Annotated in this window: 47 protein-coding genes (2 of these 47 running past the window's edge); 24 read left to right on the top strand and 23 right to left on the bottom strand. The window is 71.7% G+C overall.

Features of this window, described 5'->3' with window-relative positions:
• From OHB01_RS33575 to OHB01_RS33565, 3 genes are all read left to right on the top strand, one after another.
• On the top strand, positions 1–217 hold the final stretch of the coding sequence (locus tag OHB01_RS33575) for a M24 family metallopeptidase (RefSeq protein ID WP_260617221.1). The gene continues 911 nt to the left of window position 1, outside the view; only the last 217 of its 1128 coding nucleotides appear in the window; the start codon falls outside the window, past its left edge; its stop codon occupies positions 215–217.
• A 76-nt stretch (positions 218–293) separates the two neighbouring features.
• Positions 294–2069 carry a tetratricopeptide repeat protein gene (locus OHB01_RS33570; RefSeq protein WP_142647332.1) on the top strand — a complete coding sequence of 592 codons (1776 nt, stop codon included), beginning with the start codon at positions 294–296 and terminating at the stop codon, positions 2067–2069.
• An 87-nt stretch (positions 2070–2156) separates the two neighbouring features.
• Positions 2157–2630, top strand: coding sequence for an Lrp/AsnC family transcriptional regulator (locus OHB01_RS33565; RefSeq protein ID WP_142647331.1), 474 nt, complete (start codon positions 2157–2159; stop codon positions 2628–2630).
• Here the strand turns inward: OHB01_RS33565 and OHB01_RS33560 are convergent.
• From OHB01_RS33560 to OHB01_RS33535, 6 genes are read right to left on the bottom strand one after another with little or no spacing between them, the layout of a single operon-like run.
• Positions 2576–3634, bottom strand: a complete 1059-nt coding sequence (locus OHB01_RS33560; protein ID WP_221889905.1) for an N-acetylglucosamine kinase — start codon at positions 3632–3634, stop codon at positions 2576–2578. The genes OHB01_RS33565 and OHB01_RS33560 overlap by 55 nt on opposite strands.
• Positions 3631–4893, bottom strand: a complete 1263-nt coding sequence (locus tag OHB01_RS33555) for a 6-phospho-beta-glucosidase (protein ID WP_142647330.1) — start codon at positions 4891–4893, stop codon at positions 3631–3633. Before OHB01_RS33555 ends, OHB01_RS33560 begins: the two co-directional genes overlap by 4 nt.
• Positions 4890–5723 carry a carbohydrate ABC transporter permease gene (locus OHB01_RS33550; protein WP_142647329.1) on the bottom strand — a complete coding sequence of 278 codons (834 nt, stop codon included), beginning with the start codon at positions 5721–5723 and terminating at the stop codon, positions 4890–4892. The genes OHB01_RS33555 and OHB01_RS33550 overlap by 4 nt, the downstream gene beginning before the upstream one ends.
• Positions 5720–6622: a carbohydrate ABC transporter permease gene (locus OHB01_RS33545; protein WP_142647328.1), complete on the bottom strand. Its 903-nt coding sequence runs from the start codon at positions 6620–6622 to the stop codon at positions 5720–5722. Before OHB01_RS33545 ends, OHB01_RS33550 begins: the two co-directional genes overlap by 4 nt.
• 6 nt (positions 6623–6628) lie before the next feature.
• The gene (locus OHB01_RS33540; protein ID WP_142647327.1) at positions 6629–7966 is read right to left on the bottom strand and encodes an ABC transporter substrate-binding protein; all 1338 of its coding nucleotides are present in this window, start codon (positions 7964–7966) and stop codon (positions 6629–6631) included.
• A gap of 12 nt (positions 7967–7978) precedes the next feature.
• The gene (locus OHB01_RS33535) at positions 7979–9232 is read right to left on the bottom strand and encodes an ROK family transcriptional regulator (RefSeq protein WP_147942530.1); all 1254 of its coding nucleotides are present in this window, start codon (positions 9230–9232) and stop codon (positions 7979–7981) included.
• 223 nt (positions 9233–9455) lie between these two features.
• On the opposite strand from OHB01_RS33535, the gene OHB01_RS33530 reads away from it, so the two are divergent.
• The 4 genes from OHB01_RS33530 to OHB01_RS33515 all read left to right on the top strand — a co-directional run bounded on the left by OHB01_RS33530 (position 9456) and on the right by OHB01_RS33515 (position 15185).
• Positions 9456–11717 carry a HelD family protein gene (locus OHB01_RS33530; RefSeq protein WP_328854500.1) on the top strand — a complete coding sequence of 754 codons (2262 nt, stop codon included), beginning with the start codon at positions 9456–9458 and terminating at the stop codon, positions 11715–11717.
• 483 nt (positions 11718–12200) lie between these two features.
• On the top strand, positions 12201–13757 hold the full coding sequence (gene lnt, locus OHB01_RS33525; RefSeq protein WP_260617220.1) for an apolipoprotein N-acyltransferase: 1557 nt from the start codon (positions 12201–12203) through the stop codon (positions 13755–13757).
• On the top strand, positions 13757–14500 hold the full coding sequence (locus tag OHB01_RS33520; RefSeq protein ID WP_142647323.1) for a polyprenol monophosphomannose synthase: 744 nt from the start codon (positions 13757–13759) through the stop codon (positions 14498–14500). The genes lnt and OHB01_RS33520 overlap by 1 nt, the downstream gene beginning before the upstream one ends.
• 76 nt (positions 14501–14576) lie before the next feature.
• Positions 14577–15185, top strand: a complete 609-nt coding sequence (locus OHB01_RS33515) for an FxsA family protein (protein WP_142647322.1) — start codon at positions 14577–14579, stop codon at positions 15183–15185.
• A gap of 356 nt (positions 15186–15541) precedes the next feature.
• Here OHB01_RS33515 and OHB01_RS33510 read toward each other — a convergent pair whose 3' ends face one another.
• Positions 15542–16339, bottom strand: coding sequence for a PRC-barrel domain-containing protein (locus OHB01_RS33510; protein WP_142647321.1), 798 nt, complete (start codon positions 16337–16339; stop codon positions 15542–15544).
• Between the two features lie 1043 nt (positions 16340–17382).
• Between OHB01_RS33510 and OHB01_RS33505 the strand changes: the two genes are divergently transcribed.
• Together OHB01_RS33505 and OHB01_RS33500 are read left to right on the top strand one after the other, a co-directional pair.
• Positions 17383–17655 carry a hypothetical protein gene (locus tag OHB01_RS33505; RefSeq protein ID WP_221889904.1) on the top strand — a complete coding sequence of 91 codons (273 nt, stop codon included), beginning with the start codon at positions 17383–17385 and terminating at the stop codon, positions 17653–17655.
• Positions 17652–17873 (top strand): hypothetical protein, encoded by a 222-nt coding sequence (locus OHB01_RS33500; protein WP_221889903.1) that lies wholly within the window; start codon positions 17652–17654, stop codon positions 17871–17873. Before OHB01_RS33505 ends, OHB01_RS33500 begins: the two co-directional genes overlap by 4 nt.
• 206 nt (positions 17874–18079) lie before the next feature.
• On the opposite strand, the gene OHB01_RS33495 is transcribed toward OHB01_RS33500, so the two are convergent.
• Positions 18080–18781 (bottom strand): CBS domain-containing protein, encoded by a 702-nt coding sequence (locus OHB01_RS33495; protein ID WP_142647320.1) that lies wholly within the window; start codon positions 18779–18781, stop codon positions 18080–18082.
• A 292-nt stretch (positions 18782–19073) separates the two neighbouring features.
• Between OHB01_RS33495 and OHB01_RS33490 the strand changes: the two genes are divergently transcribed.
• The 3 genes from OHB01_RS33490 to OHB01_RS33480 all read left to right on the top strand — a co-directional run bounded on the left by OHB01_RS33490 (position 19074) and on the right by OHB01_RS33480 (position 22068).
• Entirely contained in the window at positions 19074–19733 is a 660-nt protein-coding gene (locus OHB01_RS33490) for a CBS domain-containing protein (RefSeq protein ID WP_142647319.1), read from the top strand.
• A gap of 31 nt (positions 19734–19764) precedes the next feature.
• Positions 19765–20754, top strand: coding sequence for an Acg family FMN-binding oxidoreductase (locus OHB01_RS33485; protein ID WP_142647318.1), 990 nt, complete (start codon positions 19765–19767; stop codon positions 20752–20754).
• Positions 20755–21276: 522 nt separating this feature from the next.
• Entirely contained in the window at positions 21277–22068 is a 792-nt protein-coding gene (locus OHB01_RS33480; RefSeq protein WP_142647316.1) for a hypothetical protein, read from the top strand.
• A gap of 166 nt (positions 22069–22234) precedes the next feature.
• Here the strand turns inward: OHB01_RS33480 and OHB01_RS33475 are convergent, their stop codons facing one another.
• Positions 22235–22705, bottom strand: a complete 471-nt coding sequence (locus OHB01_RS33475) for a hypothetical protein (protein WP_185948962.1) — start codon at positions 22703–22705, stop codon at positions 22235–22237.
• Between the two features lie 473 nt (positions 22706–23178).
• Between OHB01_RS33475 and OHB01_RS33470 the strand changes: the two genes are divergently transcribed.
• Together OHB01_RS33470 and OHB01_RS33465 are read left to right on the top strand one after the other, a co-directional pair.
• Positions 23179–24033 carry a universal stress protein gene (locus OHB01_RS33470; protein WP_240971358.1) on the top strand — a complete coding sequence of 285 codons (855 nt, stop codon included), beginning with the start codon at positions 23179–23181 and terminating at the stop codon, positions 24031–24033.
• A gap of 15 nt (positions 24034–24048) precedes the next feature.
• Positions 24049–25047 (top strand): lactonase family protein, encoded by a 999-nt coding sequence (locus OHB01_RS33465; RefSeq protein WP_142647314.1) that lies wholly within the window; start codon positions 24049–24051, stop codon positions 25045–25047.
• Positions 25048–25063: 16 nt separating this feature from the next.
• Here the strand turns inward: OHB01_RS33465 and OHB01_RS33460 are convergent, their stop codons facing one another.
• From OHB01_RS33460 to OHB01_RS33450, 3 genes are read right to left on the bottom strand one after another with little or no spacing between them, the layout of a single operon-like run.
• A complete protein-coding gene (locus tag OHB01_RS33460) occupies positions 25064–25894 on the bottom strand; it encodes an SAM-dependent methyltransferase (RefSeq protein ID WP_240971350.1) in 831 nt (276 codons plus the stop codon).
• Between the two features lie 44 nt (positions 25895–25938).
• Positions 25939–26754, bottom strand: a complete 816-nt coding sequence (locus OHB01_RS33455; protein WP_142647313.1) for a DUF4253 domain-containing protein — start codon at positions 26752–26754, stop codon at positions 25939–25941.
• A gap of 57 nt (positions 26755–26811) precedes the next feature.
• Positions 26812–27783: a helix-turn-helix transcriptional regulator gene (locus OHB01_RS33450; protein ID WP_142647312.1), complete on the bottom strand. Its 972-nt coding sequence runs from the start codon at positions 27781–27783 to the stop codon at positions 26812–26814.
• Positions 27784–27904: 121 nt separating this feature from the next.
• Between OHB01_RS33450 and OHB01_RS33445 the strand changes: the two genes are divergently transcribed.
• The 3 genes from OHB01_RS33445 to OHB01_RS33435 are packed head-to-tail and all read left to right on the top strand — an operon-like array spanning position 27905 to position 31269.
• Complete coding sequence (locus OHB01_RS33445) at positions 27905–29506, top strand: peptide ABC transporter substrate-binding protein (RefSeq protein ID WP_142647311.1); 1602 nt, start codon at positions 27905–27907, stop codon at positions 29504–29506.
• Positions 29507–29513: 7 nt separating this feature from the next.
• Positions 29514–30443 carry an ABC transporter permease gene (locus OHB01_RS33440; protein WP_142647310.1) on the top strand — a complete coding sequence of 310 codons (930 nt, stop codon included), beginning with the start codon at positions 29514–29516 and terminating at the stop codon, positions 30441–30443.
• Positions 30430–31269, top strand: a complete 840-nt coding sequence (locus tag OHB01_RS33435) for an ABC transporter permease (RefSeq protein WP_260617219.1) — start codon at positions 30430–30432, stop codon at positions 31267–31269. Before OHB01_RS33440 ends, OHB01_RS33435 begins: the two co-directional genes overlap by 14 nt.
• A 406-nt stretch (positions 31270–31675) precedes the next feature.
• Here the strand turns inward: OHB01_RS33435 and OHB01_RS33430 are convergent, their stop codons facing one another.
• Positions 31676–31837 carry a hypothetical protein gene (locus tag OHB01_RS33430; protein ID WP_168065868.1) on the bottom strand — a complete coding sequence of 54 codons (162 nt, stop codon included), beginning with the start codon at positions 31835–31837 and terminating at the stop codon, positions 31676–31678.
• Between the two features lie 130 nt (positions 31838–31967).
• Complete coding sequence (locus tag OHB01_RS33425) at positions 31968–34892, bottom strand: DUF222 domain-containing protein (RefSeq protein ID WP_328854499.1); 2925 nt, start codon at positions 34890–34892, stop codon at positions 31968–31970.
• Positions 34893–35170: 278 nt separating this feature from the next.
• Here OHB01_RS33425 and OHB01_RS33420 point away from each other — a divergent pair, with 278 nt between their 5' ends.
• Together OHB01_RS33420 and OHB01_RS33415 are read left to right on the top strand one after the other, a co-directional pair.
• The gene (locus tag OHB01_RS33420) at positions 35171–35434 is read left to right on the top strand and encodes a hypothetical protein (RefSeq protein WP_328854498.1); all 264 of its coding nucleotides are present in this window, start codon (positions 35171–35173) and stop codon (positions 35432–35434) included.
• A 508-nt stretch (positions 35435–35942) separates the two neighbouring features.
• Positions 35943–37292 (top strand): hypothetical protein, encoded by a 1350-nt coding sequence (locus OHB01_RS33415; RefSeq protein WP_328710302.1) that lies wholly within the window; start codon positions 35943–35945, stop codon positions 37290–37292.
• A 6-nt stretch (positions 37293–37298) separates the two neighbouring features.
• On the opposite strand, the gene OHB01_RS33410 is transcribed toward OHB01_RS33415, so the two are convergent.
• From OHB01_RS33410 to OHB01_RS33375, 8 genes are all read right to left on the bottom strand, one after another.
• Positions 37299–39857: an SAV_2336 N-terminal domain-related protein gene (locus tag OHB01_RS33410; protein ID WP_328854497.1), complete on the bottom strand. Its 2559-nt coding sequence runs from the start codon at positions 39855–39857 to the stop codon at positions 37299–37301.
• On the bottom strand, positions 39847–40842 hold the full coding sequence (locus OHB01_RS33405; RefSeq protein WP_142648252.1) for an AAA family ATPase: 996 nt from the start codon (positions 40840–40842) through the stop codon (positions 39847–39849). The genes OHB01_RS33410 and OHB01_RS33405 overlap by 11 nt, the downstream gene beginning before the upstream one ends.
• A gap of 3 nt (positions 40843–40845) precedes the next feature.
• On the bottom strand, positions 40846–42438 hold the full coding sequence (locus tag OHB01_RS33400; RefSeq protein ID WP_185948981.1) for a trypsin-like peptidase domain-containing protein: 1593 nt from the start codon (positions 42436–42438) through the stop codon (positions 40846–40848).
• Between the two features lie 54 nt (positions 42439–42492).
• On the bottom strand, positions 42493–42837 hold the full coding sequence (locus OHB01_RS33395; RefSeq protein WP_328854496.1) for a CU044_2847 family protein: 345 nt from the start codon (positions 42835–42837) through the stop codon (positions 42493–42495).
• An 86-nt stretch (positions 42838–42923) separates the two neighbouring features.
• Positions 42924–44213: a M20/M25/M40 family metallo-hydrolase gene (locus OHB01_RS33390; protein WP_142648255.1), complete on the bottom strand. Its 1290-nt coding sequence runs from the start codon at positions 44211–44213 to the stop codon at positions 42924–42926.
• 61 nt (positions 44214–44274) lie between these two features.
• Entirely contained in the window at positions 44275–46116 is a 1842-nt protein-coding gene (locus tag OHB01_RS33385) for a prolyl oligopeptidase family serine peptidase (RefSeq protein WP_260617299.1), read from the bottom strand.
• Entirely contained in the window at positions 46113–47234 is a 1122-nt protein-coding gene (locus tag OHB01_RS33380; RefSeq protein WP_261985705.1) for a C39 family peptidase, read from the bottom strand. The genes OHB01_RS33385 and OHB01_RS33380 overlap by 4 nt, the downstream gene beginning before the upstream one ends.
• 153 nt (positions 47235–47387) lie before the next feature.
• Positions 47388–48509 carry a DUF5925 domain-containing protein gene (locus tag OHB01_RS33375; RefSeq protein WP_328854495.1) on the bottom strand — a complete coding sequence of 374 codons (1122 nt, stop codon included), beginning with the start codon at positions 48507–48509 and terminating at the stop codon, positions 47388–47390.
• A gap of 162 nt (positions 48510–48671) precedes the next feature.
• On the opposite strand from OHB01_RS33375, the gene OHB01_RS33370 reads away from it, so the two are divergent.
• Entirely contained in the window at positions 48672–49445 is a 774-nt protein-coding gene (locus OHB01_RS33370; protein ID WP_142648258.1) for an N-acetylmuramoyl-L-alanine amidase, read from the top strand.
• Positions 49446–49471: 26 nt separating this feature from the next.
• Here the strand turns inward: OHB01_RS33370 and OHB01_RS33365 are convergent, their stop codons facing one another.
• Complete coding sequence (locus OHB01_RS33365; RefSeq protein WP_328854494.1) at positions 49472–51313, bottom strand: serine/threonine-protein kinase; 1842 nt, start codon at positions 51311–51313, stop codon at positions 49472–49474.
• A 129-nt stretch (positions 51314–51442) separates the two neighbouring features.
• Here OHB01_RS33365 and OHB01_RS33360 point away from each other — a divergent pair, with 129 nt between their 5' ends.
• The 4 genes from OHB01_RS33360 to OHB01_RS33345 form a co-directional block, all read left to right on the top strand.
• The gene (locus OHB01_RS33360) at positions 51443–53302 is read left to right on the top strand and encodes a methylmalonyl-CoA mutase family protein (protein WP_142648260.1); all 1860 of its coding nucleotides are present in this window, start codon (positions 51443–51445) and stop codon (positions 53300–53302) included.
• Positions 53299–55473 carry a methylmalonyl-CoA mutase gene (gene scpA / locus OHB01_RS33355; RefSeq protein ID WP_328854493.1) on the top strand — a complete coding sequence of 725 codons (2175 nt, stop codon included), beginning with the start codon at positions 53299–53301 and terminating at the stop codon, positions 55471–55473. The genes OHB01_RS33360 and scpA overlap by 4 nt, the downstream gene beginning before the upstream one ends.
• Complete coding sequence (gene meaB / locus OHB01_RS33350) at positions 55470–56462, top strand: methylmalonyl Co-A mutase-associated GTPase MeaB (protein ID WP_142648262.1); 993 nt, start codon at positions 55470–55472, stop codon at positions 56460–56462. The genes scpA and meaB overlap by 4 nt, the downstream gene beginning before the upstream one ends.
• Before the next feature lie 99 nt (positions 56463–56561).
• Positions 56562–57671, top strand: partial view of a CehA/McbA family metallohydrolase gene (locus OHB01_RS33345; protein WP_328854492.1) — the 5' portion only. Its footprint extends 858 nt past the window's final position; only the first 1110 of its 1968 coding nucleotides appear in the window; it begins with the start codon at positions 56562–56564; its stop codon lies beyond the right edge, outside the window.

Below are 57671 nucleotides of genomic sequence, written 5' to 3'. Positions count from 1 at the left end.
CCGCACCGGGCACGGCATCGGCCTGGAGACCCACGAGGAGCCGTACATCGTCGCGGGCAACACCGAGGAGCTGCGGCCCGGGTTCGCGTTCTCCGTCGAGCCGGGCATCTACCTGCCCGGACGGCACGGCGCCCGGATCGAGGACATCGTCGTCTGCGGCGAGACCGCCGGAGAGCGGGTGAACCACACGACCAGGGACCTGGTCGTCGTGGACTGATGCCCGCGATCGTGCTCTGCGCCGCGCCGGCCCGCTCTGGCAGAGTGATGATCACGACTGCCGGATCGGAGGACGCATGACGCACGAGGGCATCGACGAGGGCATGGACGATCCCCGCGCCCAGGCCGAGGGCGAGGTCAGCATGGCGCGGCTGGCCCTGGCCGACGGGGAGACCGGGCACGCCGCCGGGCACGTCGCGGCGGCGCTGGCCTGCGACCCCGCCCTGCCCGAGGCGCACGAGATGCTGGCGCGGCTGCTGGCCGGGCCGGGCGGCGGACCGGACCTGTTCCCCCTGGACGAGCCGGTCTTCCTCGGCACCGCGCTGGCCCGCGCCCACGCGCTGGCCGCGCGGGGCGAGCACGTGCCCGCGCTGCGCCTGCTGATCTCGGTGCAGCGGCACGAGCCGGAGGGACGCTGGGCGCACGTCCCGTGGGTGCTCGACCCCGAGCTGCCCGGGCGGATCCCGCCCGGCGACCTGTGCTCGCTCGTCTCGCTGCTGGCCTCCGGGCTGCCCGGCACCGTGCCGGAGGACGGCCGCGAGGCGCTGGCGCCGTACGTCGCCCTGGTGCGGGGCGGGCTGCGCGCCCACCCGGACGACGCGTCGCTGCTGTGGCTGGCCTCGCTCCTCCTGCGCCGGGTGGGGGAGGCGGAGGAGGCGGCGGACCTGGCCGCCCGCTCCTACGCGCTCACGCCGTCCTTCCAGGCCGCCCTGGCCGAGGGATACGCCTGCCGCGACCTGCAGCGGTGGCCCGAGGCCGAGCGGGCCATGGTGCGGGCGCTGGAACACGACCCCGCCAACCTGGCCCTGTACACCGACATCGGCGAGATGCTGCACAGCAGCGGCCGCCCGGAGGAGGGCCTGGAGTGGGTGGAGCGCGCGCTGCGGCGCGAGCCCAGGCACCCGAACGCCTATCCGGCCGCCTGCGGCATGCGCTTCGAGCGCGACGGGGACGTCCGCCATCTGGTGGAGCTCGCCGACCACCTGCGCGACGACCCCGGCAACGAGCACGGCGACGCGGTGCTCGGCGAGCACTGCGGGCTGCGCCTGTGGCTGGGCCGCGTCCCCGGCCCCACGGAGTCGGTGATCGACGTGCTCTACCAGGTGGTGGAGCAGGAGGACGTCCCGGTCGGCGGCGCGCTCACTGTCTCCGCCCCCGAGCCGCCCAGCGCGCTGCTCGCCTTCTCGCTGGTCGTGCCCGGCTTCGAGGTGACGGTCGCCGACGCGCCGCAGCCCGACGCGCGGCTGACCGTGCCCGAGGTGTACGGCCACGGCCCGGTGCGGAGCGTGGTCCGGCGGGTGTGGCGTTATGAGGACATGACGGCCGTGCCCGCCGTGCCGCCGCCGTCCGGGGAGGCGCAGGAGGCCGTCGCCGCCGTCGCGGCGCTGCGCTGGCCGCACCTGCCGGCCGCCTACGACCACGCCGTGCGCCTGTCGGGCCTGTCTCTCGACGATCTGCTCGGCGTGCTCGCCCACCCGCCGCTGTCGCCGTACGGCGAGCCCGCGGCCGTGCCGCTGTGGATCAGGCAGGTCCAGGCGTGGGCCTGCCTTGGCATCGCCCACCACCAGGCCGGCCAGGCGTGGGCGGAGTCCGAGCGCAGGAGCGTGCTGACCGACCTGGCGTACGGGCCGGAGGACTGGGTGACCGAGGCGGCCCTGCTGGGGATGATCGCCACGGCCTGGGTGGACCCGGACGCGCGCGGCGACGTGGCCGAGCTGGTGGCCTGGCGCTACCTGGCCGCCGTGGAGGCGTCGAGGACGCGGCCCGTGACGATCCTGGGCTCGCTCGCCGCGCTCGTGACGGCGACTCCCGGCGTGCACCCCGACGTGAGGGCGCTGGCCGCTGACGCGTGATCTCGGGCGCCTGCCGCCGGTCCTGGTTGGGTGGCATTTCGGTGGCTTCGGGACGAGACGGTCCTGGGCGGCGCTACCGTTGCTGGGGTGGAGGAGATCGATCGCCGAATCGTCACGCTGCTGGCGACTGACGGCCGGATGAGCTTCACCGATCTGGCCAAGGAGACCGGGCTGTCGGTCTCCGCGGTGCACCAGCGGGTCCGCAGGCTGGAAAAGCGTGGTGTCATCCGCGGATACGCCGCTCTCGTCGACTACGACGAGATCGGGCTTCCGCTGACCGCGTTCGTCTCGATCAAGCCGATCGACCCTTCCGCCCCGGACGACGCGCCGGAGCGGTTGAGCCATCTGACCGCCATCGAGGCGTGTCACAGCGTCGCGGGTGATGAAAGTTACATTCTCAAGGTCCGCGTCGCCTCCCCGCTGGCGCTGGAGGAGCTCCTCCAGCAGATCCGCGCGTCGGCCAACGTCAGCACGCGCACGACCGTCGTCCTGAGCACGCCGTACGACTACCGCTCCCCGGTGATCGAGAAGGAGCCGGAGGCGGACGCCGCGGAGGGCTGAGAATTCCCGTCCTCCCGGCCGCCGTCCTCCCGGAGGAAGTGCGCGCGCACCCTCGCGTACGCCTCGGGGGGCGCGCCGAGGCGGTCGAGGCCGAGCAGGGCGGCGCCCACGATCGGCGGCACGTCGGCGATGACGAGCCGGGCGAGCGGCGCGCGTTCGGCGTAGCGCCGTTCGATCAGCGACGTCAGCAGGGGATGCCGGGCGGTCAGCACGCCGCCGCCGAGCACGACCTCGCAGGGCGCGGCGAGCAGGCCGAGCCGCCGCATGGCGACGACGCCGAGCAGCGCGATCTCCTCGGCCTGCCGCTCCACCAGCGACCCGGCGACCGCGTCGCCGTCCGCGGCGGCCGCGAGCAGGGGCGGCACGAGGGCGTGCAGCCGGTCGGCCGGCAGGTCGCCGACGTGCAGCCCGATGACGGCCTCCTCGACCGTGGCGGTGCCGAAGCAGGCGCGCACGACCTCGGTGAGCACGGTCGCGGGGCCGCGGCCGTCCTCGGCGCGCACGGCGTGCCAGAAGGCCTCCTCGCCCAGATGCTGCCCGCCGCCCCAGTCGCCGCTGACGCGGCCCAGCGCAGGAAACCGGGCGATCCGCCCGGCAGGGGAGACCCCCACCGCGTTGATCCCCGCGCCGCAGACGACGGCCACGCCCCAACCGGTGGACGACCCGGCCCGCAGCAGGGCGAACGTGTCGTTGCCCACGGCGACGTCGGCGGCGTAGCCGCGGGTCAGCAGCTCGGCCCGCAGCACCTCCTCCTCCACCGGCAGGTCCGCGCCCGCGAGGTAGGCGGCGACGTGGTCGGCGTACGGCGGCGTGGCGGCATCGCCGGCGAGGGCGCGCCGCACGGTCCGGCCGATCACCTCGACCGCGGCGGCGGCACCGGCGCTCTGCGGCAGGAACGCGGGCCCGCGCGCCGTGGCGAGCACCGTGCCGTCCTCGCGGACGAGGGCGACGTCGGTCTTGCTGTTGCCGCCGTCCACCGCCAGCACCGTGCGCGGCGCGGTCACCGTGCCACCGCCCACGGCAGGAAGGCGCGGTTGGCCTCCACGAGGCGCGCGGCGAGGCCGTCGGCGAGGGACGCCTGCCCGACCAGCGGATGGGCCAGCAGCGCGTCCCTGACGCGGTCCTCGCCGCCGTCCAGGGCCGCCTCCAGGGCCAGCGACTCGTACGCCGACACGTGGGCGATCAGGCCCCGGTAGAGCGGCTCCACGGGCTCGACGGGCAGCGGGACGGCCCCGGCGGCTCCCACGGCGGCCGGCACCTCGATCACCGCGTCGTCGTCGAGGAACGGCAGCGTGCCGTTGTTGCGGGTGTTGACGACCTGCACGTCCCCGCGGTCGCCCATGAGCGAGGCGACCAGGGCGACGGCGGCCTCCGAGTAGAAGGCGCCGCCGCGCTTGTTCAGCAGGTCGGGCTTGGTGTCCACGGCCGGGTCGGCGTACATCTCCAGCAGAGCCGACTCCATCGCCGCGACCTCGGCCGCCCGCGACGGCGAGGTGCGCTGCTCGGCCACCACGCGGTCGTGCTCGTAGAAGTACCGCAGGTAGTACGACGGCACGGCGCGCAGGTGGCGGACCAGCTCCACCGGCAGGCCGACCGACTCGGCGATGCCCTCGCCGTGCTCGTCCAGCAGGCGGGGCAGCACGTCCACGCCGTCGAGCAGGACCGACCGCTCCCACGTGAGGTGGTTGAGCCCGACGTGACCGAGCGCGATCCGCTCGGGGGCCACGCCGAGGAGGGCGGCGAAGCGGCGCTGGAAGCCGATGGCCACGTTGCACAGGCCGATGGCCCGGTGCCCGGCGTCGAGCAGCGCCCGGGTGACGATGCCGACGGGGTTGGTGAAGTCGACGATCCACGCGCCGGGCGCGTGCGCGCGCACCTTCTCGGCGATGTCGAGCACCACCGGCACGGTCCGCAGGGCCTTGGCGAGGCCCCCCGCGCCCGTGGTCTCCTGCCCGACGCAGCCGCACTCCAGCGGGAGGGTCTCGTCGACGTTCCTGGCGGCCTGGCCGCCCACGCGCAGCTGGAGCAGCACCGCCGCGGCCCCGGCGACGCCGTCCTCCACGCGATTGGAGGTGGTCAGCGCGGCGGGATGCCCGGCGCGGGCGAGCATCCGCCGGGCCATCCCGCCGACCGTCGCGAGCCGGCGCTCGTCGGGGTCGACGAGCGCGATCTCCGACAGCGGCAGCTCCCCGCGCAGGCGGGCGAAACCGTCGATCAGCTCCGGCGTGTACGTGGAACCGCCCCCGACAACGGCCAGCTTCATTTGACTCCCGTCAGCTTGACGCCCTCGATGAAGACCTTCTGGGCGAAGAAGAACACGATGATCACCGGGGCCATGGCCAGCAGTGTGGCGGCCATCGTGAGGTTCCACTGCACGCGGTGCACCGACCGGAACGCCGCAAGCCCCAGCGACAGCGTCCAGTTGTCCAGGTCGGTCCCGGCGTACAGCAGGGGTCCGTAGTAGTCGTTCCAGCAGTAGAAGAACTGGAAGAGGGCGACGGCGGCGATGGCCGGGCGGGCCATCGGCAGGACCACCCGCACGAGCGTGCGGAACTCGCCGCAGCCGTCGACCTTCGCCGCGTCGGAGTACTCGCGCGGGATCGTCACGAGGAACTGGCGCAGCAGGAAGATCGAGAACGCGTCGCCGAGCAGCATCGGCAGGATCAGCGGCCACAGCGTGCCGGTCAGGTGGAAGCGGGCCCAGATCAGGTAGATCGGCACGGCCACGACCTGCGGCGGCAGCATCATCATGGTGATGACCAGCAGGAACGCCAGCCGCCGCCCGCGGAAGCGGAACCGCGCCAGCGCGTACGCCACGGGGATCGACGACACCAGCATGAACGCGGTGGCGAGCACCGAGTAGAGCAGCGTGTTGCGGATCCAGGTCAGCAGCGGCGCCTTCTCGAAGATCTCGGCGAAGTTGTCCCAGTTCCAGGTGTGCGGCCACAGCTCGGAGGTGAGCGCCTGATGGTCGGTCATCAGGGCCGTGAGCGCGATGAACACCAGCGGGCCGAGGAACATCAGCGCGAGCGCGATGGCCAGCGCGTGCCGGGCGACCCACAGCAGCGCGGTCCGTCTCGCCGTCGGGGTCACGATTCCTCCTCGGTGAAGCGGAACTGCCGCAGCAGGATGAGCGTGAACACCATCGACACCGCGAACAGCACCAGCGCGAGCACGCACGCGTAGCCCATCGCGTAGTCGCGGAAGCCCTGCTGGAACAGCCACTGGGGGAACGTCAGCGTGGACTGGTCGGGGTAGCCGGGGGTGAAGACCGACCCGGCCGAGTCGGTCGCGCCGGACGCGACCCGGGCGGCGACCTCGGCCTGGGTGAAGTACTGCAGCGTCTGGATCACTCCGGTGACGGCGGCGAACATCAGCACCGGCCGGATCACCGGCAGCGTGATCGAGGTGAACTGCCGCCAGCCGTTCGCGCCGTCGATGGCCGCGGCCTCGTAGAGCTGTTTCGGCACGTCGAGCAGGGCGGCCATGAAGATGACCATCAGGTCGCCGACCGACCACAGGCCCAGCAGAGTCAGCCCCCACTTCGACCACGCCGGGTCGCCGAACCAGTCGGGCGCGGGCAGCCCGACCGCCGAGAGGATCGCGTCCACCGGCCCGGTGCCGGGGTTGAGCAGGAACACGAAGCCCAGCGTCCCGGCCACCAGCGGCACCAGGGCAGGCAGGTAGAAGATCGTGCGGTAGACCCCGGCGCCGGCCTTGATCCTGGTCACGAGCTGGGCGACGCCGAGGCCGAACAGCACCCGCAGCGGGACCATCACCACGACGAGCCACAGCGTGTTGCGGATCGCCGTCCAGGCCGCCTGGTCCTTGAAGAAGTACTCCCAGTTGAGCAGCCCGACGGGCTCCAGGGTGAACAGGTCGTACCGCTGGAAGGAGAAGTAGACCGTGGACAGCAGCGGGTAGACGAAAAAGATCGCGAACCCGGCGAGCCAGGGGGACAGATAGAGCAGGGCGCGCAGGTTGCCACGCATCGAAGGTCAGCCGCCCGCCGTGAGCTTGAGCTTCTCGTTGATCTTCTTGTCCACGTCGGCGAGCAGCGCGTCGAGGTCGGACGCGCGGCCCGACTCCCACTTGATCTGCGCCTCCTGCAGCGTCTGCTGGTTGAAGACGGAGTTGAGGTGGGCCGGCATCGTCGTGCTGCTGGGGTTGGCGAAGACGTCGAGGAAGGTCTGGAAGTTCGGGTCCTTCTTGAGGGCGGGCGACTGGAGTGCGGGCAGCGTGCTCGGCACGTTCCTGATCGCGTTAGACAGCGTCACCAGTGAGTCGGTGTCGGTGGTGAGATATTTCACCAGCTCCCAGGCGGCCTCCGGGTGCCCGGCGCCGCGCGGGACGCCGATGACGGTGCCGGTGATGTAGCCCGCGCCGTACCGCTGGGCCTGGTCGTCGGCCACCGGCAGCGGCGCGGTGCCGTAGTCGAGGCCGGGGGCGTCGGCGGCGAGCATGGCGGTGCGCCACTCGCCGTCGATGGCCATGGCGACCTTGCCCGTGTTGAACGGGTTCTCGGCCGACCACTCGTCGCCGAAGCTCTTGCGGAACTTCTCGAGCTTGTCGTAGCCGTACCAGTCGGTCAGGTCCTTCTGCCAGGTCATCAGCTTCTTCCACTGCGGGTCGGAGCCGATGGCCGAGGTGCCGTCGGGGTTGATCCACTTCGCGCCGACCATCACGCCGGTGTGGATGGGCGCGTTCTCGTACATCTGGCTCGTCGGGACGAACCCGGCGACCTTGATGTCGCCCTTGTCGTCCTTGACCGTCAGCGTCCTGGCGAGCTCGGCCAGCTCGCTCATCGTCTTCGGCGGCTCGTGGCCCTTCATCAGCGCCTTGTTGTAGTAGAGGCCGTACGTGTCGGCCAGCATGGGCATCACGCAGCGCTTGCCCTGATATTCCGTGTATTCGGCGATCACCTTGGGGAACAGCGTCGCCGGGTCGATGCCGCTCGCCTTCAGGTAGGGGTTGAGGTCCTGGAAGATCCCGGCCTTGCAGAACTGGGCGACGCTGTCGGTGGTGAACGACAAGGCCACGTCGGGCGGGTTGCCGCCGCGCACGGACTGCAGGATCTGGTCGTCCTGGACGGCCTTGGTCGCCTTGACCGTGATCCACGGGAACTTCTTCTGGAAGCCGGCGAGGGTCTCGTCGAACGCCTTGAGCTCGTTGTCGGCGCTGAAACCGTGCCAGAACTCGATGGTGACCGGCTCGTGGCTCGCCCCGCTCCGGGCCACTTCGGGCGGCCCGCTCTCGGTGCCCGCCGTACAGGCGGTGAGCGCGGCCAGCCCGGCCCCGACGGAGAGTGCCACGGGGAGGGAGAGAAGGCGTTTCATGGGGGTGCCTCCCTAATGGGGGGAAGGGGATGTGTTCACCGCGCCGTTCGCGGGGCCGTTCACAGGGCTGTTCACAGGGCCGAACAGCTCCTCGCGTACGGCGCCGAGGGCGAGGTCGAGGGCTCCGGCGAGGACCGGGTTGCCCTCCAGGGTGGAAAGCAGCACGCGAGGCCGGGGGATGGTGAGCGCGTGCAGCTCCCGCTCGACCGACTCCCGCAGGACCTCGCCGCCGGCGAGCAGCACGCCGCCCGACAGCACGACGACCTCGGGATCGACCACGGCCGTGATCGCGGCCAGCCCCATCGCGAGGCGGCCGGCGAGCTCGCGCAGGGCCTCGCGCGCGCTCTCGCCGTCCGGGCCGCCGCGTCCCGCCAGGGCGGCCGCGTTGCGTACGGCGCCGCTCGGCGTGGAGCCGCGCAGCCCGTGCGCCCGCATGAGGGCGAGCACGGCCGGGCCGCCCGACAGGGCCTGGAACCCGTGGTTGGCCCTCCTGCCGACGTCCCGCGCGGTGGGGGCGCCGACCACGGGCATGTAGCCCACCTCGCCCGCGCCGCCGGTCGCCCCGCGGTGGAGGCGGCCGCCGATGACGAGGGCCGCGCCGATGCCCTCGTCGGCCCACAGCAGCACGTAGTCCTGGTGGCCCCGGGCGCTGCCCCGGGACCGCTCGGCCTGCGCGACGAGGTTGACGTCGTTCTCCACGTCGATCGGCACGCCGATCCCGTCGCGGAGGGTCCCGATCAGGTCGGGGATGTGCCAGCCGGGGATGTGGGCGGCGTAGCCGAGCCTGCCGGTCGAGGGGTCGACGGCGCCGCCGATGCCGACGACCACCCGGCTCAGCTCCGTCGGGTCGAGCCCGGCCGGGCCGCACGCCCCGGTGAGCGCGGCCCGGACCCGCTCGACCACGTCGCCGCCGGCGCGGCCCGGGGTGGCCAGCCGGTGCTCGGCGACGACCGCGCCGGTGACGTCCGCGACCGCCGCGGCGATCCGCGCCGGCGTGACGTCCAGCGCCGCCACGTGCGCCGCGCGGGGGTTGATCCGGTAGAGCTCGGCCGTACGGCCCGGCAGGCCCTCGCGGATGCCGTCGAGGACGACCAGGCCGGCCTCCTGGAGCCGGGCCAGGAGCTGGGAGGCGGTCGGCTTGGACAGGCCGGTGAGCGCCCCCAGCTCGGGCCGGGTCAGCGGGCCGCGTTCGAGCAGGACCATCAGCGCGGCGCGGTCGTTGATCGCGCGCAGCAGGCTGGGCGTCCCCGCGATGGGCCGGGTCATGCGTTCTCCCAGGACAGAGAGCGTGAGCTCTCGCGACACAGAGCGTGAGCTCCCACGACATAGAGCGTGTTAGGAAAGTTTCCTAACTATGGCTGCGACCGTACGAACGGGCCGGGACGCCGTCAAGGGCGTGATCCGCGCCGAGATCCATCTGTGACGCGCTCGTGAGCCGCCGTGCCCGATGCGGGAGAAGGGCGGCACGGCACGTAGAATCTGGCGGCCTATGCCAGAGTCTTCGACGGGCGAGCTGGCCCGGGAGCAGAAGTACGTCGCCGCGCTGTACGAGCGCCTCGACGTGCTGCGGGAGCGCACGCGCGGGCAGCTCGACGCCGTGCTCGCCCAGGGGGCCTTCGGCACCCACCAGAACCGCTCGGAGCGCGACAGCTTCGCCGTCATGTACACCCAGCGCCTCGCCCGCCTCTGGGCGGTGGAGAACGGCCTGTGCTTCGGCAGGCTCGACCACGCGGAGGGCGAGCGGCTCTACATCGGCCGCATCGGGCTGTCGGACGACGACCAGCACCGGCTGCTGATCGACTGGCGGGCCCCCGTGGCACAGCCGTTCTACCGGGCCACCCCCGCCGCGCCGATGGGCGTCACCCGGCGGCGTCACCTGCACACGCGGGGCCGCAGGGTCACCGCGATCGACGACGACCTGCTCGACCTCGACAGCCTCACCGACGCCGACCGGGCCTCGCTCAACGGCGAGGCGGCGCTGCTGGCCGCGCTCGGCGAGAAGCGCACCGGCCGCATGCGCGACATCGTCGCCACCATCCAGGCCGAGCAGGACAAGATCATCCGGAGTGACCTGAACGGCGTGCTCGTCGTCCAGGGCGGCCCCGGCACCGGCAAGACCGTGGTGGCCCTGCACCGTGCGGCCTACCTGCTCTACACCTACCGGGAGCGCCTGGAACGCCGGGGCGTGCTGATCCTCGGGCCCAACCCGACCTTCATGCGCTACATCGAGCAGGTGCTGCCGTCCCTCGGCGAGACCGACGTGCTGCTGTCCACCGTGGGCGAGCTGTACCCCGGGGTCACCGCGGCCCGGGAGGAGCCGCCCGAGGTCGCGGCGGTCAAGGGCCGCATCGCGATGGCCGACGTGATCGCCCGGGCCGTACGGGAGCGCCAGCGGATGCCGCGCACACCCGTGGAGATCAAGCTCGACAAGTTCACGCTGAAGCTCGACCGGCAGACGCTGGAGGCGGCCCGGTCGAAGGCCGGCCGCTCGCGCCGTCCGCACAACCAGGCCAGGGCCGTCTTCGTACGGCACCTGCTGACCGTGCTGACCCGGCAGGCCGCCCGACACCTGGGCCGCGGCAACCTCGACGACGCCGACTTCGCCGACCTGCGCGAGGACCTGCGCACCGAGGAGCCGGTGCGGGTGGCGCTCAACCGGCTGTGGCCCTACCTCACGCCGCAGCAACTCCTGATCGGCCTGTTCACCGACCGCGACCGGATGGCGGCGGCCGGGCTGGACGGGCCGGAGCGCGACCTGCTGCTGCGCGAGCCGCCCAGACCGGGGGAGAAGGCGGGGGAGACCTGGTGGAGCCCGGCCGACGTGCCGCTGCTCGACGAGGCCGCGGAGCTGCTCGGGGACATCGACGAAGGGGTGCTGCGGGCGGCGCGGCGGGCCGAGCAGGAGCGCGAGGAGCGCATCGCCTACGCCCGCGAGGTGCTGGAGCTGACCGGCCTGGCCGACATCATGGACGCCGAGCGCTTCGCCGAACGGCAGCAGGCCGAGGAGACCTACCTCACCACCGCCGAGCGGGCCGCCAGGGACCGCACGTGGGCCTTCGGTCACGTGATCGTGGACGAGGCACAGGAGCTGTCCGAGATGGCCTGGCGGATGGTCATGCGCCGCATCCCGAGCCGGTCCATGACGATCGTCGGCGACATCGCCCAGACCGGGTCGGCCGCGGGCGCGGCGAGCTGGGCCCGGGTCCTCGACCCGTACGTCGCGGGCCGCTGGCGCGAGGAGCACCTCAGCGTCAACTACCGCACCCCCGCCGAGCTGATGGAGGTCGCCGCCCGCGTGCTCGAACTCGTCGGCCCCGACCTGAAGGCGCCGGAGTCGGTGCGGGAGACGGGCGAGCGGCCGTGGGCCCTGCGGGTCGCCGGCCTCGCGGAGGCGGGCCCGGTGATCGCGGCGGAGGCGGCGCCGGGGGTCCTGGGGGAGGGCCGCCTCGTGGTCGTCGCACCGGCGGGGATGACCGAGGACGTCGGAACGATCGTACGGGGTGCCGTTCCGGGCGCGGCCACCGGCCCCGGCCCGGCCGCGCTGGACGCCCCCGTGGCGGTGCTGTCGGTGACCGAGGCCAAGGGGCTGGAGTTCGACTCGGTGATCGTGGTGGAGCCCGGCCGCATCCTGCGCGAGTCGCCGCGCGGCCCGAGCGACCTCTACGTCGCGCTGACCCGGGCCACGAGCCGCCTCGGCGTGGTCCACGTGGACGAACTGCCCGAGGTCCTGAACGGTCTCGAACGTCGCTGAAGCGACACCGCTCCCACCTGCGGAAATGTGGTGTTTCCGCTGATCGGAGCGTGGTTGACATCTGCGCTGAGGTCGGTAGTTTGCTGCGCAGTCCAGCACGGGACTGACCGGTTGGCCGTTCTATGGCGTCGCCGACCTCTGCGTCGATGACGGAGCGTGACTCCGTCAGCACACCAGGCGCAGGGTGGCGTCCCGCCGAGGCGGGGCACCCCATCCGGCCGGGGGGTTGGACCCAGGAGGGGCCCGGGCGCCCAGTAGACAACGGAGCTCCGCGCCCGCCGCCGACGGGACGGAACCGGTCCGAAGGGCCGCCCGGGCCTCCTTCCCTTTTCGTTTCCTTCTTCGTCTTTTCGTCCGCGTGATCGCCCTTGGACGCCGCCCGTAAAGTAGCGGAGACGGTTTGGCGGGCCGCGCCGCCGTCTGCGACCCTGACCTGGAATGATTTTTGCGTCAGGACGACCGACACACGAGGAGAGGCGAGCCGTGGCACTCAAGACGGCACAGGACGCGGCTCCGCCCGCCGCCGGGGCGCCGAAACCGCGCGTGCCGGGCGTGCTGATCCGCCTCGCCGCCTCCGTCGTGGGCGGCCTGGTGCTCTATCTCGCCTTCCCGCCCCTCGGGTGGTGGTTCTGCGCACCGGTCGGCGTCGCGCTGCTCGCCCTCGCGTTGCGTGGCCTGCGGCTGCGCCGGGCCGCGTGGATCGGCTACCTCGGGGCGCTGGCGTTCCTGCTGCCGACGCTGGCCTGGGTCCGCCCGATCGGGGACGACGCCTGGCTGGCCCTGGCGGGCGTCGAGAGCCTGTTCTGGGCCGCCCTGGCCTGTCTGGCCGTCCTCGTCATGCGGCTGCGCCTGTGGCCGCTCTGGGTGGCCTGCCTGTGGGTCGTGCAGGAGTGGGCCCGCGGGCTGTTCCCCTTCGGGGGCTTCCCCTGGGCGCGGCTGGCCTTCAGCCAGGGCGAGTCGCCGTACACCGGCTTCGCCGCGCTGGGCGGCGCCCCGCTTGTAAGTTTCACGGTCGCCCTCACGGGGGCCCTGCTCGCCGCGCTGGTCACACGGCGTCCGCCGAGGTGGCGGGCCGACCGGGTGCTTGCCGGAACGCTCCTCGCCGCGATAGCCGTACCGGTGTTGGGGCTGGTCGTGCCCCGGCCCGGCGACGAAGGCAGGACAGTGCGGATCGGTGTCATCCAGGGCAACGTCCCTGGGCGGGGGATGTACTTCCTCGGCGACGAGCCCGCCGTCGTGCTGCGCAACCACGCCGACGAGACGCACCGGATGGCCGAGGCCGTACGTGCCGGGAAGCTGCAGCGGCCCGACATCGTGGTGTGGCCGGAGAACTCCACCGACATCGACCCCTACAGCAGCGCGTACGCCCGGCAGGTGATCGACTCCGCCGCGAAGGACATCGGCGTGCCGATCCTCGTCGGCGCGGTGGTCAAGATCGGCACCGAGAACCGGGCCACCCGCGGCGTGGTCTGGGACCCGGTCACCGGCCCGGGCGTGTACTACGACAAGCGGCGGCTGGTGCCGTTCGGCGAGTACACGCCGCTGAAGGACCTGTTCCTGGCGCTGTCGTCGCGGGCGCAGCTCGTCGGCAGGCAGTCGGTCGCCGGGGACAAGCCGGGGGCGCTGCGGATGGGGCCCGTGACGATCGGCACGGTGGAGTGCTACGAGGTGGCGTTCGACAGCACGGTGCGCGACACGGTGCTCGCCGGCGGCACGCCGCTGGTCGTGCAGACCAACAACGCCAGCTACGCCCTCACCAACCTGCCGCCGCAGCAGCTCGCGATGTCGCAGCTGCGGGCCGTGGAGTTCAACCGGGCCGTGGTCACCGCGGCTACCACGGGCATCTCCGCGTACGTCGGCCCCGACGGCCGGGTCGGCTGGCACACCGGCGAGCTGGTGGCGGGGATGGACGTCCTGGACGTCCCCGTCAGGACCAAGAACACGGTGGCGGCGGAGGCAGGTGCGCTGCCGGAGTGGATCATGATACTCATGGGAGCCGGAGCGACGGTGGCGGCCATCTCTGGGCGGAGGAAGAGCTGATGGAGCGGACCCCCGGGCGGGTGCTCGTGATCGTCCCCACATACAACGAGAGGGAGAACCTCCCGTTGATCACCCGGCGGCTCCGTGAGGCGCTGCCCGACGTGCACCTCCTCGTCGCCGACGACAACAGTCCCGACGGCACCGGCCGGATCGCCGACGAGCTGGCCGAGGCGGACGACCACGTCCACGTCATGCACAGGACGAGCAAGCAGGGGCTCGGCGCCGCCTACATCGCCGGATTCCGCTGGGGCCTGGACGAGGGCTACGACGTGCTGGTGGAGATGGACGCCGACGGCTCCCACCAGCCCGAGGAGCTGCACAAGCTGCTCGACGCGGTGGCCGACGGCGCCGACCTGGCGATCGGCTCCCGCTGGGTGCCCGGCGGCAAGACCGTCAACTGGCCGGTCTCGCGCGAGATCCTGTCCCGTGGGGCCAACACCTACGTCCGGCTGGTGCTCGGCATCCCGGTGCGCGACGCCACGGCGGGCTTCCGCGCCTACCGCGCGGCCACCCTGGAGAAGATCGGGCTGGACGACGTCGAGTCGCAGGGCTACTGCTTCCAGGTGGACCTCACGCTCCGCACCGTACGGCAGGGCCTGCGGGTGACCGAGCGGCCCATCACGTTCGTGGAGCGTACTGTGGGCAGCAGCAAGATGAGCCGGAAGATCATCTTCGAGGCCTTCTGGCGCGTGGCCATCTGGGGGGTCACCGGGCTGGGGGAGCGGTTTCGCCCGCGGCGATAAACACGACCTACCGGAACCCCCACGGCCACGGGAGCGTTGACGCAGACGTACGAGTGCCGGGTGAGTGGGGCAAGACATGGTGCGGATCGGGCTGTTCCTCGCGTTCCTCGTGGTTCCCGTCCTGGAGATCTGGTTCCTGATCCAGGTGGGATCCGTGATCGGCGGATGGGAGACCGTCGCCCTGCTCATCGCCGACAGCATGCTCGGCGCCTGGCTGATGCGCCGTGAGGGCCGGCGGGCGTGGGCGGCGCTGCGCGCGGCCATCGAGTCGGGACGCATGCCCGACAAGGAGCTCGCCGACGGCGCGTTGATCGTCGCAGGCGGCGCCCTCCTGATGACCCCCGGCTTCATCAGCGACGTGTTCGGGTTCTTCATGATCCTGCCGTTCACCCGGCCGATCGCCCGGCGCTGGGTGTCGTGGTTCCTCGGCCGCAGGGTGCGCTCGCTCGCCGCCCGCTCGCCGTACGCGCCGCTCTTCGACGGGACCGCCGGGTTCGGTGGGACCGGGTTCAACGGGCCTGGGTTCAACGGGACCGGGTTCAACGGGCCTGGGTTCAACGGGACCGGGTTCAACGGGGCCGGGTTCAACGGGGCCGGGGGGTTCGACGGGGCGGACGCCTTCGGCGGGCCCGCAGGAGCGGGCAGGGGCCGCGTGGTCCACGGCGAGGTCGTCGACGACGACTGACAGGCGGCCGAAACACCCCCGAGCCGGGCATGCCGCTACCTCGGGGCGGAGGCGGAGTCTGCGGAGCCGGGCACGGAGCCGAGCGCGCTGTGGCCTTGGGGCCGGGAACGGCCGGGCACGGGTATGCCGTTCCCGGGGCGGGGGCGGAGTCTGCGGAGCCGGGCACGGAGCCGGGCGCGCTGTGGCCTTGGGGCCGGGAACGGCCGGGCACGGGTATGCCGTTGCCCCGGGGCGGGGCGGAGGCACACCGGGGCAACGGGGGCTGATCGGCGAGCGGCTCGCCGGCTCTTTCCGGTTCGGGTTCTTCCGGTTCCGGTTTCTCCAGTTGGGGTTTTTCCGGTGCTGGGTTCCTCCGGTCAGAGGCACGGCTCGTCGCGGCCGGGGATGCCGCGGCGGCGGATGTCCAGATCACGGGCGTCCCGGTAGACGACGAACCTGTCGCCGGCGTTCGTCAGCGGATCGCCGGTGCCGAACCGTTCCAGCGCCCGGGCCGCCGGGTCCTCCGTGGCATACCACTCGCTCGTCGTGCGTGAGGGATCGCCCGCGCCGAACAACTGCTCGGGCAGCGTCTCGGGGCTTCGCGGCCCCAGCGGCTCGCCCGGGCGCGTGCCGGGGATGTCGGCGTCCAGCCGGTCCCTGGAGCCGAGCGCCGGGTCGTCCACGCCGTACCGATCCCCGACGCGGGTCACGGCGTAGTCCGTGTAGATCCGGCGTCCGTCCGCGTAGGTCCGGCGTCCGTCCGCGCCGATCCCCAGCCGTTCGCGTTCACGTCGCCCGGCGCTGGCGGCCCAGCCGGTGAGGCTGCCGGGCCTGTTGGCGCGCTCCCAGGCGGCGTCCCAGTCCATGTCGTAGTGGCGGTAGAGCGCACGCTCCTGCTCGGCGGACAGGTGGCCGTCGGCCTCAAGGCGCACGTCGGGCGCGCTCTTGACGCGCTCCTTGTCGTACGGGACCTCGACATGGCCGGCCGTCAGGGTCGCCTTGTGCGGCGGGACGAAGGTCTTCCTGGTGTGGAGAAGCCCGGTCTTGACGCAGAGCCACTTCGGCCGTCCGGTCGCGTCGTCGAGCAAGACCTGCGCGACCTCGCCGATCTTGTCGCCGTTGAGGTCGCGGACCGGGTTGCCGAGCACCATGGGGATCTGCTCGCGAGTGATCACGTGCTTCTCCTTGTCTCTCGCTTGGTCGGTCTCTTACTTCGCTACCGCCGTAGGGAGAGCGGAAACCACTTTTTCCAGAACAGATCCCGTCGAGTGCGCCTATCGCGTCCGAAGATTCTGCTATCGGCGCAGGTGGCGCGCTGTTTTGTGATGTCCGCCGTTCGTCGTGAAAAATCACCGCTTCCCTTATTCCGGGCGAGAGGGATTCCACCGCCCTCCGGGATCGAATGTGCCGCCCCGAGCCGGACGGATGCGATCCCGGTCGCGGCTTTTCACGGTCGCGGACCACCTCGAAGGCCGCAATTAATAACGCGACAAACAAACGGGTGGCGGCGTTCGACGCCTGTGTGTCGGCGCGAGCGCAGCTAAATGAATGGATGCAGGATGATCCGTGCCGGGAGACCTGTGGCCTACGGGCTTCTCCCGGAAATTCCGACATCGCACATCTATGTGTGGAATCCCATAAGAGGAGATCAAGTTGCCCACGTTCGGCAGCCTGTTCAGGGTTTTCGCAATCGGCACCGTGCTGACCGCCGGTGCCGTCTCCGTGACTGACGTCGTCGCCATCGAATCTGCCAGTGCTGCACGTGAGGCCGTCTCTCAAGTTCGCTATGGACACCTTCTCCTCGCCGTTCGCTCCTCTCATCGCTCGGACCCGAACGAGAAGAACAAGAACAAGAGCAAGAACAAGCAGCGGCAACACGGGCGTCAGGATGTGAACCAGAAGCAGAACATGCTGCGGGATCTCACCGAGGTGCTGACGCCGGTTCAGAAGACGCAGACGACGTCGTCGGCACTGCCGTACAACTGGCAGAACTCTGACGCGACGGCGCAGACCTTGAGCACGCAGCACGCTGTCCTGAGTTCGGACGGGGAGCCTCGCCAGAGCCAGGTGGCGGGGCCGCAAGGGCCGGTGGGTCCGGCAGGGCCTGCCGGTGCGCCCGGCGCGCGGGGGCCCGCGGGTCCGCAGGGGCTGGCAGGTCCCAAGGGGCAGGTGGGTCCCAAGGGGCAGGTGGGTCCCAAGGGGGCGGCCGGTCCGCCCGGTGAGCGAGGGCCCGCGGGCCCGGCTGGTCCGGCTGGCCCGGCTGGTCCGCAGGGGCCGACGGGCGCCCAGGGTCCCGCAGGTCCCGCTGGACCGGCAGGTCCCGCCGGTCCTGCTGGTCCCGCTGGGGCTACCGGTCCTGCTGGGGCTACCGGTCCTGCTGGGGCGACCGGTCCGGCAGGTCCCGCTGGTCCGGCTGGGCCCGCTGGGCCTGCGGGAGTTTCGGGCTATCAGGTCGTCACCGGACCCGAAATCACCGTGCCCGGAGGGGTGAACGTCGCGAGCGGAGGAGCTTTGTGCCCCGCCGGGACGGTGGTGATTTCCGGGGGATATCAGCTGTTGTCCGGGGGTATTTCGGTCGAAGACAGCGTCGTCTCCAACGTTACATCCGCGCCGAACGCCACAAATACGGGGTGGAGTCTGGTGTTCTTCAACAACAGCCAGTTCACGGCGGTTTTCCGCCCGTTCGCGATCTGCGCCAATGCATCCTGACCAATCGAGCGGAGCGATCACGTCTTCGGCCGGCGTGCCATCGATAATCGGGCTTGCCAGAGGCGGGACGCGGCCGTCGCCGCTCACGGCCTGTTGAGGCGATAAAAGCGCCAGAACGCGCCGGAACACCCTTGCCCTTCCTGATGGCCGGGCAGGGGTGTTCGGTGTTTCCGTCGCTCCGGCGAGCGAGGCGGGACAGCGCCCGGTCAGGGCTCTTCCCAGGGGCCGACGTCGTCCTCCTTCCATTCCAGGCGGTCGACGACCCCGATCACGCCGTTGGTCCGTTCGACCATCCGCGTGAGCACCCGCGCCTGCGAGCGGCGCTCCAGACTGCCGGTGAGCGTCACGACGCCTTCCGACACCGACAGCTCGACGCCCGACAGGTCGGCCCACAGGCAGTTGCCGATGACGTCCTCGCGCACCTCGCGGGCGATGTCCGCGTCCGCGCGGGCGAGGACCTTGAGCAGGTCGTGGCGGCTGACGATGCCCACGAGCACGCCCTCGTCGTCCACGACGGGCAGGCGCTTGACCCCGTGCCGGGTCATCTCGCGTGCGGCGCTGACCACGCTGGTGTACGGCCGGGTGGTGATCGCGGGGGCGGACATGAGCTCGGCGGCGGTCGCCCCACGGGCCCGCTCCTGGACCCTGGCGGCCCGGTGCCCCATGGCCTCGCGCAGGCGGGCGCGTAGCGGCGGGCGGTAGCCCTCGCGGTAGTACTGCTCGCGGAACTCCTCCTTGCGCAGCAGATCGGCCTCGGAGACCACACCGACCACGTGGCCCTCGCCGTCGACGACGGGCACGGCGCTGACCTCGTGCGCGATGAGGACCTCGGCCACGTCCCTGAACGGCGTGCTGCCGTTGACGGAGGCGACCTCGCTCGTCATGACGTCCCGCACCTTCATGTGCATGATCGGCTCCCCTCTACGGGCCCGCTGCCGGTCTCATACCCATCGCATCGCCGTACGGGCCGGAAACGAAGGGACGGAGGGCCCTGGCCACAGGGCCCTTCGCCATGCCCTGCCCCGGGCGGCGCGACGGACGGTGACGCGGCGGACGGTATGGCGGACCGTGTGGCGGAGGGTGTGGCGCGGTGGGCGGCGCGACGGGTGGCCGAAAGTCCCAGGGGGTGAGGACCTTCACCGCTGACCTGGCAAGACACGGCGGAGGCACGCTGGGCACTGAGAGATGGGAGGCGTCGTCATGACGGCGAAGGTGAAGGATGTCATGGGCAAGGTCGCGATCGCGGTGCCGATGGACGCGTCGTTCGCGGACCTGGTCGCCACCATGCAGCGGTTCAAGGTGGGCGCGGTCACCGTGATCGACGCCGACCGGCGCCCGGTCGGGGTGGTGTCGGAGGATGACATCCTGCTGAAGGAGATCGATCCGGTCGAGAGCGTGCTCGACGGTCCCCGCAGGCGCGAGGAGCGCCGGAAGGCGGCGGGCACGACGGCCGGCCAGATCATGACGCGTCCCGCGATCACTGTCACCGGCGGCACGTCCGTGCGGGACGCGGCCCGGCTGATGCACCGCAACCGGATCAAGCAGTTGCCAGTGATCGACGCCATGACCGGCCGCATCGTGGGGACGGTCCACCAGGGCGACCTGCTGCGGGTGTTCGTGCGCCCGGCGGAGGACATCCTGGCCGACATCGAGGAGATCGCCGCCCTGATGAACCTCGCCCCCGACGACCTCCGGATCACCGTCTCCGGCGGCGTGGTCACGATGAGCGGGCAGGTGCCCCGCAGGTCGGACATCAAGCCGCTGCTGCACGCCGTACGCCGTGTCGAGGGCGTCGTCGAGGTGGACGCCGACCTCGCCTTCCTCGTGGACGACCTGCTGATCGCCCCGCCGTTGCTCTGACCGAACCCCGGAACCGCCAGGGGAGGGAACCGTGAACACTCGGACCGCTGAAGGGATCGCGCAGGCCGCGAGGACGGCGGTGGAGGCGGCGCTGTGGGCGCCTTCGATCCACAACACCCAGCCCTGGTCGTTCGGCGTCTCCGGGGACGAGATCTGCCTGCGCGCCGACCCCGACAGGAAGCTGCGGGTCTCCGACCCCACCGGCCGGCAGATGACGATCAGTTGCGGCGCCGCGCTGCTGAACGTGCGGATCACGCTGCAGGCCCTCGGCTATGAACCCCAGGTGCGGCGTTTCCCCGACCCGGAGCGCCCGCTGCTGCTGGCCACCGTACGGGTGAGGCCGGGGCGGGAGCCGGGCGAGCACACCCGCCTGCTGCACGCGGAGATCGAGCGCCGCCGCACCCACCGGTCGGGGTTCACCGCCCTGCCGGTGCCCGATCCGCTGGTCGACGCGCTCGTGACCGAGGCGGCGGCCGAGGACGGCCACCTGATGCCGATCAGATCGGATGCGTCCGCGCGGGTGCTCGCCGCGCTCACCGGCGCGGCCCAGGACGTGCAGTCGCAGGACCGGTTGTTCGTCCTCGAACTCATGCGCTGGGCCCGGCCGCCCGGCAGCTCGCGCCGCGACGGCGTGCCCGCGGGCGGTTATCCGACCGATCCCCGGCGTACGCAGCCCCAGCACTTCGCGCAGCGGGACTACGCCCGGGGCCACGAGTGGGGGATGGCACCGGACGAGCGGGTGTGCACCTCGACGGGTCTCGTGGCGCTGCTCACCACCGCGGGCGACCGCCGGGAGGACTGGCTGCGCGCGGGCGAGGCGCTGCAGCGGATGCTGCTGCACGCCTCCGCGTACGGCGTGAGCGTCGCGTTCCACACCCAGGCGCTGGAGATGCCGGAGTTGCGGGAGTTCATCCGCAGGCACCTGTGCTCGGAAGAGGCACCGCAGATGATCATGCGGCTGGGGTTCGTCATCGACGAGAGCGAGAGCGTCCGCCGCGCCGCCTCCGACGTGATGGAGTGACCGCGCGCCCCTGACCCCCAGGCCGCCGCGACCGCCGTGGACCAGCCCCAGGTGAACGCCAGCGCCTGGTCGTCGGGCATGCCCAGCCGGGGCCGAAGGCCCACGCGGCGGCGATGGACGCCACCGGCACGGACGTGCTTGGGTCCCGCGCCTGGGTCCCGCGTCTGGGCCCGCATCTGGGTCCCGTGCTTGGGCCCCGCGCCTGAGCCTCGCATCTGGGTCCCGCATCTGGGTCCCGCATCTGGGTCCGGCGCTTTGTACCCTCGGCGCACAGCCGCCGGGCGGCTGGGAGGAGCGCCGAGGAGTGGGTCGCGGCCGGCCTGCTGACGCCCGCGGAGAAGGGCAAGGTCGTGTCCGCCGCCGCCCGGTCGAAGTTGAGCTGGGGCTCCCCTGGCTCCCCTGGCTCCCCGGGGCCACCCCCGGGGAGCTTCCCCGGAGGCTTCCGGGAGGGCTTTCCCGGGCGGGCGTGGACGGGCCCGCCCGGGGAAGTGGGATCTCCTGAGGCCCGACAGGAGGTGCGCCATGAGGCCGATCGCCCGCTGGGTTGTGTCGCGGTTACGTCGCTACCGGCCTGATCACAACCCGCTGCGCCGCCGTTCCGACCGGATCGAGGCGGCGCTCGCGGCGGCGGCGCTGGCCGCCGTCCTGTTCTCGGTGTGGCCCGCGGCGCTGGCCGCTCACACCGTGTACGACGCCGGCGTCGCGGCCGAGCGGGTCGGGCCGGGGGCACGCCACCTGGTCGAGGCCACCCTTGTCGGAGCCGCTCCCATCCAGGCGGCTTCCGCCGGGGCTGCCTCCACCGGGGCCGGTTCCGCCCGAGCTGAGTTTGCTGAGGCCGGTCCCGTCCAGGCGGCTTCCGCCGGGGCTGCTTCCATCGGCACCGCTTCCGTCCAGGTGGCCTCCGCCGGGGCGGCGTCTGCCCGGGCCGATTCGCTCGAGGCCGCTTCCGCCGGGGAGAGCCTCGCCGTACCGGCGGGCGGGCGCGGTGTGCCCGTGGCGAGTTCGGTGCGCTGGACGCTGCCGTCCGGGGAGGTCCGGGAGGGCGTGGTCCCGGTGGCGCTCATCCTGCGGGACGGCCCGGCGAACGCGCGGCTGTGGGTGGACGCCGAGGGCAGGCCGGCCGCGCCGCCGCCGCATCGGGCCGAGACGGTGACGAGGGCGGTCCTGGCCGCCGCCGGCGTCGTCGCGAGCGTCGCCGTTCTGGCCTGGGCCTGCTTCGCGCTCGCGCGCCGCCGGCTGGACCGCAGGCGCTACCGCGAATGGGAGGCCGCCTGGGCGGTGGCCGACCGGAGATGGCGCCGTCACCAGATCTGAGTGCGCCGGCCGAGCCGCAGCCTCGTCTGGTGGCAGTGGTCCTTGGCAGTGGCGGCCTGGTCGGCTGTGCTGGTCACCCGGGATCGGGCGCACGTGCTGCCGCGGGCGGTCGTCTTCGGTCCCTCGCCCGTTCACCCGCCTCCGATGATGCGTGCCGCTTCGCTGATCACCTCATGCTCTGCGAGATGTCGCACGATCGGCTGCCGGGGGCGCAGAAGCCGCCCTGGCTGGTGATCTTTCCGGCGGACGTGACGGAGGTCGACTGCGGGCCGCTCAGCAGTGAGGGCGTGAAAACGCCGTTGAGGTTCTGAATGTTTCTGCCCTGGCCCGACTTGTACTGCTTGGCGCTGGTACGCCCGCCTCGGACCGCCTGGTAACCGTACGGGCCGGGCTTGGGCTTGGCCTGTGCCTTCGCCTGGGCCTTGGCCTGTGCCGCAGCCTTGGCGCGGGCCTGTGCACGGGCTGCCGCCTTCGTGGCCGCGGGCCCGTGGGGCTTGCGGCGCAGTGGAGCGGAGGCCGCCTCCGCCGATTCCGCGAGGGCGAGGCCGGCCATCGAGACGACGAGCGCGGCCACCGCGAGCCGCCGCACCGCCGCGACGAGGTCGATTCTGAAGACGTCCGCGCAGTGCCGAGACACCTGGCAACCACCCGCCCATGCATCGGTGGATAAAAGCGACATGGGGCATATGCCCGGATCGCTGGGCTCGGCCGGCGTCCTGGGGAAGTCCGGCACGGATCATTACCCTGTCCCGGCGCGTCCTGCGCTCGTGCGCCCTGTCCCGGCGCGTTTTGTCCCCGGCGCGCGGACCGGCCTTCGGACGGCCCCTCGTCGGCGGCGCGGGAAGGTTTCGCCTCGACCTCATCGGCGGCGCGCACCGACCGCACGATGCCGTCGGCCCCACCGGGGGACCGGTTCGCCGCCGGGGGCAGGTGGCCGAACCGGAGCGCATCGGGCCAGGTCAGGCCGGGCGGGGGCTGCGAGTCCTGTGGGTCCTGCGGGCCGAAGGTCCCGGGGGCCGGTGGCTTTCGCCCGGAGCCGCGGCCGGTGCCCGGGTGCTCTGCTGGGTTCATGGAGCGCGTCCTGCGCGCGGCGCGGGCCGCGTGAGTGAGATGAAGCAGGAGATCGTCGTCGCCTACGACGGCACCCGGCAGAGCCGGGCCGCGGTCGTGTGGGCGGCGGCGGAGTGCCGGGCCCGCCACCGTACGGGCGTCGCCGTGTGCCATGTGTGGGACGGCGCCGACCCGGAGCGCGCCGAGGCCGTCGCCGCCGAGGAGCGCCGGCTGGCGGGGCTGCGGCTGTTCGAGGGGGTGCGGCTGGCCGAACGCCTGCTGCCGGGCCGCGAGGTTCGTCCCGTGCTCGTGCGGGGAGACCCCAGGGACACGCTGGTCGGCCTCAGCGGCAACGCCGCCATGCTGGTGCTGGGCCGCCGGAGCGCGGGCGGGCTGGCCAGGCTGGCCGGGCTGCTGCGTGGCTCGGTCAGCGCGTACGCGGCGGCGCACGCCGTCTGCCCGGTCGTCGTGGTGGGCGCGCAGGCGTCCGCGCCGCCCGCCGGAGGTGTCGTGGCGGGCATCGACGCGGCGGCGGAGGCCGGTGCCGAGGCGGAGTCCGTGCTGCGTTTCGCCGTGGAGGTCGCCCGCGGCAGGTCGCTGCCGCTGACCGTGGTGCACGCCACCAGAGGGCACGCGGCGGAGGGCGAGCGGGCGCTGGCGCGGATGACCGAGCCGTGGCGGCTGCGCTGCCGGGCCCGGCTCGCGATCGAGACCAGGGTCGTCCAGGGGCCGGCGCTGCCCGCCCTGCTGGCGTGCGCCCGGGAGGCGTGGCTGCTGGTCGTGGGGGCACACAGAACGGGAGCGGGATTGCTCGGTTCGGTCGGGCAGGGACTGCTGCGGCGCGCCCCCTGCCCGGTGGCGGTCGTCCACCCGGGCCCCGCCTGGCCGATAACATGCGATACCCCAACGTTTTGATCCTTTGGAGGGCGAATGTCCCGACCCGGTCTGGTGATCGGTGGATACACCCCCGACACGGAGGGGTCGGGCCCCGGCCTGACGGTGGCCCGGCAGCACCCGGACGGGCGGCTGGAGGCGGTGGCCGAGACGGCCGTCTCCGGGCCGTCGTTCGTCATCGCGCACCCGCGGCTGCCGCTGCTGTACGCCGTGCTCGAACGTGCCGAGGACGGCGGGCTCGCGGTCCTCGCCGACGAGGATCCCGCCCCCCGGCTGCTGGCCGAGCACACCAGCGGCGGCTCGCTGCCGTGCCACCTGGCGATCGACCCCGAGGGCCGGTGGCTGGTGATCGCCAACTACGGTGACGGGACCGTCACGGCCTACCGGCTGGGCGAGGACGGGATGCCCGAGCCCGAGCCGCTGACGTTCCGGCACGAGGGCCACGGCCCGAACCCCGACCGGCAGGAGTGCCCGCACGCGCACGAGGCGGTCTTCGGGCCCGACGGCGTGCTGTACGTGAGCGACCTCGGCACCGACGAGATGCGCCGCTTCCTGCCCGGCATGCGCCCGCACCCGGACGGCCCCGTACGGCTGGCCTCCGGCAGCGGCCCCCGGCACTTCCTGCACCACGAGGGCTACTGGTACGTCACCGGTGAGCTCGACGGCAGCGTGCGCGTCTATGACGCCGAGTGGCGGGAGGCAGGAGCGGTGCGGGCGAGCGACGCCGTACTGGAGGGCGAGGAGAACCTGCCCTCCCACATCGCACTGTCCGCCGACGGCCGTTACCTCTACGTCGGCAACCGTGGGCCGGACACCATCAGCGTCTTCGAGGTCGACGGACCCCGCCTCACGATGGTGTCCGAAGTGCCGTCGGGCGGAAGCTGGCCGCGCCACTTCGCGATCGACGGCGACCGCCTCTACGTCGCCAACCAGCGGTCCGATTCCATCGCCCTGCTGGTGCTCAAGGACGGGCTGCCCGAGCCGGTCGGCGAGGCGCTGGCGGTGGGCACCCCCTCGTGCGTGCTCATCCGGTAGAGACCCGGGTAGGCCGTCAGGGCACCCGGCCGACGCCGCCGACGATCCACACGCGCTGGGCCTGGCCGGTGCTCTGCGGGGTGTCCGGCCGCCACTGGCGGATGTAGACGAGGCCGGGCTCGACGAGCTCGGTGCCGTCGAAGAAGCGCAGCACCTTCTCGCGGTCGCGCGGTGCGTCGTGGGCCTGCGGCACGATGTGCTGGAACAGGTCCACGATCGGCCCGGCCAGCTCGGGACGGCTGTCGAAGACCGCGTGACCGATGGCGAGGTAGCTGCCCGGCGCGAGGTGGTCGCGCACCCGGGCCACGCACTTGTACGGCTCGAGGGCGTCGGGAAGATACTGCAGCCGGGCCGGGATCAGCACGGCCACCGGCTGCTCGAAGTCGATGAGCCGGACCATCTCGGGGTCGGCCAGCATCTCCGCCGGGCGCAGGATCGAGCCGTCGACCACCCCGGTGCCGGGATCACGGGCGAGCATGGCCCGCGCGTGGTTGAGCACCACCGGGTCGTCGTCCACGTACACCACGCGGGCGTCGGGGGCGAGCTCCTGGGCGACCTCGTGGGTGTTGCGCCGGGTCGGCAGCCCGGACGCGATGTTGAGGAACTGCCGCACCCCCTGCCCGATGAGGAAATGCACGACCCGTTCGAGGAACTCGCGGGTGTCCACGGCCATCGTCTTGACCTCGGGAGCGATGGCCATCAGCCGCTCGGCGAACTCGCGGTCGGCCGCGAAGTTGTCCTTGCCGCCGAGCAGATAGTCGCTCATCCTGGCGATGTTCGCGGTGCCGGTGCTCAGACCCGCCGCCTTCGCGGGCCGTTCACCCCCGCCCGGCTCCGTGCCGCTCAAACCGCCTCCCCTCGATCACCAACAGTCCGCGGGTAATTATCGCCCTAATCCCACCAGAACGACCAGGCGTTCTGGCCTACGATCTGCTCGGCGTAGTCGGCGAGCGTGCCCGGGCCCTGCAGGATGCTGTCGGGACAGAACGTCCAGTGCTCGGCCGCCACGTGCAGCGCGTGCGCGGGCGTGGCGGGCGGCGCGGCGATGCTGAGCTCCAGCGTGTTGAATCCCATGCCGACCACCCGCGCCCCGAACCGCTCCTCCCAGCTGCGTACGACGGCCGCCAGCGGCACGGTCCATTCGTTGTGGTGCAGCGCCCCCTGCCAGCCCATGGCGACCATGGCGTCGGCGCCGCGGTTCACCGCCGCGAGCCCCAGCGGCGTCATCCGCTCGGCCACCACGTCGGCGTACCAGTCGGCGACCACGTCGGGGTCGGCCACGAGCGCGGCGGGCGGCGCGATCCCCGGGCACTCGGCCCCGAACGGCGCGAGGTAGGCCTCGTGGCCCAGCAGCAGGTCCTGCCACGTCTCGGCCATGAACCCGGCCGCGCTGTAGTAGTCGATCTGGGCGGGCGAGTCCGGCGCGATCTGCCCGGCCGACCAGGGCTGCACGCCGTCCTCCAGCAGCACCGGCCACAGGCCCGACCGGGGGTGCTCGGCACGCAACCGGGCCCACAGCCCGGCCGGCACCGGCTCGTCGCTCAGCCAGAAGGAGGGGCGATGATGGGTGCGCAGCTTGTCGTAGTCGGGGTCAGGCCACACGAGGGACCCGGACGGCAGCTCGACGGACAGCACCCGGCCGTCGCCGCCGTCGCCGAACAGCAGCTCCAGACCCGTGGGGAGCCGCCGACGCTCGTGAACCGACATGCGCCAATAATGTCGGACCCGGCCTCGGCGCGTCCCGCGAGGGCGATCATTACGGGGTCACGGGATGTCGAGCCGGCACAATCCCTCGGCCAGCACCTTCGTGGTCAGGCGCGTACGGCTGTCGCAGCCCAGCTTGGCGAAGATGTGCTCCAGATGGGTGGTCACGGTGCGCACGCTCAGCACGAGCGCGGCGGCGATCTGCGGGTTGGAGTCGCCCTGCGCGACCCGGGTGAGCACCTCTATCTCCCGCGAGGTCAGGTCGTAGGGCAGGGCACACGGGCGCTCGGCGATGACCGCGCCCTGGATGGAGCCGTGGAAGCCCACACCCGCCCGGTGCAGGCGCAGCTCGCGCCACTGGCCGGTGCCGTCGAGCCACAGGCCCCGGCGCGACAGCTCGCGGGAGTCGATGAACGCCCTGGCCAGCTCCGCCATCGCCGGCTCGGCCGCGAGCACCTCCGACGGGGGCCATCCGGCCACGTCCCTGCGCCGCCCGCCCCGTTCGTACGCCACGGCGTGGAAGCCGGGCGGCAGGCCGAGCGGGTCGATGACGCAGCGGGTCACGTCGGTGAGGTGGGCCAGGGCGGGGGAGACCGCGCTGATCACCGCGGGCGCCTCGGGCGGCAGGTCCGCGCGGGAGCTGACGTGCAGCATGCCGGTGTAGCGCCCGCCGGTCAGGAACAGCGGCGTCGTGATCCCCGCGCGCCAGCCGTACGGCTCCAGGTGGCGGCGGAAGTAGCGCTCGGTGCCGGGGGAGCCCATGACGACGGGCGTGCGCTGCGACATGGCGCGGCGGTAGGCGTCGAGCCGGGCGTACTCCTCCGCGGCGTCGTCGTCCACCCGCGCGTACCCCGACGCCACCAGCGAACGGTGCCGGCCGGTCGCCGGGTCGAACGCCACGAACTCGTAGGCTTCCACGGGGATGACCTCGCCCAGCGCGGTCATCGCCCCGTGCGCCCCCTGCCGGGCCACCTGGAAACCCAGTTCGGCGACGGCGTGCAGGCTCCGCGCGCTGAGGCTGATTGCATCCATGGATCCTCCATGCTCAGCCTGCCCGGTAAAGGTTGCGCAAGGAATACGTAAAGTCTCCGATGCAGTCGGCGGCCCCGTTTCCTACCCTCACCCGCAACACGACGGATGAGGTGGAGGACCAGTGAGGGTCACGAGAAGCCGGGCGGCCGCCCTCGCTGTGGCGGCCATCATGCTGAGCGGTGGGTGCGGGGGAGGGTCGTCGTCCGACGGCGGCGGCGGTGACAAGGCGGCGAACGCGTTCTCGGTCGCGCTGACCGAACCCGACCATCTCACCCCCGGCAATACGTCGAGCAGCTACTCGCTCACCGTGCTCGACGCGTTGTTCGACACACCGGTCGCCATCGATCCCGCGACGGGCAAGCCGCAGATGCGGGCGGCGGAGTCGGTCACCAGCACCGACCAGAAGGTCTGGACGATCAAGATCAAGCCGGGGCGGAAGTTCAGCAACGGCGAGCCGGTGACCGCGCAGAGCTTCGCCGACTCGTGGAATGCGACCGCGTACGGGCCCAACGGGTGGACCAACAACTACTACTTCGACAAGATCGAGGGCTACGACGAGCTCAACCCCGAGAGCGGGGAGCCCTCCACCGACAAGCTGAGCGGTCTCAAGGTCGTCGACGACACCACCCTTGAGGTCACGCTCACCGCGCCGTTCAGCCAGTTCCCGATCACGCTGGCGTGGATCGCGTTCGCGCCGATGCCGAAGGCCGCGTTCGACGACCTCAAGGCGTACGACCAGGCGCCGATCGGCAACGGGCCGTTCGTCCTCGACGGCGCCTGGGAACACGACAAGCAGATCAAGGTCAAGCGCTCGCCGACCTACACCGGCGAGCGCGCGGCCAAGGCCGACGAGGTGACCTTCAAGATCTACGCCAGCCGCGACACCGCCTACACCGACCTGCGGGCCGGCCGGGTGGACCTGCAGCTCACGATCCCCCCGGCGAGCGCGCCGGAGGCCAAGAACCTGCTCGGCGACCGGTTCGTGGCGACCGCCGGCGGCACGATGGACTACCTCGGCTTCCCCGTCTACGACAAGCGGTTCGCCAACCCCGACCTGCGCAAGGCCTTCTCCATGGCGATCGACCGGCAGGCCATCGTCGACGCGGTCTACAACGGCACGTTCAAGCCGATGGCGTCGCTGCTGGCCCCGCTGGTGCCCGGCTACCGCGAGAACGCCTGCGGCGAGGCGTGCACGTACGACCCGGCCAAGGCCAAGGCGCTGTTCGACCAGGCCGGCGGCTTCAGCGGCACGCTGAACCTGTGGTTCTCCAACGCCGACCCGAGCTACGAGCAGTGGATGACGGCCATCGCCAACCAGCTCAAGCAGAACCTCGGCATCGCCGACATCAAGTTCCGCAAGATCCCGGCGTCCGACTACCTGTCGACGCTCCGCGCCCACAAGCAGGACGGGCCCTACCGCAACAACTGGGTCATGGACTACCCGAGCCCGCAGAACTACCTGGAGTCCATGTGGGGCGAGGGCAACCGGATGGGCTGGGAGAACAAGGAGTTCCTCGACCTCATCCACCAGGCCAACACCGCCCCGACCTTCGACGAGAGCCTCCCGCTCTACCAGAAGGCCGAGGACATCGCGCTGGCCGAGATGCCGATGATCCCGCTGTGGAACTGGCAGGACCAGATCGGCTACTCCAACCGGCTCAGCGGAGTGAACGTCACGCCGTACAGCGCCAACCTCGACGCCATCAGCGTCAAGCAGGGGTGACCCGAGGGTGAGGTACGCCGCGCAGCGCCTGGCCCAGGCGATCCCGGTGTTCTTCGCGACCACCTTCCTGATCTACGCGATGGTGTTCGCACTGCCGGGCGACCCGATCCTGGCGCTCGCGGGCGACAAGCCGGTGCCCGAGCAGGTGCTCGCCGTGATGCGGGCGCGCTACCACCTCGACGAGCCGCTGCTCGTGCAGTACGGGCACTACATGCTCGGGGTGTTCCGGGGCGACCTGGGGGAGACGTTCACCGGCCAGCCGGTGAGCGAGCTCCTCCAGGACCGGTGGGCGGTCACCGCGCAGCTCGCGCTGACCGCCTGGATCTTCGAGCTCGTCGTCGGCATCGGCCTCGGCGTCCTGGCCGGGCTGCGCCGCGGCGGGGCCGCCGACACGGCGGTCCTCGCCGGCACCACGTTCGTCATCGCGGTCCCCGTGTTCGTCGTCGGGTACACGGCCCAGATCGTGCTGGGCCTCAATCTGGGGCTGTTCCCGACCGCGGGGACAGACGAGGGCTGGCCGGGCAGCTACCTGCTGCCCGGCATGGTCCTCGGCTCGTTCGGGCTGGCGTACGTCGCAAGGCTCACCCGCACCTCCCTCGTGGAGAACCTGCGCGCCGACTACGTGCGTACGGCGACCGCGAAGGGCCTGTCCCGGCGCCGGGTGGTGGGGCTGCACGCGCTGCGCAACTCGCTCATCCCCGTCGTGACCTACCTCGGTGTCGACTTCGGCAACCTGATGGCCGGAGCGGTCGTCACCGAGGGCATCTTCAACCTGCCCGGCATCGGCCAGCAGGTGTTCCAGTCCATCCAGCTCCAGGAGGGTCCCGTCGTCGTCGGCGTCGTCACCCTGCTCGTCATGATCTTCATTCTCGCCAACCTTGCCGTCGACCTGCTGTACGGCGTGCTCGACCCGAGGATCCGCCGTGCTCGCGCGTGACGCCTGGGGAGAGCTGCGCGGCCGGGTGGTCTTCTGGTTCTCGGCCGCCGTCCTGGTGGTGGCCCTCGCGATGGCGGCCTTCCCCGGGCTGTTCGCCCGCCTGGGCCCCAACGAGGCGTGCAACCTGCGCATGTCGAAACACGGCCCGGCCGACGGAGCCCTGTTCGGGTATGACCTGCAGGGCTGCGACTACTGGTCGCAGGTCGTGCACGGCACCCGGGCCTCCATCGTGGTCGGCGTCGCGGTCACCGTCTTCGCCCTGCTGATCTCCATCCTGCTGGGGCTGGTGGGCGGCTACTACGGCGGCGTCGTCGACGCACTCATCTCCCGGCTCACCGACGTGTTCTTCGGCATCCCGTTCGTGCTGGGCGCGACCGTCGTGCTGGTCGCCTTCCCCGACCACGGGATATGGGCTATGACACTGGTCCTCGTGCTGCTCGGCTGGACGACCATGACCCGGCTGATGCGCGGGCAGGTCATCGCCGTCAAGGACATGGACTTCGTCGCCGCCGCCCGCATGCTGGGCGCGAGCGACCGCAGGCTGATGTTCCGGCATATCCTGCCCAACGCGATCGCGCCGGTCATCGTCGTGGCCATGCTGAACGTCGGCAACGTCATCGCCGGTGAAGCGACGCTCGACTACCTCGGTGTCGGCCTGCAGTACCCCGAGGTGTCGTGGGGCCTGCAGCTGAACATCGCCCAGACGTTCTTCGCCGATCACCCCCACCTGCTGTTCTTCCCCGCGCTGTTCCTCACCGCCACGGTGCTGAGCTTCCTCCTGCTCGGCGACGTCGTCCGCGACGCCCTCGACCCCCGCCTGCGCTGACTTCGCAGGCCGGCCTGTCTCGTCGTGGCGGTGGCCGATCTGCGCAGGGCCCAGCAGCACGCCGCTCAGGGAGCGGCCGCCCGTCAGGCGGCGAACCGGCTGCTCACCCAGGTCACGGTGTCGGCAACGCCTCCCGCTCGCCCTCAGCCCGTACGGCTGCGCCGGGACATTCCGGAGCAGCCCGTCAGCACGGTGAGGACGCTTCGGCATGGAGCCGACCTGCTCGACGTCGGCAAAATCTCGACGTCGGCAGGATATGGAGTGCGGCCGTGTCGCACGTGGCCGACTCCACCGCTGAGGCGGTCGTACGCGTGTGCGAGGACCGGTTGCGCACGCCGCACCCGCATGCCTTGACGGACTACGACCGGCTGCGTGCGGACGGAATGGGCCGACTGGGGGCGATGTGTCAGGCCGCACCGTCGTTCTCCCGGAACGCCCGCGGCCCGGCCCCGCGCCGCGCGGTGGTGAGCAGCGGCGTGGACCAATAGGCGGTGTTCGACAGGTGCAGTTCCTCACCAGGGGCCAGTGGCCAGTGCCATACGGTCCAGGGCCATAGGGGCCAGGCCATAGGGGCCAGCGCCGCGTGTGGCGCCGGACGTGGGCTCAGCGTCGCGGCGGCGGGCGCGGTGCCCGAACGGGATGCGGGGCCGGGGGCCGACACTGCTTCTCCCTCGAACGGTGCCGGAGGCGAGGGGGCGTCAAAAGGGTGGTGTTTCGAGGTCGCGTTGGATGAGTGTTCCTCTTGATTCGTCCTGTGGTGTGGCGTTGTCGTGTTCCTCCGTGTCGGGGCTATCCGCGTCGGGTGTCTGGGTCGTGTGCCTACGGGTTGGTTGTGCCGGGGTTTCTGCGGGGGTTTGTGCTGGTGGGGTGGTGGGAGGGCATGGTGGGGCCATGATCGTGTCTGGTGCTCCGGGGAGGTCGCCGGGCAGGCGTCCGGGTGGGGCGTCGGGCCAGGTGCGGGGCTGGGGGTCGGGGACGGGCTGGATGATCTTCGGGAGTGGGCTGTGGTAGGGGTGTCCGAGTGGGCTGGTCCAGATGATGAGGTGGGGGCCTGCGGTGGTGACGCGCCAGCCGCCGAGGTGCTTGGCGCGGTGGTCGTGGCGGCAGGCCAGGTGCAGGTTGGCGGCGGTGGTGGCGCCGTTGTCGGCCCAGGCCTGGATGTGGTCTTGGTCGGTGCGGGTGGCGGGCATGCGGCAGCCCGGCCAGGAGCAGACCCGGCCCCGGATCTGGACGTATCGGCGTAAGGCCGCATCGGCATGACGCCGATCAGCCCCGTTCGCTGTGCTCGCCACCCCAGCGGTGTCGGCCGCGCCAGCCGCGCCCGCCGCGTTGACCACGTCAGCCGTGTTCGCCGAGTCCGCGTTAGCCGTGCCAGCCGCGCTTGTGGTGCTGACTGCGCCTGCCGTGTCGGCCGTGTTGGCCGTGTCGGCCGTGTGGGCTGGGTCGGTCTGTTCGCCCAGCATGGCCGGGTCACCCGATCCCGCTGGGGCGTGCGCTGCAGCCGGGTCACACGATCGGCCCGGGTGACGCGATCCCGCCGGGTCGGGTGATCCGGTTCGGTCGGGCGATCCGGTTGCGGGGGTGGTGCCGAGCTGGGCGTGGGCTTGACGGGTGAGGTCGGCGATGAGGGGTGCCCAGGCGCCGGTGGTGGCCGGTGCGGCGGCCAGCCGGTGGAGCTGGGTGAGGGTGATCTGCAGCTCGACGATGCCGCCGCGTCGCATGTCGCGGGGTGGCCGTTGTGCAGGCGGGCAGGGGCGCTGCCGGGTGATGCCGGCCAGGAGCAGGTGCCCGTCGTCGGTGCAGATGGCATAGCGCCACTGCCCGCCGAGCATGCCGGTGACGATGCGGCGTGCCTGGGCGGCGTGGACCATGCCCCAGCCGGGCAGGTGCGCCGGGTGCTCATCGTGCCCGAGCAACGTCGTCAGCTCCACCCGTATCTCCGGCACCGACCACGATGTCGCGCCGGGCCCACCACCAAGGCGGCCCTGCGACCGCTGAGGCTCCCCGCACCCGCGCCCACCCTCCGACTCCGACTCCGACTCCGGTGCGGCGCTCTGGTCGTGCCCTCGCTCAGACTCCGGCGCGGCCCTCCGCCCGTGCGTGTGCCCGTCCTCCGGTTCGGGTGCGGCGCTCTGGTCGTGTTCGTACGCGGGCGTGGGTCCGGTGCTCGGCCTCTGCTCCGTCCCTGGCTCTGGTGCGGTGCCCTGGCCGTGCTCGTGCTCCTGCCTCGGTTCGGGTGCGCCCCTCCGCCCGTGCGCGTACGCGTTCCCGTCCTCCGGCTCGGATGCGGCGCTCTGGCCGTGCTCGTGCTCGTGCTCCGGCTCCGGCGCGGGTGCCGTGACCCGGTCGCGCCCGCGCTCGTGCTCCGACTCGGACCCGGTGCTCAGCCTCCGCTCGTCCTCCGACTCTGGTTCGGGTGCGGCGCTGTTGTCGTGCCCGCGCCCGTGCTCTGGTTCTGGTGCGGTGCTCCGGTCGCGCTCGTACGCAGGCGTGGCTCCGGTGCTCGGCCTCTGCTCCGTCCCCGGTTGTGGTGCGGCGCTTTGGCCGTGTCTACGCTCCGGCTCCGGAGCGACCCTCCGCCCGTGCCCGTGCCCATCTTCCGGCTCGGGTCCGTTACCCGACCTCCGCTCGTAGTCGCGCTCGCGCTCGTGCTTCGGCTCGCCTGTGGGGGTACCGGCAGAGCTGGCGGGGCTGGCGGTAGTGCCTGCGGGGGCGTCAGGTTTGCCGGTGGCGGCGTCAGATGAGCCGGCGGGGTCGTCGGCCGAGCCGGTGGAGCTGGGGGTGTCGTCAGAGGTGTCGCCGGGGGTGGGATCGCCGGGTTCCACGAGAGGGTGGGCCAGGACATGGGTGACGATCTGCTCGTCGGTCAGGCCTTCGAAGGTGCCATCCAGGCTGCCCAAGAACAAGTCCGCGCGGATGTGATCGATCGGGCGGCGGTCCCCGGCGCGTTTGCAGGCGCGGGCCAGCTCATCGATCCGCTCACACCCGGCCACCGCCCGCTCCACCGGCAGGTCCAGCCCGGACACGGTCGCGGTACCGTCATCATTGCGCGTGCCGGCCACCCGCCGCCTGCGGACCGCCTCGGTATAACGCTTTTCCGCCCAATCCGGATCGATCGCGAGCACCATGCGCTGAACGTGCTCGACCAGCTCGCCCACCGTCCACCCCGCCGCCCGAGGCACCAGGCGCTCGCAAACCCAGCCGGCCTGGGCGTCGGTCAACCCGCTCGTCCAGCGGATGAAAGCCACCGCCCGCGGCTCATCCAACACCCCCTCCAGCATCGCCTCACCGAGCACCGGCAGGCGGCGATGCAGATTCCACGCCAGCTCGAACGCCGAATCCGCGCGGCGGCGCGACCACACCAGCGCCGCCCGCGCCTCATCCGGGGCGAACTCCTCCGGTGTTTGCAGGCGGACCACGCTGTCGCCGGACCACGCCTCACGCAGCCCGACCTCCAGCAGCACCCGCAAAAACCACGCCCGGTCATGACAGGACTGCCGGTAGGCCGCCTTGAGCACCTCCACAGTGTCGAACCCCGACACCCGCTCCACAGCGATACCCGCCAGCACCCCCGCAAGCTCGGCCCCCGGCGGGATCACCGCCAGCCCATCAGGAATCGCCACCGGAACCCCACCACCGCCGGTACCTTCGCCCCCGGCCTCGCCCCCACCCTGGCCAGGGGAGGACACCCCGCCCACCACACGCGAAGGGTAGGTCGGGCCCACCGGGCGTGCTGAAGGCGTCGGCTCCACCGGACGCGCCGGGTCCACCGGGCGCGCCGGGTCCACCGGGCGCGCCGGGTCCACCGGGCGCGCCGGGTCCACCGGGCGCGCCGGGTCCACCGGACGCGCCGGGTCCACCGGACGCGCCGGATCCGCCGGACGTGCTGAAGGCGCCGGGTGTGTCGGGTGCGACGGGCGCGTTGAAGGTGCAGGGCGCGCTGCACGTGCCGGGCGCGACGGGCGTGCTGAAGGTGCCGGATCCACCGGGCGTGCCGGGTCCGCCGGACGTGCCGGGTCCGCAGAGCGCGCCGGGCGAGGCGGGCGCGGCGCGCGTGCTGGACTTGTCGGGTCTGCCGGGCGTGCTGCACGTGTCGAGGGCACCGGCGGTGCCGGGCGCTGCCCGGCGGCAGCGGACGGCGAGTGCGGCGCGGACACGGCGGTGAACCCCCAGGAGCACAGACGAAGGCAAACAACGGTTTCCCGACCGCCCGGACCGGGACTTCCTTCAACAGACTCGGCTCAACACACGGCGTATGGCCAACGGCCCGCCAGCTAGGCTCACCTGCAACGGCTACCCCAAGCCTACCTCGAACACACCATCGAATCAAACCCTGACCTGGGCAAATATGGAGCCCCAACCGGGAGGTGCCGCCCGATACGACGTCCCGCCCGGAGACGTGCTCGCAGAGCCTTCCGGGCTGTCGCAGAGTCTTCAGGGCTGTCGAGTACGGCCCCATCCGTGAAGACTGGGAACGCGCCGCCGAGCGTCGCGGGTGCGGACTCTTGGACGAGTCGGGTGCCTGCCCCGGCGCTACTGCGCCCACGGATGAGGAACCGCGGTCGGCCCTGGAGATCGGTACGAACTCCCATCGCCAGCTCGTCCTGACGGGCGCTCCAACTTTGGAACGCAAACGCTCCTCGACGGCTGATATCGATGAGTAGTCATCCTGTGTGACCACTGACACTCCCACGACCGGGGAGGAGCCGGGCGCCTTCGACCTCGCAAGGGACGCGGCCCCGGGGCTGCCGCTGACGCTGGTGGAGCGGTGGAGGGCGAGCGGCCGTACCGCCGCCGACGCCCGGCGGCTGCTCGGCGCGCACGTCACGACCGGATACAGCGTGGTGTCCGACTCGGCCGGGCTGACCAGGCTGAGCCGCAGCCTCGGCCTGCTGGAGGTGCTGGCGCTCATCGACGGCCCGAAACGCGTCCTGCACGCGTACGGGATCGGCGTGGGCGGCCGGGCGATGGGCGTCTGGGCGGCGGACAACGCGCAACTGTTCCATCCCGCGACGACCGACGCGGGGACGCTGCTGTCGGCCCTGCTGCGAGCGCAGGACGAGATCGGGCGCACCTGCGGGATCCGCGTCGGCATCGGCGTCCACCACGGCGACTACTACGACCTGGACGGCGGACTGTACGGCGCCGAGGCCGACGCGGTCGAGCACCTCGTGGAGAACCACACCGAGGGCGGCGAGATCGTGGTCACCGAGGCGGTGGCCGAGCGGCTGCCGGCCGGCCACGGCTTCGTCCTGCGCCGCAAGGACGGGCATGGCTTCGTCCTGCGCCGCAAGGACGGGCATGGCTTCGTCCTGCGCCGCAAGGACGCGCACGATGGGCAGGCCAGGCTCCTGGGCGCGGTCTATCGCGTGCTCGACGGGCCGCGCGCCGGCGACGCGGCGACCGACGGCGGGTGGTATCCCATCCCCTATCCGGCCGCCTTCTACGAGGACCTGTTGCGCTTCGATCCCCGCGACGCCGGGTCGGCCGCGGCGCTCGCGGCAAAGCACCTGCGAGAACGGACGGTGGTCCTGGCCGAGCGCGGCGAGCCCGGGGCGGCGGCCGACGTACCCGAGGTGGCGCTCCTGACCGGGCTGGACCTGTCGGCCCGCATGCGGGAGATCGGGCTGCGCCTCCTGCCCGCGGAGGGCGCCGTCGAGGTCAAGGTCGCCGGTCCGCTGGCCATCTACCTGTTCGATGACCCCGGCGCCGCCGTGCCCTTCGCCCTGGAGTTGCGCGCCGCCCTGGCCGAGGCCGGGATGACCTGCCGCATCGGGCTGGACAGCGGGCCGGTGCTGTCCGGGCGGACGCCGGACGGAGGCCGCGACGTGGCCGGAGCGCCGGTGAATCAAGCGTCGAAGATGGCTCAGGACCTCGCCGCTCCCGGCGTCGTCTGCCTGAGCGAGGCGGTCGCCGCGCAGGCGGGCCCGGGTGAGGCGGTCGCCGCGCAGGCGGGCCTGGGCGGGTTCACCTGCGTCCAGCACACCGTCTCCGGCGTGGATCTGACCTTCTACCAGGGCTGATCGGCTCTACTTCCCGGTCGTTGTGAGCGCCTGGCCAAGCCACAGCACCGGCTCCGCGACATTGATCGGATGAGCCTCTCCTCGTATGCGCAGGGATAGGTGGTCCCCGTCGGCCAGGAGATTTTGCGAGTCGTCCCAGTCGAAGACATTCGTGCTCCTGTCGACGAAGAACCCGATGGATGAGGTGACGAAGAACTGGATACGCTCAAGATGGAAGAATCTTTCGAGGGCGGCGAAAACCAGATCAGCAGTACCGCTCCGCGAAATTTGGCACAATGCGTGGAACAGCGTCCGGGCGTCCTCGTCGCTCACCCGCGGAAAGCCGTACGGATCGTCGGGCTCGACGCTGACCAGGTGACGATCCACTGCCGTGTCGAACACTCGGCGATCGTCGAACTTGGTAATGCAGACCGCGATATGGTGCGGAAGCTTCCCATCCCTCACCTCGCCGGCGGCGAGCATCCGTTCGGCGAGCCGGGTGAGCGATGCATGCAGATGGTCGAAGGCATCTCCGATCTCGAATTCCCGAACAGGGTCGAAGAGGAAGAGGATGCCCCGGCTCTGAGCCAGGTTGTCCAGCAGCTCCCGTTGGCGCGAATCGGTTAGCCCTCCGTCGGCAGGCTCTTCCGCAGCGAAAAGACCCCCGGGTGCGTCGATCATGCTGACACGGATCCGACGCTCGGGGCCGATCTTCGGCTTACGACTCCACCACCTGCTCTGTTCCGCGCCGGGGCCGATCAGCATCCAGTGGTACTGCTCCAGGACGCTGCTCGCCTCGGGGAAGACCCTTTCATGCAGCAGCGCCCTTTTCCTTTGGACGAGGTAATCGTTGGAGGTGGGGTCGGAACCTACGATTTTCCAGTTGTCCTTCCGGCGCATCAGGGCAATCGACAGGGCGGCCAGGAAGGTCGTCTTGCCGCTGCCAGGCGTGCCCCACATACAGATGCTGTGAGAGGCGGAAGCCGGAGTGGCCTGCACGGACGACGGAAGGTGGGTGATGGCAGGCGTCGTCCGGGGCGACGTGGAGGCGGGCGCGCCGGTGAACCGGGTCTCTGCTCGGCGCGGGGGGATGTCCAGGTCGCTCAGGCTTCGCAGCACTTCCGCATTCAGAAAGGCGAAAGGACGCCCTCTATCGGATCGTGAAGAGGTGACAGCGTCCGGTTCTTCGCCGAGCACCGCGCCGAAGGTCGCCGCGGCAGTGGCGACACTCGCCTGGATGCCGGTGGACAGCCGGTTGAGGACGTCGGCCGCGTGCCACGCCTCCGAGCGAGGCAGCAGCTGTAGCGCCGCCATCCGGGCCCGTTCGTCAATGAATTCGTAATGATCTCCACTCACATGCCGAAACAGGCCGCTGAGCAGCACCTCCGCGAGATGCTGAGGTCTGGATCGGGGCAGCAGCGCCCGTTGAAGATGTCTCATGACGGGAAGCGCTGGCGTGGATACGGCGACGTAGCCGGCCAGCCGCACCGCCTCAGGAGAGGCGGTGGCGCGGAAGCGCAGCACTCGGTCCTCGAGGTCGATGGACCGCTCCTCGTCCACCCTTTGCGCCAACGAGCGAGGGCGTGCCGAGACGTACGTCATGGCCGTGGCCACCGTGTCACCTCCGGCGACGAGGCGAGCCCAGTCGCCGATCCAGGCGGGATCCAGCTCGACCACGGGCAACGGGATTCCACTCGCCGGCGGGGTCTCCTCGAAAGGGCGGAAATGGAGAGTGGTGTTGGGGCCGCACGGCTTGCCTTGCGCAGCGAGGCCGGGGATCACCGGAACAGCGGTCCGCCGCCACAGCCTCTCGGGAAGCGGCTGCAGAACAGCTGTCGCGTTGCGCCGGGCCCACATTTGCACCAGGGGCTGTGCCGTGCCCTCCCACCAGTGCCGCCCGGAACAGTCGGTCAGTACGAGCACGACGCGCCGACCGGTCGGATCGACCAGGGCCGCCGGGCTGCCCGGGGAGGCGTCCGGGCCGAGAGCGATTCGGTCGCCGACGAGATATGAGACGTGAATGTCACGGAAGGCGCCGACCTGGCCGAGAACGGCTCTCAGTTCGCCGACCATAGGATGCCAGGGCCGCATGGTAGGTCCGGTGTCCACGACCAGCGCCAGGTCAAGCCAGCGTTCCGGAGCACCTCTCATCACCGGGATCCACCGGCCCGTCCGCGCGATCTCCGCGGCGGTGGCGGCCTCGTTCATGACGTTCCGGACGCGTGACGGGACGGTCCGTTTGAGAGGGCGCAGAGCGCGCTGGATCGGCAGACTATGCCTGACCATCGGCGCGTCCGGGACCTGGATCCGGTGAACATCCCCGCTGGGATCATCGGCGGGTAGCTCCAATCCCAGGGCGAACTCCGTCGTCGCAGTCTCCGGCGCCGTCTCGGCCGTCCACGATGTGGCCGAGTGCGGATCAGCCGGTGCTTCGAGAGAAGGGTGTGCAGCCGTGCGGCCAGATACATCCACAGAATCTGATTCGGGAGACAGATGCGCGGCGAGCCACAGCACGTCGGACAGTTCCTGGGCCGACATATCCAGGCCGGTCCGGGAAAGAACGTCGCTCAGCCGGTCAATCGTCATCGTCGGCGACGCCGGAGTTCAGATGCGGCATGAGCCGTTCGGCCAAAGCCAGGCGGTCGACCCCGTGGTCCCGCGCCGCGTGGTGGGTCAGATAGATCGCGTGGAGTAGTTGATCGGTGGCCAGCTGACCCTCCGTCTTCCGAGAGAGGAACAGTTGAATCAAGTCCTCGCTCTCGTCGCTCAGCTCGCCGAGTTGCGCTCTGACGATCTCCCTCAGCTTGTCGCGGTCCGGCTCGGGCAGCGCCAGCCTCACGCATCGACGTAGGAACGCGGCGGGAAACTCTCGCTCGCCGTTGCTGGTCATGATGACCAGCGGGAAGGCCCGGCAGCCGATCACACCGTCCGTCACCGATGCGGTCCTGCCATCGGCGGTCGAGACCCGGTGCGTCCGCCGTTTCTGGCGCGCGAGCTCCGGGATCTCGTACCGCCCCTCCTCGAAGATCGTGAGCAGGTCGTTGGGCAGGTCGATGTCGCTCTTGTCGATCTCGTCGATGAGCAGGACCCGCGGCCTGCACGCGGGCAGCAGAGCGGTCCCGAGCGGTCCGAGGCGGATGTATTTGCCGATCTCGTCGTCGTCGGCGTCGGCGTGCGCCCGCCCGCTCTCCCTGTCGTACAGGCGGGTGAGCGGGTCGTAGCTGTACAGGCCGTCGGCGAGCGTGACCCTGCTCGTGATCGCCCAGTACAGGACCGGCCCGAGTCGAAGTTCCCGAGCGACGGCGTGCGCGAGGGTGGACTTGCCCGTGCCGGGTCTGCCGGTCACCAGCAGCGGCCTGCGAAGGTAGAGCGCGGCGTTCACCTGCTCGACCGCGCCGGGATCCGGCCGGTAACTCCTGGCCTGGTGCTCGTGCGTCGGGTCGATCTCCGGGAGCTCCCCGGTATCATCCGGCACCACGCCCTTGAAGTCCCGCCACGGTGGCGGGGGTGGCAGCCTCCCGATGTCGCTTTTCGCGTCGGGAACGCCGGTGTAGACGTACCAGTCCGCCATGCGCTACTCCTCCACGAAAGTGGGCGGATCGGGAATTCGCGTGGGGTCGTCCCAGATGAGAGTGAGCCGCGGCCCGCAGTGGGCGTGCGTGGGGTCGAAGCGCAAACGGCGCACTACTTCCGGCAACTCGTGATAGCCGTTCGCATCTATCAGCGTCGCGAAGGCGTCCAACGACCCGTACGGGCACTCGCCGGGAGCAGCCCCTTTGCAGGAGGACCGAGGCCACACCATCACCGGCACCCCGGCGTTGAGGCCCTTGTGCAGTATGGTGCTGTCGGGCACACCGGAATAGACGATCACGCATGCATCCTTATCGCTGAGGAGCCGCCGGTAGAACTCGTCCGGATCAAGAAGGGAGCAGTCGGCCTTTTCAATCTTGACCGTACGGTGGAGATGCTTGAAGCGGTTCCTCCACTGATCCTGGAGAATGTAGTTACCGAGACGTGCGACGTCCCGGACCACCACACGATAGGTCGCTATCGGGATCTCCTCTTCCCGGCACGCGTACCACTCGTCCACATGCTCGCTGAGGATCAGCGAGCGCGGCAGCACGAACTCGATCAGTGGGTCGTCCCGGCCGGCTCTGCTGATCCTCGCCATCAGAGAGTTCAGCGCCGACTCCACCTCCTTACGGAACCTCTTGCGGGTCACCGTCGTCGGCGCGCCCCCCGGATAGGGTTTGTCGTCGATGAAATGGGAGAAGCTGAGTTCGTAGCCGCCCTTGGTCTTCGTGTCGAGCCGGATGACGATGGAAGAGATCCCGGGCCGTGACGCGGGAGGCTCGAGATGCCGGTCCATCCAGACCCGCAGCGCTTTCACGGCTGGGCCGCCGGACGTTTTCGAGATGAGCGCCTGGAGGAACCTGCCCAGGCGGTCGTCGTCGTAGAGATCCTCGGCGACATACCGGGTCGCGTGCCACACGGACCGGAACACGGGCGGTGCGATCGCCGGATGGAACTCCGCCTCGACGAGTTCGGTCAGGTTGGCGTCCGTGTCGATGCGGCGCAGAATCGACCGTAGCTTCCGGCGGGCCTCGCCGCCGAGCCAGCCGAGATCGAGGAGGTCGTCGAGGTCCTCCCAGTATTTGCGCACCTCGGTCAGCGGGATCATGCGTCCGGTGCGACGGTCCTGGCTCGCTGACGCGTCGCTGATCATGCCATAGACGTGGCCGGTGACCTCGTCGAACACGCCAGCGCCGCTGAATCCGGCACGAGGCGTCTCGGCGTGACCGGTGGCCGCTTCCACATGGAGCCATTCCCCGATGCCGGAGGCCGAGCCGGTCCGCAGCCGCATGACGGCGCCGAACGGCCCGGCGTCCGGAGGGAAGCCGTGCACCGCGAATTCGGCCCACGCCGGAACCCGGAGAGACAGCCTGGCCGGCTCGATCGCGACGTCGGCGGCGAGGCTGAGCACCGCAACGTCCCCCGGGTCGCCGGGCTGCCGCCATGGGCCAGCGCAGCCGAGGTCGGCGGGCAGATCCTGAAGGTCCGGCCGGTCGGCCTGGACGAAGCTGACGCGGATGCTCGAGCAGCCGCTGACCACATGGGCGCACGTGAGTACGTGACGGGCATCGACCAGCAGGCCGGCTCCGGTCACGCGCCTGCCATTTCTCGTGCCGTCGACACGGGCGTGCCAACTGTGCGTCATTGACTACTCGCGTCCGGAATCAGCCGGTTTCTCAATCCACTTCAGCTTTACGGTCAAATGTCCCTCTGCGGCACTTTTGGCGATAATCGCACCTGCCTCGGTGGCTAGCTTCACACCGAATTCGACCTCGACCTCCTGGGGGCCCTCGGGAAAGTCGCGAAAGGCGGCCAGCGCCGTCCTCGCCGCGTCCCGGACCCCGTGCAGGGCCTTTTTGAGGCCTTCCGCCGACCGGTACACGACCCGCTCGCCGCAGGCTCCCGCAGGAGCCCATGTGTCCGCGATTTCCTCGCCGGTCTCCACGATGACGGACTCGCCGTCGATCTCCCAGCGCACAAGCTGATCGGCCACTGTCCCTCGCTCACGCTCCCCGTTTCCGTAATGCAAAGTAACAAGAGCGCGAGGTGTTCGGCAGTACGGCCGGAAACTATTTCATGTCACGATTTCGGCGCTGAGGACGTGAGCAGCCGGTCGAGGACGCGGACGCCGAACTCCAGGCCCTCGACCGGAACGCGCTCGTCGAGACCGTGGAACATGCCGAAGTAGTCGAGGTCGGGCGGCAGCAGCAGCGGTGCGAAGCCGTAGCCCCTGATGCCGATCCTCGCGAACCACTTGGCGTCGGTGCCGCCGCTCATGACGTACGGCACGGGCTTGCCGGCCGGGTCCTCGGCGAGCAGGGCGGCGGTGAGCTTGTCGAACAGGCCCTCGACGGGGGAGGAGACGGCCTCCTCGAAGCTGACGAACTCGCGGGTGACCTTCGGGCCGAGCAGCCGGTCGACGGTCTCCAGGAACTCGTCGCGCTGTCCCGGCAGGAACCGGCCGTCCACGTGGGCCTCGGCCGTGCCGGGGATGACGTTGACCTTGTATCCCGCGTCCAGCATGGTCGGGTTGGCCGAGTTGCGCAGCACGCCCTTGAACAGGGCCGCCGCGCGGGGAATCCGCTCGATCTCCTCCTCCAGCCGGTCGAGGTCGATCGGCCCGCCGAGCGCCCGCGACAGCTCGTCGATCAGCCGGGCCACCTCGGGCGTCAGCCGCACGGGCCAGGAGTGGTCGGCGAGGCGGGCGAGGGCCCGGGCCAGCTCGGCCACGGGGTTGTCCACGGCCGGCTTGGACCCGTGACCGGGCACGCCGCGCGCCGTCAGGCGCATCCAGGCGGTGCCGCGCTCCCCGACCGCCACCGGGTAGATGCGGACGTCGTTCTCATACCAGGAGAAGCCGCCCGACTCGCTGATCGCCTCCGTGCAGCCCTCGAACAGCTCGCGGTGCCGTTCGATCGCGTGACCCGCGCCGTACTCGCCGGTGGACTCCTCGTCGGCGAGGAACGCCAGCACGAGGTCGCGCCGGGGACGCACGCCCCTGCGGGCGTTCTCGCGGGCCCACGCGAGGGTCATGGCGAGCGTGCCCTTCATGTCGACCGCGCCCCGGCCGTGCACGCAGCCGCCGTCGATCTCGCCCGAGAACGGGTGCGTACGCCACTCGGCCGGGTCGGCGGGCACGACGTCGAGGTGCCCGTGCAGGAGCAGCGCGTCGGAGCTGTCGCCGGGGATGCGGGCGACCACGCTGGTGCGGCGCGGCGCCGACTCGAACACCACCGGCTCGATGCCGACCTCGGAAAGCAGGGAGGCCACATATTCGGCGGCCCGCCGCTCGCCCGGCCCGTCGCCGGACCCGTCGTTGGTGGTGTCGATCCGCAGCAGCTCCGAGCAGATCTCGCCGACCTCGCTCATGCCGACTCCTCGCCCGACGGCTCGAAGTCGCATGAGCGAATCGCGCCGTGTCCAAGATTGCTCACTGCGCCTCCCCCTTGTGGAGCGTCAGCGGTGGCACCTCGGGCGTGGGGAAGCCGAAGACGATCCCGTAGAACGCCAGCTCCGCCTCCAGGGCCCGCACGATCGTCTCCTCGCGCCGCCACCCGTGCTGTTCTCCCTCGAACGTAAGGTAGGCCCACTCATGCCCGTGACGGGCCAGCGCGGCGGCGAAGCGCTCCGACTGCGCGGGATCGACCACCTTGTCCTCCAGGCCGTGCAGGAGCAGGGCCGGGCCGGACGCCCGTTCCGCGTGCAGCTCGGGCGATCTGTCCGCGTAGCGCTGCCGGGTCTCGGGCAGCGGGCCGATCAGCCCGTCGAGGTAGCGCGACTCGAAGTCGTGCGTCTCCGCCGCCCAGTGTTCGGGGTCGGAGATGCCGTAGTGGGACACCGCGCCGCAGAACACGTCGCTGTGGACGAGCGCGGCCATCGACGTCCAGCCGCCCGCGCTGCCGCCCCTGATCGCCACCTTCTCGGCCCGTCCGCTGTCCAGCAGCCACCGCGCCACCGTCTCGCAGTCGCGCACGTCCACCACGCCCCAGTTGTGGCGCAGCCGCTCGCGGTAGGCCCGGCCATAGCCGGTGGAGCCGCCGTAGTTGACCTCGGCGACGCCGATGCCCCTGCTGGTGAAGTAGGCGATCTCCAGGTCGAACACCGGCGGCGCCGAGCTCGTCGGCCCGCCGTGCACGAACACCACGTACGGCGCGGGCCCGCCGTCGTCCGACCGGGCCGCCGGGGCGTACAGGTGCGCGTGGACCCCCTCGACGGTCACCGCCTCGGGTGTGGGCAGCTCGGCGTCCTCGGGCACCGGCTTGCCGGGGGACAGCACCTCGTGCGCCCCCGTGTCCAGGTCGACCCGCACCACCTCGTACGGCCGGTGGGGCGAGCCCGCGACCCCCACGACGTTGGAGCCCCGGGCCGACAAGGCGGGCGCCCAGTTGGTGTAGCCGCCGCCGACGTCCCTGATCGAACCGGTGCCCGCCGGGTCGTCGGCGACCCCGAGCCGCCGCTCGTCGGCCGTGCCGTACACGGTGGCGATCCGCCCGTCCGCGACGGCGAAGAACGTGGCGCCGATCTTCCAGGTGGCGTCGCCGAACTCCAGCGGCACCGGGGTCAGGTCGCGCGTCGTGCCGTCCAGGCCGACGAGGTGGATGTTCCACCAGCCGGTGGGGTCGGTGACGGCGTACAGGCTCTCGTCGTCGCGCCACTCGGCCTGGCAGGTGGACGCGCCGGACAGCAGGACGCGGTGGGGACCGCCGTCGACGGATCCGACGCACAGCTCGGTGGCGTCCCAGGGCATGTCGGGGTGGTTCCAGCCGATCCAGGCGAGCGACCGGCCGTCCGGTGAGACGCGCGGGTTCATCAGGAAATGGTGGGTCTTCACCACACTGCGCAGGGGAGAGCCGTCGAGCGGCACCGCGACGATGTCCCGCTCTCCGCTGCGGGCGTCGCCCCGCTCGCGTACGCACCACACCTCGCCGCCGTGGACGACGAGGTCGGCGTAGCGGGCGGGCTCGTCGGGGGTGAGCGGAACCGGCTCCCCGCCGGGGGAGCACACGTAGATCCGGCCGTCCGCCCAGTTGGTGAACACCAGGCGGCCCTCGTGCGCCCGCCAGGACCGTCCGCCGTACTCCATGACCCGGTTCCTGGCGTTCCAGCCCGGCGGGAGCACGTCCTCGATCACGCCGTCGGCCCTGCGCCGCACGACGCAGCGCCGGCCGCCCTCACGTGGGCGCGGCTCGTCCCACCAGACCTCGTCTCCCGAGATCTCCACCCACAGCGGGCGGTCGTCCACCCTCGCGACGTCGACGGCCCTGATGGTCACCAGTTCCCCCCGGATTCTGGAAGCGGAGTGCCGGGAGGATGCACGATGTGCGCGATCCCCCCGCTGCTCGTGGCGCGCAGCCAGACGCTCTCGAACGCCGCACGCGGGTACACCCGCCGCACGCCGTCGTCGTCCGGCGCGGCCGGGTCGTTCGCGATGACGTCGCCGTCGGCCGTGAAACCCGTGACGACCATGATGTGCCCGCCCGTGGAGTATCCGGCACCCGGCAGCTCGTGATCGCGGAACGCCTGAGAGGTGATCACCGGGATTCCGGCGGCGATGAACCGCTCCAGCTCGGCCAGCGAGCGCAGCCGCGTGACGAAGCCGTCCAGCCCGTACCGCCCGGCGTACGCGACGCCGAAGGGCCAGTTGCCGGTGCCCTGGTAGCTGTGGTCGTACATGTCGCGCGCGGCGTGGTCGACCGCCGGGCACGGGTCGCCGGGGGTGACCCAGGCGAGGTCGGCCGGCGTGGGCCCGCGCCCCCAATAGTCCAGCACCATCGTGAACGACGCGGGGCTGCACCACGACTCCCCGCCGCCGTCCCACTGCGGGTAGTGCCCGGTGTGGGCCTTCTGCGAACGGCGCGGGACGTCGAGCTCGACCGCCCGCAGCCCCGGCGGGCCGCCTCTGCCTGCCTGCCCCACGGCCGAGGCCATCACGGCCAGCGACCGCACGGCGCCGCCGCTGCCGTACAGGGTGGCGCGCACGCGGTAGGAGGTGACGGGGCGGGCCGCGACGAAGGTGTCGACGGCGACGTCCCCGTCGGCGTCACCCTGGCCCGGCAGCGACGTGCGGTGGATGTCGGCGTCCGTCTCGGCCCACCGGCCCATGACATACCACTTGGTCAGTTCGCCGGTGACGGTCCGTGCCTGGATCTCGATCTCCAGCCAGGCGCCGGGCGGCGCGGCGGCCGTCCACGACGGCACCAGCTCGGTGGCGGGGAAGCCGATATCCCGCTCGGGGGACGTCCAGCGGAGGTAGGGCCACTCCCGCTCGCCGCCCGGTGCGAACGGATCCAGATATTTCGCCTTCCCCGTCTCCTGAGCCTCGACGGACCACCGGTGGAGGACGACGGGGCTCACCTGGGGGCTCGGTCCGGCCGACAGCAGGGTGACCACCTCGCCGATTGTTGTTTCCGCCCCGACCTGGCGCATCGGATGGTTTACGTATCCGACACATTCGGACAGTACGGTATCGGCCGCTCTGGTCGGTGAGAGGTAGCTCTGGTCGGTGAGAGGTAGCCCGGGCCGGTCAGAGGTAGCCCGGGCCGGTCAGAGATAGAGACCGGTGGCGGGGGCGGGCTCGGACGCGACGGCGGGACGGCCGTCCCGCAGGGCGAACAGCTCGGCCAGCGTGGCGCCGCCCGGACCGGCGCCTTGGGCGCGGCCCAGCCACTCGGCCGCCTGCCCGGCGTCGAACCGGCCGACCTCGATCTGCGCCAGGCACCGCCCGGGCCGTACGACGGCCGGGTGGAGCCTGCTGAGGTCCTCGTTGGTCGTGATGGCCACGAGCACGTCCCTGCCCTGGCCGAGCAGCCCGTCGGTCAGGTTGAGCAGGCGCGACAGGCCCTGGCCCGTCGACTGCTTGGCCTCGGCGCGGATCAGCTCGTCGCAGTCCTCCAGGACCAGCAGCCGCCAGCGCGGCTCCTCGTCGTCGCCCGGGCCGTCCCAGCCGACGGCGACGTCCATCAGGTAGCCGGGGTCGTTGAACAGCAGCTCGGGGTCGAGCACGCAGTCGACCTGGCACCACGGCGCCCACTCGCGCGCGAGCGTGCGCAGCAGCGTCGTCTTGCCGGTGCCGGGCGGGCCGTGCAGGAGGACCAGCCGGCCCGTCACGTCGGCCGCCGTGGTCGCCATGAGGGCGTCCAGGCGGCCAGTGGCGGCCGTGGGGTAGTTCCTCCTGATCTCCTCCCAGGAGGAGGTCGTGATGGGCTTGGCGGAGCGGTGCGGCCCGTGGCTCGACCGCCACCAGAAGCCCATCCGCACGTGGTCGGCCTCGGGGGCGGCCTCCTCCGCGTCCCTGGTCGCCTGCTCCAGGACCGAGCCGGCCAGCTCCTCGGTCACCGCCGTGGCGGTCAGCGTCGCCGACCGGTTGGAGTTGCGGACCACCCGCAGCGTCCATCCCTCGCCCGCGATGAGCCGGGTCTCGTACCCGTCGGTGTGCTGGGCGACCCGCAGCAGCCGGCCGCCCTCGGCGGTCAGCGGGGCGTCGGCGCGGACCCGGCCGAGGCTGGTGGTGCGCGACCAGGGCTGCTCGCTGGTCGCGAACGGCGACAGCGCCAGGGCGTCGATGACGTCGGCCGGGCTGTCGGTGTCGTCGAGCCAGATCCGCATCGGCACCGGCCGCGGCGGCGTGGAGTGAGGAGAGAAGTCGACCTCCTTGACAACGGACATACCGCGATGATCTCCGCGGGCGCATCGCTCTGTCGAATGGATTTATAGGCGTATTCAGTTTCCAAGCCGTTTAAGCGGTTTCTTGTGGGCAAAAGGCAGTACCTGTTGGCGTGTTACCGCTACGCTCGGTATCCAGTCGTACGGTTTTCAACGGAGAGCACTGTGGCCATCGATCTCGTGTCCCGCGCTGAATGGGGCGCGCGTCCACCCAGAGGCTCGTACTCGTCGCTGTCCTCCACGCGCGGCGTGAAGGTGCACTACACCGGCGGCCGGGTGGACCCGGGCATCGTCGGCGACCATGCCAAGTGCGTGGCCATGGTGAAGTCCATCCAGAGCTTCCACATCGACGGCAATGGCTGGATCGATATCGGCTATTCGATGGTGGCCTGCCCGCATCGGAAGGTATTCGTCGGGAGAGGACCGGGACACCTGCCGGCCGCCAACGGACCCGGCCTGAACTCCGGCCACTACGCGGTGCTCGGTCTCGTGGGCAACGCCGGCCTGGTCCAGCCGACCGACGGCATCCTGCACGCGATCCTGGACGCGGTGGAATACCTGCGTGCCAAGGGCGGCGCGGGCAAGGAGATCAAGGGCCACCGCGACGGCTACTCCACCGACTGCCCCGGCGACCCGCTGTACGCCTGGATCAAGAAGGGCGCGCCACGTCCCGGCGCCACCCAGCCGCAGCCGGACCCCGAACCCGAGCCCGCGCAGAAGTGGCCCGGCCGCCTGCTCAGGTATCCGCCGGTGATGCGCGGCGACGACGTGCGCACCTGGCAGGCCCGGATGAAGGAGCTCGGCTACGACATCGTCGTGGACGGCGCGTACGGCCCCGACTCCCGCGACGTGTGCCGCAGGTTCCAGAAGGACCGGCGCCTCGACGTGGACGGCATCGTCGGTCCCATCACCTGGAACGCCGCCTTCGCCAAGTCCTAGTCACACGGTCACCAGTCAGATCACGGTCACCAGACGACGCCGGGGCTCTCCGCGCCGCCGCCGAAGGCCGAGGTGCCCGTCTTCCGCCACCGCTGCCGTACGTCGTGATAGCCGCCGGTGTGCGGAGCCGTGGCGGTGAACGGACCACAGCTGACGGTCGCGCCGTCGCCGGCGGGTGAGACGCCCGAGCAGATGAACGGCTGCGAGACGTTCTGCTCCGCCGTGCTGTCGTAGAGCTGGATGTGGATGTCGGACCGTACGGACGCGGCACCCCTGATCCGGCCCATGAGATAGAAAACGTCGCCCACCATGGCGAAGCAGGGCGACATCTCCGTGCCCATCGCGTCGCCGACCGAGATCCAGGACCGGCACTGCCACTCGGGGGTCTGACGGGCGCGCTTCGCCTCGTCAGCGCCGCGTTCTTCCGTCGCCACGGCCTCCGACCGGCGCGGCCGGGGTGATGCGGCCGCCTGCCGCGTGGGAGACGGCCGCGTGGCGGGCCGCTGTGTGGGCGACTGCGCGGGGCGCGGCCGGGCAGGCGGCGTGGAGGCCGCCGCGCCGGGATCATGCCCAGGACTGCGCCGCGCCGCTTCACGGGTGCGGCGGTGCGACGGCTCGGCCGATGCCGGTGTGGAGACGGGGGTCGCGGGAGTCGCCGCCGGCCGCCGCGCCGTCGTGCCGGCCGCTCCGTCGCTCGCCCCCGACCGCCACGGGGACAGGACGGCCAGGACCGACGCGGTGAGCGCCAGGGCGGTGGCGCCCGTGACGACGGAGACCAGGCGCCGCCGTGAGCCCCGGCCCCGCGTCGACGCCATGGTCTCCTCACCCGTCGCGGCACCGGAAGGCCCGGCCGCATCGACCGGTCCCACCGGGGTGGCGGGGGTGTACGGTCCCGCCGGTTGCGCGGGGGTAGCCGGAGAGGCCGGAATGTCCGGTCCCACCGGTCCCGTAGGAGCGGCCGGGGTGCCAGGGGCGGCTGAGGGTACGGTCTCCGAGGTGGCGGACGGCGGATCCGACCACGCGATCGGCGGCAGGGCGGGCAGGCCGGCGAGCGACGGCACCGCGTCGCGCAGCGCCGCCGCCACCTGCGCCACATCGGGGCGGCCGGCGGGATCCTTCGCGACACAGGCCCAGACGATCTGCCACAGGGCGTCCGGCATTCCGGGCAGCCGCCGGGGCACGGCCGTCGCGTGCCGCCGCAGCACCACCATCGGATGGTCGGCGACGTACGGCGGGCGCCCGGCGAGCAGCTCGTAGAGGATCAGCCCGATCGCGTACACGTCCACCGCCGTGGTGGGGGTGCCTCCCTCGGCCACCTCCGGAGCGAGGTAGGTGGGCGTGCCGATGATCGAGGTGGTCTGGGTGAGGCCCGGCCCGTGCAGGATGCGGGCCACGCCGAAGTCGGTGAGCCGGACGCGTCCGGTGCTCTCCTCGACCAGGATGTTCCCCGGTTTGATGTCCCGGTGGACGACGCCCTCGGCGTGCGCGGCCCCCACGCCGTCGGCCACCTGGGCGAGCAGCCCGGCCGCCTCGGCCGGGGGCAGCGTGCCACGCCGCTGCAGGAGGGTGCGCAGGTTCCACCCTTCGACCAGGTCCATCACCAGGGCCAGACGCCGGCCCTCGACCACGAAGTCGCGGATGGCGACGATGTTGGGGTGCCGCAGCGACCGCATCACGTTGCGTTCCTGCACGAACCGCAGGACCAGGTCCTGGTCGTCGCCGAGGCCCTCGCGCAGCAGCTTCACCGCCACCGTCTCCCCGGTGTCGCGGTGCCGAGCCCGCCAGACGCTGCCCATCGCGCCTGCGCCTATCTCGTCGAGCAGCACGTAGCCGCTGCCGAGCGACGCCCCGGCCCCGTCCGCGCTCATCGTCCCGCCCTCCCGTCCATGACCGAGATCACAATACTGAGGAAGATCGCCGCTATGCCCCGAACGGAGTTGTCCACATTGCGGACCCCGGGGCTCCGCGGCGGGGCCACGGCATCTAGCATCCGGTTCATGACGGTGCCGCCTGTTGAACTCGACGACCTCGCCGATCCCGCGGCGGGATTCCCACAGGCCACGCGGGAGCAGTGGAGGACGCTCGCGGCCGAGGTGCTGCGCAGGTCGGGCTGGGAGGGTTCGCCGGACGAGGTCGAGGCCGCCCTGACCACCACGACCTACGACGGGGTGGCGGTCGCACCGCTGTACGACGCCGCCGACGTGCCGTCCGCGCCCCGGACGACGCGCATGCCCGGTCCGTGGGACGTGCGCCAGCGGCACGCCGACCCGGACCCGGCCGCGACGCGGGAGGCGATCCACGCCGACCTGGAGAACGGCGTCACGTCCCTGTGGCTCGACCTGAACGCCATCGACCCGGCCGCGCTGCCGGCCGTGCTCGACGGCGTCCTCCTCGACCTCGCCCCGGTCGTCCTCGACGCCGGCCCGCGTACGGCCGAGGCGGCGGAGGCGTTCCTGCGCCTGGCCGAGGGGGTGGCGCTGCCGGGGGGCAACCTGGGCGCCGACCCGATCGGGCTGGCGGCCCGCACCGGCGCGCCCGTGGACACCGGCGCCGCCGTGGCGCTCGCCCGCCGCTGCGCCGCCGGCCACCCCGGCCTGCGGGCGATCACGGTCAATGCGCTGCCGTACCACGACGCGGGCGGCGCGGACGCCGAGGAGCTCGGCTGCTCGGTCGCGACCGGCGTCGCCTACCTGCGGGCGCTGACCGACGCGGGCCTGACGGCCGAGCAGGCGTTCGGGCAGATCGAGTTCCGCTACGCCGCCACAGCCGACCAGTTCCTCACGATCGCCAAGCTCCGGGCCGCCCGGCGGCTGTGGGCGCGGGTCGCCGAGGTGGTCGGCGGGCCGGGGGCCCAGCTCCAGCACGCGGTCACCTCCTCGGCGATGATGACGGTCAGGGACCCCTGGGTGAACATGCTGCGCACGACCGTCGCCTGCTTCGCGGCCGGAGTGGGCGGGGCCGACGCGGTGACCGTCCAGCCGTTCGACGCCTGTCTCGGGCTGCCCGACGCGTTCGCCCGCCGCATCGCCCGCAACACCCAGTCGCTGCTGGTGGAGGAGGCGAACGTCGCCCGCGTGGCCGACCCGACCGGCGGCTCATGGTATGTGGAACGGCTCACCGCCGACCTCGCCGCCCGGGCCTGGGCGTGGTTCCAGGAGATCGAGCGGGCCGGTGGGATGGCGGCCGCGCTGGAGCGGCTGGTCCCCGAGCGGCTGGCGGCGACCAGGGCCAGGCGCGCGGACGCCATCGCCCACCGCCGCGACCCGATCACCGGGGTCAGCGAGTTCCCCGACCTGAAGGAGAGGCCGGTGTCCCGGCGGCCCGGCCCCGGGCTCGCCGTCACACCGGCCGTCAAAACCCGAGCCACACCCGCCGTCACACCCGGCCCTGCGTCCGGCGGTGCGTCCGATGGCGGGCGTGGCGGCCTGCCGGTGACGCGCTACGCCGAGGAGTTCGAGGCGCTGCGCGACATCGCCGACGCCCAGCCGAGCCGGCCCACCGTGTTCCTCGCCACGATCGGGCCGGTCGCCGCGCACACCGCGCGGGCGACGTTCGCCGCCAACCTGTTCGCGGCGGGCGGCGTCGCGACCGTCACCAGCGGCCCCGGCACCGACCCGGACGCGATCGCCGCCGCCTTCCGCGACTGCGGCACCCCCGTGGCCTGCCTGTGCTCCAGCGACCGGCTCTACGGCGAGCACGCCGCGGCGGTGGCCGCGGCGCTGCGGGAGGCCGGGGCGCGCACGGTGTGGCTGGCGGGGAAGGGGGAGTATGAGGGGGTGGACGCCACCCTGTACGCCGGCTGTGACGCGCTCGGGGTGCTCCGCGCGACGTTCGACGATCTGGGAGTGGCTCGATGATTCCGGACTTCTCGGAGATTGACCTGGGGTCGAGCGCCGTGGCGCCGGACGTCCACCCCGGTGCCACGGCGCGAGATGACGCGGCGCGAGATGACGCGGCGTGGGATGACGCGGTGTGGGAGACCCCGGAGGGCATCGCGGTCAAGCCGCTCTACACGGCGGCCGACCTGGAGGACGGCCCGTCCCTCAGGACCTACCCGGGCATCGCGCCGTTCCTGCGCGGCCCCTACCCGACGATGTACGTCACCCAGCCGTGGACCATCCGGCAGTACGCCGGGTTCTCCACGGCCGAGGAGTCCAACGCGTTCTACCGGCGCAACCTGGCGGCCGGGCAGAAGGGCCTGTCGGTCGCCTTCGATCTCGCGACCCACCGGGGCTACGACTCCGATCACCCCCGCGTCGCCGGTGACGTCGGCATGGCGGGCGTGGCGATCGACTCGATCTACGACATGCGGCAGCTCTTCGACGGCATCCCGCTCGACCGGATGAGCGTGTCGATGACGATGAACGGCGCGGTGCTGCCGATCCTGGCGCTCTACATCGTCGCGGCCGAGGAGCAGGGCGTCACGCCCGACAAGCTGGCGGGGACCATCCAGAACGACATCCTCAAGGAGTTCATGGTCCGCAACACCTACATCTACCCGCCGGGCCCCTCGATGCGGATCATCTCCGACATCTTCGAGTACACCTCCAGGAAGATGCCGAAGTTCAACTCCATCTCGATCTCCGGCTACCACATCCAGGAGGCCGGGGCGACCTGCGACCTGGAGCTCGCGTACACGCTGGCCGACGGTCTGGAGTATCTGCGCGCGGGCGTCAACGCGGGGCTGGGCATCGACGATTTCGCGCCGCGCCTGTCGTTCTTCTGGTGCATCGGCATGAACTTCTTCATGGAGGTCGCCAAACTCCGCGCCGCCCGGCTGCTGTGGGCCCGCCTGGTCAAGGGCTTCGGCCCGGAGAACCCCAAGTCGCTGTCGCTGCGCACGCACAGCCAGACCTCCGGATGGTCGCTGACCGCACAGGACGTGTTCAACAACGTCGTGCGGACCTGCGTCGAGGCGATGGCGGCCACCCAGGGGCACACGCAGTCGCTGCACACCAACGCCCTGGACGAGGCGCTCGCGCTGCCGAGCGACTTCTCGGCGCGGATCGCCCGCAACACCCAGCTCCTGCTCCAGCAGGAGTCGGGCACGACGCGGGTGATCGACCCGTGGGGCGGCTCCTTCTACGTCGAGACCCTCACCCGCGAGCTGGCGCGGACGGCCTGGGGCCACATCCAGGAGGTCGAGCGGGCCGGCGGCATGGCCAGGGCCATCGACCAGGGGCTGCCCAAGATGCGCATCGAGGAGGCGGCGGCCCGCACCCAGGCCCGCATCGACTCGGGCAGGCAGCCGGTGATCGGCGTCAACAAGTATCGCCCCGAGGCCGACGAGCCGATCGAGGTGCTCAAGGTCGACAACACGGCCGTGCGCAACCAGCAGATCGACAAGCTGCGCAGGCTGCGCGAGGAGCGCTCGGCCGACGCCGTCGCCCAGGCGCTGGAGGCGCTGACCAAGGGCGCGGCCGGCGGGGAGAACCTGCTGGAGCTCGCGGTGAACGCCGCCAGGGCCAAGGCCACGGTCGGGGAGATCTCCGACGCGCTGGAAAAGGTCTTCGGACGGCACGCCGCGCAGATCCGTACGATATCGGGCGTGTATCGCGCGGAGGTGGGCGACGCCGCGGATCGGGTGCGGGAGGCGTGCGCGCAGTTCGAGAAGGCGGAGGGCCGCCGGCCCCGGATCCTCGTCGCGAAGATGGGCCAGGACGGTCACGACCGGGGCCAGAAGGTGATCGCGAGCGGCTTCGCCGACCTCGGGTTCGACGTGGACGTCGGCCCGCTGTTCCAGACGCCCGAGGAGGTCGCCCGGCAGGCCGTCGAGGCCGACGTGCACGTGGTCGGGGTCTCCTCGCTGGCGGCCGGGCACCTGACGCTGGTGCCCGCGCTGCGGCAGGCGCTCGCCGACCTCGGCGCGGACGACATCATGATCGTGGTCGGCGGGGTGATCCCCCCGGACGACGTCGAGGAGCTGCGCGCCGCGGGCACCTCGGCGATCTTCCTGCCCGGCACGGTGATCGCCGACGCCGCCCTGGAACTGCTGCGCGAGCTGTCCGCCCGGCTGGGCCATAGATGACCGTGCCGGTGATCGAGGACTACGTCAAGGGCGTGCTGTCGGGTGACCGGCGGTGGATAGCCCGGGCCATCACGCTGGTGGAGTCGACCAGGGCCGATCACCGGGAGATGGCGCAGCGGCTGCTGGTCGAGCTGACCCCGCACGCCGGCAAGGCCCGCAGGGTGGGCGTGTCCGGGGTGCCCGGGGTCGGCAAGTCGACCTTCATCGAGGCGCTCGGCACCTATCTAACCGGGCAGGGGCACCGGGTGGCCGTGCTGGCCGTCGACCCCTCGTCGCGGCGCTCCGGCGGCAGCATCCTGGGGGACAAGACCCGGATGGCCCGGCTGTCGGCCGACCCGAACGCCTTCATCCGGCCTTCACCCACGGCCGGGACGCTCGGCGGCGTGGCGAAGGCCACCCGCGAGGCCATCGTCGTCGTCGAGGCGGCGGGATACGACATCGTGCTCGTCGAGACGGTCGGGGTCGGCCAGTCGGAGACCGCGGTCGCCGACATGGTCGACACCTTCGTCCTGCTCACCCTCGCCCGTACGGGCGACCAGCTCCAGGGCATCAAGAAGGGCGTGCTGGAGCTGGCCGACGTCATCGCGGTCAACAAGGCCGACGGCGAGCACGAGACGGCCGCGCGCAGGGCGGCGCGTGAGCTGTCCGGGGCGCTGCGGCTGCTGCGCTCGGACACGCCCGTGCTGACCTGCAGTGGTCTGACCGGCGCCGGGCTCGAGGAGCTGTGGGCCCACGTCGTGCGCCACCAGGAGGGCGCCGACCTCGCGGCCCGGCGCAGCCGCCAGCAGGTCGAGTGGACCTGGGCCCTGGTCCGGGAGCGGCTGCTGGCCATGCTCCACGACGCCACCGCGGAGATCGCGCCCGACATCGAGCGGCAGGTCCTCGCCGGCACCCTCACCCCGGCGCTGGCCGCCGACCGCATCCTGGCGGCCTTCCTGGCCGCGGACGCCTCTCATGACACCCGGGGGATCACCTTTCCTCCCGAGTGAGAGAGATCGCTACCCGTGTGACCGGGAATGCACTGTTGCACGTTTCCCCCGGCCGGAACCGTGCCACGATGTGGCCGCTTTCGACTACGGGGAGGTGCGATGAACCACGATCCGATGATGCCGCCGCAGGTGGAGCGTGCTCTGCGGGAGTATCGGGCGCTACTGTCCGCGCACGGGATCACCTGGGGAGAGCCGCCGCTGGGCTACGTCCGGATGATGCCGTTCCTCCGGTTTCCTGAGCAGGCCGAGCGGATGACTCTGCGGCCCGACCTCGACGCGGAGTTCCGCGACACCCTGGACGGCGAGGTCCCCCGGGGGCTGGCGGCACTGCGGCTGACCACGGACGGCCACCGCCTGGAGCACCGCCTGGATCACGGCCCGGCCCGGCCGGTGGTGTCGCCGGGGCCTGTGCCGGTCATCCTGCTGGTCGACTCCGCGCTGCCGCACCCGGTCGAGGTGACGGCCGACGGCGTGCCGTACGGGATCACGGTGGGCGGGGCCAGGCTCCTCGACGTGACGACCGCGACCACGCTCACGGTGGACGGCGAGGTGGTGGACCTGTCGGGGCTGGCCCGGCCCGCGCCGGCCGCGCGGCTGCGGTTGCGGGCGGGCTTCCCGTGCCGGTGGAGCGTCACCTCGGCCGGCGGCCAGGGGTGGTATCCGGAGGGAGCGCCGGAACGGCGCGACAACGACGATCAGCCGTTCTTCCACGGCGACGACGTCGTGCTCGCCGTGCCCTGCGAGCCCGTCACGATCCGGGTCACGCGCGGCATGGAATATGACATCGCCGAGACGACGGTCGTCCCCAGGACGGGGGAGGAGACGCTGGTCGGGCTCGCGCCGCACCGGCTCTACGACGCCGCCGCCCGCGGCTGGTACGGCGCCGACCTGCACGTCCACATGAACTGGGCGGGCGACCTGGTCGCCGCACCGGCGGAGGCGGCCGCCGCGCAGCTCGGCGAGGACCTGCACGTGCTGAACCTCGTCGCCGGCAACGTCGCGGGCGCCCGGGTCTACGACCGGGAGGCGCTCCAGCACTGGGCCGGGCGCGACCTGCCGTGGTCGGACGCCGGGCACGTCGCACGGATGGGCGTGGAGTATCGCAACGACCTGTTCGGGCACGTCCACGTCTTCGGGGTGGCCGCGCCGCCCGCCGTCTATCACACGGGCTTCGGCGCCGACGCCGACTGGCCGCCCAACGCGGCGGTC

The organism is Microbispora hainanensis, assembly GCF_036186745.1.
GTDB lineage: Bacteria > Actinomycetota > Actinomycetes > Streptosporangiales > Streptosporangiaceae > Microbispora.
Note: the sequence above shows the minus strand (reverse complement) of the source record. Positions and strands in the feature narration are given on the sequence as shown.

Bases quoted from the DNA above. Each gene is read 5' to 3' on its own strand.
- OHB01_RS33410 (WP_328854497.1), bottom strand. From the start codon at position 39,857: ATGACGATTGACCGGCTGAGCGACGTTCTTTCCCGGACCGGCCTGGAT.
- OHB01_RS33515 (WP_142647322.1), top strand. From the start codon at position 14,577: ATGGTGCGGATCGGGCTGTTCCTCGCGTTCCTCGTGGTTCCCGTCCTG.
- OHB01_RS33530 (WP_328854500.1), top strand. From the start codon at position 9,456: ATGCCAGAGTCTTCGACGGGCGAGCTGGCCCGGGAGCAGAAGTACGTC.
- OHB01_RS33570 (WP_142647332.1), top strand. From the start codon at position 294: ATGACGCACGAGGGCATCGACGAGGGCATGGACGATCCCCGCGCCCAG.
- OHB01_RS33430 (WP_168065868.1), bottom strand. From the start codon at position 31,837: ATGGCCTGGCCCCTATGGCCCTGGACCGTATGGCACTGGCCACTGGCC.
- OHB01_RS33375 (WP_328854495.1), bottom strand. From the start codon at position 48,509: ATGTCCGTTGTCAAGGAGGTCGACTTCTCTCCTCACTCCACGCCGCCG.
- OHB01_RS33455 (WP_142647313.1), bottom strand. From the start codon at position 26,754: ATGTCGGTTCACGAGCGTCGGCGGCTCCCCACGGGTCTGGAGCTGCTG.
- OHB01_RS33495 (WP_142647320.1), bottom strand. From the start codon at position 18,781: ATGCACATGAAGGTGCGGGACGTCATGACGAGCGAGGTCGCCTCCGTC.
- OHB01_RS33360 (WP_142648260.1), top strand. From the start codon at position 51,443: ATGACGGTGCCGCCTGTTGAACTCGACGACCTCGCCGATCCCGCGGCG.
- OHB01_RS33535 (WP_147942530.1), bottom strand. From the start codon at position 9,232: ATGACCCGGCCCATCGCGGGGACGCCCAGCCTGCTGCGCGCGATCAAC.
- OHB01_RS33470 (WP_240971358.1), top strand. From the start codon at position 23,179: ATGAAGCAGGAGATCGTCGTCGCCTACGACGGCACCCGGCAGAGCCGG.
- scpA (WP_328854493.1), top strand. From the start codon at position 53,299: ATGATTCCGGACTTCTCGGAGATTGACCTGGGGTCGAGCGCCGTGGCG.
- OHB01_RS33450 (WP_142647312.1), bottom strand. From the start codon at position 27,783: ATGGATGCAATCAGCCTCAGCGCGCGGAGCCTGCACGCCGTCGCCGAA.
- OHB01_RS33390 (WP_142648255.1), bottom strand. From the start codon at position 44,213: ATGAGCGAGGTCGGCGAGATCTGCTCGGAGCTGCTGCGGATCGACACC.
- OHB01_RS33365 (WP_328854494.1), bottom strand. From the start codon at position 51,313: ATGAGCGCGGACGGGGCCGGGGCGTCGCTCGGCAGCGGCTACGTGCTG.
- OHB01_RS33555 (WP_142647330.1), bottom strand. From the start codon at position 4,893: ATGAAGCTGGCCGTTGTCGGGGGCGGTTCCACGTACACGCCGGAGCTG.
- OHB01_RS33480 (WP_142647316.1), top strand. From the start codon at position 21,277: ATGAGGCCGATCGCCCGCTGGGTTGTGTCGCGGTTACGTCGCTACCGG.
- OHB01_RS33545 (WP_142647328.1), bottom strand. From the start codon at position 6,622: ATGCGTGGCAACCTGCGCGCCCTGCTCTATCTGTCCCCCTGGCTCGCC.
- meaB (WP_142648262.1), top strand. From the start codon at position 55,470: ATGACCGTGCCGGTGATCGAGGACTACGTCAAGGGCGTGCTGTCGGGT.
- OHB01_RS33465 (WP_142647314.1), top strand. From the start codon at position 24,049: ATGTCCCGACCCGGTCTGGTGATCGGTGGATACACCCCCGACACGGAG.
- OHB01_RS33490 (WP_142647319.1), top strand. From the start codon at position 19,074: ATGACGGCGAAGGTGAAGGATGTCATGGGCAAGGTCGCGATCGCGGTG.
- OHB01_RS33405 (WP_142648252.1), bottom strand. From the start codon at position 40,842: ATGGCGGACTGGTACGTCTACACCGGCGTTCCCGACGCGAAAAGCGAC.
- OHB01_RS33520 (WP_142647323.1), top strand. From the start codon at position 13,757: ATGGAGCGGACCCCCGGGCGGGTGCTCGTGATCGTCCCCACATACAAC.
- OHB01_RS33540 (WP_142647327.1), bottom strand. From the start codon at position 7,966: ATGAAACGCCTTCTCTCCCTCCCCGTGGCACTCTCCGTCGGGGCCGGG.